The organism is Metasolibacillus sp., from assembly GCF_025291715.1.
Classification (GTDB): domain Bacteria; phylum Bacillota; class Bacilli; order Bacillales_A; family Planococcaceae; genus Metasolibacillus; species Metasolibacillus louembei.
Window position 1 is genome coordinate 1 of the sequence record NZ_JAMBIZ010000013.1, and the last position, 57,671, is coordinate 57,671.

General features: G+C 39.0%; 60 protein-coding genes, 1 tRNA gene and 1 other annotated feature. Of the genes, 13 read left to right on the plus strand and 48 right to left on the minus strand.

Annotation, left to right across the window (positions count from 1 at the left end):
• Window positions 1-121: 121 nt before the first annotated feature.
• The 5 genes from M3Z76_RS09970 to M3Z76_RS09990 all read right to left on the minus strand — a co-directional run bounded on the left by M3Z76_RS09970 (window position 122) and on the right by M3Z76_RS09990 (window position 4,678).
• On the minus strand, window positions 122-1,561 hold the full coding sequence (locus M3Z76_RS09970) for a protein adenylyltransferase SelO (protein WP_293926303.1): 1,440 nt from the start codon (window positions 1,559-1,561) through the stop codon (window positions 122-124).
• A gap of 16 nt (window positions 1,562-1,577) precedes the next feature.
• Window positions 1,578-2,183: a DUF5052 family protein gene (locus M3Z76_RS09975; protein ID WP_293926301.1), complete on the minus strand. Its 606-nt coding sequence runs from the start codon at window positions 2,181-2,183 to the stop codon at window positions 1,578-1,580.
• 144 nt (window positions 2,184-2,327) lie between these two features.
• Window positions 2,328-3,185, minus strand: a complete 858-nt coding sequence (locus tag M3Z76_RS09980; RefSeq protein ID WP_293926298.1) for an AraC family transcriptional regulator — start codon at window positions 3,183-3,185, stop codon at window positions 2,328-2,330.
• A gap of 53 nt (window positions 3,186-3,238) precedes the next feature.
• On the minus strand, window positions 3,239-4,276 hold the full coding sequence (locus M3Z76_RS09985; RefSeq protein WP_293926295.1) for a serine hydrolase domain-containing protein: 1,038 nt from the start codon (window positions 4,274-4,276) through the stop codon (window positions 3,239-3,241).
• An 18-nt stretch (window positions 4,277-4,294) separates the two neighbouring features.
• Window positions 4,295-4,678: a VOC family protein gene (locus M3Z76_RS09990; RefSeq protein WP_293926293.1), complete on the minus strand. Its 384-nt coding sequence runs from the start codon at window positions 4,676-4,678 to the stop codon at window positions 4,295-4,297.
• 129 nt (window positions 4,679-4,807) lie between these two features.
• Between M3Z76_RS09990 and M3Z76_RS09995 the strand changes: the two genes are divergently transcribed.
• Window positions 4,808-5,992 carry a polysaccharide deacetylase family protein gene (locus M3Z76_RS09995; protein WP_293926291.1) on the plus strand — a complete coding sequence of 395 codons (1,185 nt, stop codon included), beginning with the start codon at window positions 4,808-4,810 and terminating at the stop codon, window positions 5,990-5,992.
• A gap of 11 nt (window positions 5,993-6,003) precedes the next feature.
• Window positions 6,004-6,363, plus strand: coding sequence for a hypothetical protein (locus tag M3Z76_RS10000; RefSeq protein WP_293926289.1), 360 nt, complete (start codon window positions 6,004-6,006; stop codon window positions 6,361-6,363).
• A gap of 40 nt (window positions 6,364-6,403) precedes the next feature.
• Here M3Z76_RS10000 and M3Z76_RS10005 read toward each other — a convergent pair whose 3' ends face one another.
• The 4 genes from M3Z76_RS10005 to M3Z76_RS10020 all read right to left on the minus strand — a co-directional run bounded on the left by M3Z76_RS10005 (window position 6,404) and on the right by M3Z76_RS10020 (window position 9,935).
• On the minus strand, window positions 6,404-7,384 hold the full coding sequence (locus tag M3Z76_RS10005; RefSeq protein WP_293926286.1) for an aminoglycoside phosphotransferase family protein: 981 nt from the start codon (window positions 7,382-7,384) through the stop codon (window positions 6,404-6,406).
• A gap of 92 nt (window positions 7,385-7,476) precedes the next feature.
• Window positions 7,477-7,806: a DUF3139 domain-containing protein gene (locus M3Z76_RS10010; RefSeq protein WP_293926285.1), complete on the minus strand. Its 330-nt coding sequence runs from the start codon at window positions 7,804-7,806 to the stop codon at window positions 7,477-7,479.
• A 421-nt stretch (window positions 7,807-8,227) separates the two neighbouring features.
• The gene (locus tag M3Z76_RS10015) at window positions 8,228-8,914 is read right to left on the minus strand and encodes a hypothetical protein (RefSeq protein WP_293926283.1); all 687 of its coding nucleotides are present in this window, start codon (window positions 8,912-8,914) and stop codon (window positions 8,228-8,230) included.
• 31 nt (window positions 8,915-8,945) lie between these two features.
• The gene (locus M3Z76_RS10020) at window positions 8,946-9,935 is read right to left on the minus strand and encodes a DUF6731 family protein (protein ID WP_293926281.1); all 990 of its coding nucleotides are present in this window, start codon (window positions 9,933-9,935) and stop codon (window positions 8,946-8,948) included.
• 1,207 nt (window positions 9,936-11,142) lie between these two features.
• On the opposite strand from M3Z76_RS10020, the gene M3Z76_RS10025 reads away from it, so the two are divergent.
• Window positions 11,143-11,445 (plus strand): tyrosine-type recombinase/integrase, encoded by a 303-nt coding sequence (locus tag M3Z76_RS10025; protein ID WP_293926278.1) that lies wholly within the window; start codon window positions 11,143-11,145, stop codon window positions 11,443-11,445.
• Between the two features lie 142 nt (window positions 11,446-11,587).
• Here the strand turns inward: M3Z76_RS10025 and M3Z76_RS10030 are convergent.
• The 11 genes from M3Z76_RS10030 to M3Z76_RS10080 all read right to left on the minus strand — a co-directional run bounded on the left by M3Z76_RS10030 (window position 11,588) and on the right by M3Z76_RS10080 (window position 19,233).
• Window positions 11,588-11,661, minus strand: a tRNA-Arg gene (locus tag M3Z76_RS10030).
• 83 nt (window positions 11,662-11,744) lie between these two features.
• Window positions 11,745-12,251, minus strand: coding sequence for a metallophosphoesterase family protein (locus tag M3Z76_RS10035; RefSeq protein WP_293926275.1), 507 nt, complete (start codon window positions 12,249-12,251; stop codon window positions 11,745-11,747).
• A gap of 25 nt (window positions 12,252-12,276) precedes the next feature.
• Window positions 12,277-12,870, minus strand: coding sequence for an XTP/dITP diphosphatase (locus M3Z76_RS10040; protein WP_293926273.1), 594 nt, complete (start codon window positions 12,868-12,870; stop codon window positions 12,277-12,279).
• A 6-nt stretch (window positions 12,871-12,876) separates the two neighbouring features.
• Entirely contained in the window at window positions 12,877-13,632 is a 756-nt protein-coding gene (gene rph, locus M3Z76_RS10045; protein ID WP_293926270.1) for a ribonuclease PH, read from the minus strand.
• Window positions 13,633-13,738: 106 nt separating this feature from the next.
• Window positions 13,739-14,533: a glutamate racemase gene (gene racE / locus M3Z76_RS10050; protein WP_293926268.1), complete on the minus strand. Its 795-nt coding sequence runs from the start codon at window positions 14,531-14,533 to the stop codon at window positions 13,739-13,741.
• A 16-nt stretch (window positions 14,534-14,549) separates the two neighbouring features.
• Window positions 14,550-14,993, minus strand: coding sequence for a MarR family winged helix-turn-helix transcriptional regulator (locus M3Z76_RS10055; protein WP_293926265.1), 444 nt, complete (start codon window positions 14,991-14,993; stop codon window positions 14,550-14,552).
• A gap of 67 nt (window positions 14,994-15,060) precedes the next feature.
• Complete coding sequence (locus tag M3Z76_RS10060) at window positions 15,061-15,288, minus strand: helix-turn-helix domain-containing protein (protein WP_107840794.1); 228 nt, start codon at window positions 15,286-15,288, stop codon at window positions 15,061-15,063.
• A 70-nt stretch (window positions 15,289-15,358) separates the two neighbouring features.
• Window positions 15,359-15,805 (minus strand): acyl-CoA thioesterase, encoded by a 447-nt coding sequence (locus M3Z76_RS10065; RefSeq protein WP_293926260.1) that lies wholly within the window; start codon window positions 15,803-15,805, stop codon window positions 15,359-15,361.
• A gap of 235 nt (window positions 15,806-16,040) precedes the next feature.
• Window positions 16,041-16,817: a succinate dehydrogenase iron-sulfur subunit gene (gene sdhB, locus M3Z76_RS10070; RefSeq protein WP_293926257.1), complete on the minus strand. Its 777-nt coding sequence runs from the start codon at window positions 16,815-16,817 to the stop codon at window positions 16,041-16,043.
• 2 nt (window positions 16,818-16,819) lie between these two features.
• A complete protein-coding gene (sdhA, locus tag M3Z76_RS10075) occupies window positions 16,820-18,577 on the minus strand; it encodes a succinate dehydrogenase flavoprotein subunit (RefSeq protein WP_293926254.1) in 1,758 nt (585 codons plus the stop codon).
• Between the two features lie 41 nt (window positions 18,578-18,618).
• Window positions 18,619-19,233, minus strand: a complete 615-nt coding sequence (locus tag M3Z76_RS10080) for a succinate dehydrogenase cytochrome b558 subunit (protein WP_293926251.1) — start codon at window positions 19,231-19,233, stop codon at window positions 18,619-18,621.
• A gap of 269 nt (window positions 19,234-19,502) precedes the next feature.
• On the opposite strand from M3Z76_RS10080, the gene M3Z76_RS10085 reads away from it, so the two are divergent.
• A complete protein-coding gene (locus tag M3Z76_RS10085; RefSeq protein WP_293926248.1) occupies window positions 19,503-19,916 on the plus strand; it encodes a YslB family protein in 414 nt (137 codons plus the stop codon).
• A gap of 235 nt (window positions 19,917-20,151) precedes the next feature.
• Here M3Z76_RS10085 and uvrC read toward each other — a convergent pair whose 3' ends face one another.
• The 3 genes from uvrC to M3Z76_RS10100 all read right to left on the minus strand — a co-directional run bounded on the left by uvrC (window position 20,152) and on the right by M3Z76_RS10100 (window position 22,899).
• Complete coding sequence (gene uvrC / locus M3Z76_RS10090) at window positions 20,152-21,939, minus strand: excinuclease ABC subunit UvrC (RefSeq protein WP_293926246.1); 1,788 nt, start codon at window positions 21,937-21,939, stop codon at window positions 20,152-20,154.
• An 81-nt stretch (window positions 21,940-22,020) separates the two neighbouring features.
• Complete coding sequence (gene trxA / locus M3Z76_RS10095) at window positions 22,021-22,335, minus strand: thioredoxin (RefSeq protein ID WP_293926244.1); 315 nt, start codon at window positions 22,333-22,335, stop codon at window positions 22,021-22,023.
• 72 nt (window positions 22,336-22,407) lie between these two features.
• The gene (locus M3Z76_RS10100) at window positions 22,408-22,899 is read right to left on the minus strand and encodes a GNAT family N-acetyltransferase (protein WP_293926241.1); all 492 of its coding nucleotides are present in this window, start codon (window positions 22,897-22,899) and stop codon (window positions 22,408-22,410) included.
• Between the two features lie 446 nt (window positions 22,900-23,345).
• Between M3Z76_RS10100 and M3Z76_RS10105 the strand changes: the two genes are divergently transcribed.
• Window positions 23,346-23,873 carry a sigma-70 family RNA polymerase sigma factor gene (locus M3Z76_RS10105; RefSeq protein ID WP_295656206.1) on the plus strand — a complete coding sequence of 176 codons (528 nt, stop codon included), beginning with the start codon at window positions 23,346-23,348 and terminating at the stop codon, window positions 23,871-23,873.
• Window positions 23,866-24,501 (plus strand): hypothetical protein, encoded by a 636-nt coding sequence (locus tag M3Z76_RS10110; protein WP_293926236.1) that lies wholly within the window; start codon window positions 23,866-23,868, stop codon window positions 24,499-24,501. The genes M3Z76_RS10105 and M3Z76_RS10110 overlap by 8 nt, the downstream gene beginning before the upstream one ends.
• Window positions 24,502-24,924: 423 nt before the next feature.
• On the opposite strand, the gene M3Z76_RS10115 is transcribed toward M3Z76_RS10110, so the two are convergent.
• From M3Z76_RS10115 to M3Z76_RS10180, 14 genes are all read right to left on the minus strand, one after another.
• A complete protein-coding gene (locus tag M3Z76_RS10115; RefSeq protein ID WP_293926234.1) occupies window positions 24,925-25,059 on the minus strand; it encodes a hypothetical protein in 135 nt (44 codons plus the stop codon).
• Between the two features lie 463 nt (window positions 25,060-25,522).
• Window positions 25,523-26,500, minus strand: coding sequence for an electron transfer flavoprotein subunit alpha/FixB family protein (locus M3Z76_RS10120; RefSeq protein WP_293926232.1), 978 nt, complete (start codon window positions 26,498-26,500; stop codon window positions 25,523-25,525).
• 37 nt (window positions 26,501-26,537) lie between these two features.
• Window positions 26,538-27,311 carry an electron transfer flavoprotein subunit beta/FixA family protein gene (locus tag M3Z76_RS10125; protein WP_293926229.1) on the minus strand — a complete coding sequence of 258 codons (774 nt, stop codon included), beginning with the start codon at window positions 27,309-27,311 and terminating at the stop codon, window positions 26,538-26,540.
• 127 nt (window positions 27,312-27,438) lie between these two features.
• The gene (locus M3Z76_RS10130) at window positions 27,439-28,212 is read right to left on the minus strand and encodes an enoyl-CoA hydratase (RefSeq protein ID WP_293926226.1); all 774 of its coding nucleotides are present in this window, start codon (window positions 28,210-28,212) and stop codon (window positions 27,439-27,441) included.
• A 16-nt stretch (window positions 28,213-28,228) separates the two neighbouring features.
• Window positions 28,229-28,810 (minus strand): fatty acid metabolism transcriptional regulator FadR, encoded by a 582-nt coding sequence (locus M3Z76_RS10135; protein ID WP_293926224.1) that lies wholly within the window; start codon window positions 28,808-28,810, stop codon window positions 28,229-28,231.
• A gap of 127 nt (window positions 28,811-28,937) precedes the next feature.
• Window positions 28,938-30,626, minus strand: coding sequence for a long-chain-fatty-acid--CoA ligase (locus tag M3Z76_RS10140; RefSeq protein WP_293926222.1), 1,689 nt, complete (start codon window positions 30,624-30,626; stop codon window positions 28,938-28,940).
• Window positions 30,627-30,839: 213 nt separating this feature from the next.
• Complete coding sequence (locus M3Z76_RS10145) at window positions 30,840-31,700, minus strand: alpha/beta fold hydrolase (protein WP_293926219.1); 861 nt, start codon at window positions 31,698-31,700, stop codon at window positions 30,840-30,842.
• 166 nt (window positions 31,701-31,866) lie between these two features.
• Complete coding sequence (locus M3Z76_RS10150; protein WP_293926217.1) at window positions 31,867-32,280, minus strand: DUF350 domain-containing protein; 414 nt, start codon at window positions 32,278-32,280, stop codon at window positions 31,867-31,869.
• 13 nt (window positions 32,281-32,293) lie between these two features.
• Complete coding sequence (locus M3Z76_RS10155) at window positions 32,294-34,660, minus strand: endonuclease MutS2 (RefSeq protein WP_293926214.1); 2,367 nt, start codon at window positions 34,658-34,660, stop codon at window positions 32,294-32,296.
• Between the two features lie 18 nt (window positions 34,661-34,678).
• A complete protein-coding gene (gene polX, locus M3Z76_RS10160; RefSeq protein WP_293926211.1) occupies window positions 34,679-36,388 on the minus strand; it encodes a DNA polymerase/3'-5' exonuclease PolX in 1,710 nt (569 codons plus the stop codon).
• Between the two features lie 52 nt (window positions 36,389-36,440).
• On the minus strand, window positions 36,441-36,980 hold the full coding sequence (locus tag M3Z76_RS10165; RefSeq protein WP_293926210.1) for a CvpA family protein: 540 nt from the start codon (window positions 36,978-36,980) through the stop codon (window positions 36,441-36,443).
• A 4-nt stretch (window positions 36,981-36,984) separates the two neighbouring features.
• Complete coding sequence (gene zapA, locus M3Z76_RS10170) at window positions 36,985-37,245, minus strand: cell division protein ZapA (protein ID WP_293926207.1); 261 nt, start codon at window positions 37,243-37,245, stop codon at window positions 36,985-36,987.
• A 304-nt stretch (window positions 37,246-37,549) separates the two neighbouring features.
• Entirely contained in the window at window positions 37,550-37,702 is a 153-nt protein-coding gene (locus tag M3Z76_RS10175) for a hypothetical protein (RefSeq protein WP_293926205.1), read from the minus strand.
• Window positions 37,703-37,705: 3 nt separating this feature from the next.
• Window positions 37,706-38,353 (minus strand): hypothetical protein, encoded by a 648-nt coding sequence (locus M3Z76_RS10180; protein WP_293926202.1) that lies wholly within the window; start codon window positions 38,351-38,353, stop codon window positions 37,706-37,708.
• 171 nt (window positions 38,354-38,524) lie between these two features.
• Here M3Z76_RS10180 and rnhC point away from each other — a divergent pair, with 171 nt between their 5' ends.
• Window positions 38,525-39,442 carry a ribonuclease HIII gene (gene rnhC / locus M3Z76_RS10185; protein ID WP_293926200.1) on the plus strand — a complete coding sequence of 306 codons (918 nt, stop codon included), beginning with the start codon at window positions 38,525-38,527 and terminating at the stop codon, window positions 39,440-39,442.
• A 158-nt stretch (window positions 39,443-39,600) separates the two neighbouring features.
• Window positions 39,601-41,394, plus strand: coding sequence for a M3 family oligoendopeptidase (locus tag M3Z76_RS10190; protein WP_293926198.1), 1,794 nt, complete (start codon window positions 39,601-39,603; stop codon window positions 41,392-41,394).
• A 57-nt stretch (window positions 41,395-41,451) separates the two neighbouring features.
• Here M3Z76_RS10190 and M3Z76_RS10195 read toward each other — a convergent pair whose 3' ends face one another.
• Window positions 41,452-42,951: a DHA2 family efflux MFS transporter permease subunit gene (locus M3Z76_RS10195; protein ID WP_293926196.1), complete on the minus strand. Its 1,500-nt coding sequence runs from the start codon at window positions 42,949-42,951 to the stop codon at window positions 41,452-41,454.
• A 269-nt stretch (window positions 42,952-43,220) separates the two neighbouring features.
• On the opposite strand from M3Z76_RS10195, the gene M3Z76_RS10200 reads away from it, so the two are divergent.
• Complete coding sequence (locus tag M3Z76_RS10200; protein ID WP_293926194.1) at window positions 43,221-44,099, plus strand: TetR/AcrR family transcriptional regulator; 879 nt, start codon at window positions 43,221-43,223, stop codon at window positions 44,097-44,099.
• A gap of 49 nt (window positions 44,100-44,148) precedes the next feature.
• Here M3Z76_RS10200 and M3Z76_RS10205 read toward each other — a convergent pair whose 3' ends face one another.
• The 4 genes from M3Z76_RS10205 to M3Z76_RS10220 form a co-directional block, all read right to left on the minus strand.
• Complete coding sequence (locus tag M3Z76_RS10205) at window positions 44,149-44,610, minus strand: DUF2798 domain-containing protein (protein ID WP_293926192.1); 462 nt, start codon at window positions 44,608-44,610, stop codon at window positions 44,149-44,151.
• An 82-nt stretch (window positions 44,611-44,692) separates the two neighbouring features.
• Window positions 44,693-45,481, minus strand: a complete 789-nt coding sequence (locus tag M3Z76_RS10210) for a YqhG family protein (protein WP_293926190.1) — start codon at window positions 45,479-45,481, stop codon at window positions 44,693-44,695.
• Window positions 45,478-46,962 carry a DEAD/DEAH box helicase gene (locus tag M3Z76_RS10215; RefSeq protein WP_293926188.1) on the minus strand — a complete coding sequence of 495 codons (1,485 nt, stop codon included), beginning with the start codon at window positions 46,960-46,962 and terminating at the stop codon, window positions 45,478-45,480. Before M3Z76_RS10215 ends, M3Z76_RS10210 begins: the two co-directional genes overlap by 4 nt.
• 51 nt (window positions 46,963-47,013) lie before the next feature.
• A complete protein-coding gene (locus M3Z76_RS10220; protein ID WP_293926185.1) occupies window positions 47,014-47,910 on the minus strand; it encodes a LysR family transcriptional regulator in 897 nt (298 codons plus the stop codon).
• Window positions 47,911-48,026: 116 nt separating this feature from the next.
• Between M3Z76_RS10220 and M3Z76_RS10225 the strand changes: the two genes are divergently transcribed.
• A complete protein-coding gene (locus M3Z76_RS10225; protein WP_293926183.1) occupies window positions 48,027-49,217 on the plus strand; it encodes a coenzyme F420-0:L-glutamate ligase in 1,191 nt (396 codons plus the stop codon).
• Window positions 49,218-49,259: 42 nt separating this feature from the next.
• Here the strand turns inward: M3Z76_RS10225 and M3Z76_RS10230 are convergent, their stop codons facing one another.
• Window positions 49,260-49,673, minus strand: coding sequence for a VOC family protein (locus M3Z76_RS10230; RefSeq protein ID WP_293926182.1), 414 nt, complete (start codon window positions 49,671-49,673; stop codon window positions 49,260-49,262).
• Window positions 49,674-49,759: 86 nt separating this feature from the next.
• Window positions 49,760-50,296, minus strand: coding sequence for a hydrolase (locus M3Z76_RS10235; protein ID WP_293926181.1), 537 nt, complete (start codon window positions 50,294-50,296; stop codon window positions 49,760-49,762).
• Window positions 50,297-50,409: 113 nt separating this feature from the next.
• Here M3Z76_RS10235 and M3Z76_RS10240 point away from each other — a divergent pair, with 113 nt between their 5' ends.
• Both M3Z76_RS10240 and M3Z76_RS10245 read left to right on the plus strand, forming a co-directional pair.
• Window positions 50,410-50,892, plus strand: coding sequence for a nucleoside-diphosphate sugar epimerase (locus M3Z76_RS10240; protein ID WP_293926180.1), 483 nt, complete (start codon window positions 50,410-50,412; stop codon window positions 50,890-50,892).
• A gap of 31 nt (window positions 50,893-50,923) precedes the next feature.
• Window positions 50,924-51,289 (plus strand): VOC family protein, encoded by a 366-nt coding sequence (locus M3Z76_RS10245; protein ID WP_293926178.1) that lies wholly within the window; start codon window positions 50,924-50,926, stop codon window positions 51,287-51,289.
• A 45-nt stretch (window positions 51,290-51,334) separates the two neighbouring features.
• Here the strand turns inward: M3Z76_RS10245 and pheT are convergent, their stop codons facing one another.
• From pheT to M3Z76_RS10260, 3 genes are all read right to left on the minus strand, one after another.
• On the minus strand, window positions 51,335-53,743 hold the full coding sequence (gene pheT, locus M3Z76_RS10250; protein ID WP_293926176.1) for a phenylalanine--tRNA ligase subunit beta: 2,409 nt from the start codon (window positions 53,741-53,743) through the stop codon (window positions 51,335-51,337).
• Window positions 53,744-53,755: 12 nt separating this feature from the next.
• On the minus strand, window positions 53,756-54,793 hold the full coding sequence (gene pheS, locus M3Z76_RS10255) for a phenylalanine--tRNA ligase subunit alpha (protein ID WP_293926174.1): 1,038 nt from the start codon (window positions 54,791-54,793) through the stop codon (window positions 53,756-53,758).
• Between the two features lie 47 nt (window positions 54,794-54,840).
• Window positions 54,841-55,080: a binding site (T-box leader), on the minus strand.
• A 248-nt stretch (window positions 55,081-55,328) separates the two neighbouring features.
• Window positions 55,329-56,084 carry a TrmH family RNA methyltransferase gene (locus tag M3Z76_RS10260; RefSeq protein WP_293926309.1) on the minus strand — a complete coding sequence of 252 codons (756 nt, stop codon included), beginning with the start codon at window positions 56,082-56,084 and terminating at the stop codon, window positions 55,329-55,331.
• Window positions 56,085-56,207: 123 nt separating this feature from the next.
• Here M3Z76_RS10260 and sspI point away from each other — a divergent pair, with 123 nt between their 5' ends.
• Window positions 56,208-56,414 (plus strand): small acid-soluble spore protein SspI, encoded by a 207-nt coding sequence (gene sspI, locus M3Z76_RS10265; protein ID WP_293926171.1) that lies wholly within the window; start codon window positions 56,208-56,210, stop codon window positions 56,412-56,414.
• Between the two features lie 256 nt (window positions 56,415-56,670).
• Here sspI and argF read toward each other — a convergent pair whose 3' ends face one another.
• Entirely contained in the window at window positions 56,671-57,636 is a 966-nt protein-coding gene (gene argF, locus M3Z76_RS10270) for an ornithine carbamoyltransferase (protein WP_293926168.1), read from the minus strand.
• Window positions 57,637-57,671 lie beyond the last annotated feature (35 nt).

A 57,671-nucleotide genomic window follows, 5' to 3' on the forward strand; every position in this document is an offset into this window, starting at 1 on the left:
CTTGGCTAACCTCTACTTCTGTCTTCGGGGTTCGGGACTTGCACCCTATAGTTCATGCGCATGCTGGGCGCACATAAAATTGTGTGGGTGCCAGGCACTCACACAATTCTCATACAATTTATTAAGTTCCACAAAACGTTTTGTAAGTACAGCTGGAGGCAGGTGGTAATGTTGCGTACCGCTCTTGCTCATCCGTGTAGGCAAATGGCTGGGTTAATACTTTCAATAGCTGCTGGAAAGGAAGCAAATCGCCTTGCTCTGCTGCACTTAATGCCTCTTCCACTCGATGATTGCGTGCAATAATTGCTGGGTTATGCTGACGCATCGTTTGCTGGACAAGCTCTAATGGTTGTGCTTGTCTTTGTAATCTTTCTTGCCATCGACTAGACCACTGCTTAAATGCTTCGTTCTCTTCCACTTGTCCTAATGTCAATGCACGAAACGTATTCGTATAATCCGCTTCATTCGCTTGCATCCATTGCAATAGCTCATCTATTAACTCTATATCTTGCGGCTCCTCAGTTATAAGTCCAAGCTTTAGACGCATTCCAGCTAGCCAACTCGCTTCATACAATTTTGGAAATTGCTGCAGCGCTCGCTGTGCCATTTCCACTGCTTGCTCCGAATCAGGATGAATTAGCGACAGCAAAGATTCTGCGAAGCGAGCTAAATTCCAAAGTGCCATATTCGGCTGGTTTTGATAAGCATAACGTCCCTGTGTATCAATAGAGCTAAAAACAGTTTGAGGATCATATTTATCCATAAATGCACATGGTCCATAATCGATTGTTTCACCGCTAATTGTCATATTATCTGTATTCATCACACCATGTATAAAGCCTACTAATTGCCATTTTGCAAGTAACTCAGCCTGTCTTTCAATAACGCCTTCAAGCAGCTTCATATAACATTGCTCTTCATGTTGTAGTGCTGGAAAATGGCGCTCGATAGCATAATCTGCTAAAGCCTTCAGCTCCTCCCCAGTTCCCCATCTTGCGGCATATTGAAATGTCCCTACACGCAAATGGCTCTTGGCAATGCGGGTTAAGATTGCCCCTTGTAATGCCTGCTCTCGTATAATTTTTTCACCCGTTGTGACAACAGCTAGGCTGCGCGTTGTTGGGATGCCAAGCGCATACATTGCCTCGCTAATCATATATTCACGCAACATCGGTCCAAGTGCTGCCCGTCCATCTCCTCCACGCGAGAAAGGTGTGCGCCCTGCTCCCTTTAGTTGAATATCAACACGTTCATTTTGTGCTGTGATATGCTCACCTAAAAGTATTGCTCGCCCATCTCCAAGCATATTAAAATGCCCAAACTGATGACCTGCATATGCTTGAGCTAAAGGCGAGCTGCCAATAGGTGACTTGTTGCCAGCAAGCTCTTGCAGTGCCTCTTCACTGTGTAGCGCTGTTAAATTCAAACCGAGCGTTGAAGCTAGCTGCTCATTCACAATAACAAGCTTCGGCTCTTGTACAGGATTCAACGCCATTGCTGCAAAAAAAGTATGTGGTAGCCGTGCATAGCTATTATCAAAATGCCAGCCAATATTTATCATGTGGCTCCTCCTATCTTTATTGAAGTAATGCTAAATCGTAAATTGTATAATCACAACGATAAATGAATAAATAGCGATCATCAATTAATAAGCCTGTCGCTTTATCAATTTCTGTTGCAAAGTAACTGACATCCTCACCGACAAATGTAGCTAATGGCTCGCCTGCCTGTGAGCGAATTAATACAACTTTATCTTTGCCTACTGTTAAGTTTTTCATGTCATTGACCATGCGATTAATAAATGGGATAGAACGATCAAAATGTTCAATATCTACAGTTTGTGCATATTCCTCAAAAATATTTGTTAAACCATCCTCATAAGCTATTAAACTACTGCCTACATGCAGCATTTGCTTACCGCCAACCGTAATATCCAGCACGGATGATTTTTCCACCGTATTCCCTTCAGTATCCTTCATCGCAAACTTATCATCTGCCTTAATACTAACACTCTTCCCTTTAATTTGGTCAATAATTTGACTGCTTTCATCATATGTTTGAATCGTAATTTCACGTCCAATAAATTGCTCCTTTATATTACCAAATCCCCACTTCAAAAAATTACAGCCTGCTAATGTTAGTACCGAAACACCTAATACTAACGCTAAAATAAGTTTTTTCATATGTATCATTCTCCTTTAAGTTCTATACTATTTTTACGAAGCAGGCGCGAATTAGTTTCATAAAAATAGGGCTGCCTAGAAAGCAGGCTAACACGCCTCTTTCCAGACAGCCAATTGATTTTAAAAATACATAAGAAACAAAAATTATTGAACTGGAATCCAAATTTCAGAAACTAAATCTTCTTTAAATGGATTCTCATCAGAATATACTTCTAGCTCTGCTGTTCCTACAGGCTCATACGGATTGGATGGGAACCATTCTGAATAAATTTTCTTCCAAGCATTTTGCATAGCATCAGGCATTGGACCAACTACTTCAAAAACAACCCATTTTGACGCTGGAATTTCCAATGTTTCAAAATGGCTAGGTGCCCCAGCATTCGTAGCAGCAGCAATCCAGTAATCAATCATATTGCTTGCATCCTTTTGTGGCAGACAAACACCTAACACACCTTTTATGTCTCCATTGTTTAGCTGGAATAGCTCTTGGTCTGTGCCATTGGCATTGACTTCATCCCAAAATACAGGAATCCCTTGTAAATTCTCACCATTTGAACAGTTATATGTTCTTTTCACACCTACTACTTGAAACGCTTCTTTTTCAACAATTTTGTACTTCATCGGTTCTGCTCCTTTCAAACTCACCTGTATAACGAGGCGGTTATATGCTTGAATCGCATATGATTTTTTACGTGCATCACTCGGCGTCACGCCATGCTGCTTGCGGAATGCCTTCGTGAATGCTTCAGGAGAATCGTAGCCATATTTGTAGGCAAGGTCGATAATTTTATGCTCTGTCATCAATATTTCTTGTGCTGCCAACGTTAAGCGACGTTTTCTTATATAGTCAGCAATTGTCATATCTGTTAATAACGAAAATGTTCGTTGAAAGTGATACACTGAACTATTAGCCTCATGTGCGATTTGCTCTATCGTTATATTTTCTAACAAATGCTCCTCCATATAATGAATTGCCCTTTGAATCGACTCTATCCAACTCATAATGTCTCTCACTCCTTGCTTCTAGCATACAGCCAGCTAACCGCCTCGTCCTGTCATTTTGTGCTGACATTGGACTGGTTTGAAAGTTTTTCGATTAAATACGCTTCAACTCCACGCATCATATCAAATGCACCATCTGATTTATTTGAACAAACAACTACTTTGCTAGCTAAGCTTGGATAGTAAGCTGAATGAAAGCTAACACCTGGATCATAGCCCATTATATGATATTTAAAAATGGCGTTATTTGCTTTTTTAATCCATACACCGTAGCCATAATAGCTATCTTCATTCACTTGTACGTGTGGAGATAGTAATAGATTAGTTGAATTTTCAGTCAAAAGCTGATAATTGATAAGTGCATCCCACAGCTTTGCCATATCGCCAACTGTGACAAATGCACCTCCATCCGAGCCACCTTTCACCGGAACAGAATAAATATTTGTTTTCCAAGTGCCATCTAGTTGCTCTATATAGCCTAGCGCTGTATTAGCTGGAAGGCAATCTAACGAAAAATAACCAGATGCATGCATACCTGCTTTATCAAAAATAGCTGTTTGCACATAATCACTAAAATTCATTCCCGTTGATTTTTCCACGATTAACCCTAATAAAATATATCCAGCATTATTATAATGAAACCTCTCCCCTACTGGATATTTCATTGGCTGATGTTGAAATAACGGTAAAAAATCGCACAAATTCCTCATATGGTACATCGGATTTGTCACCCATAACTCTTCAAAATCCTCCATCACTTCCTCATCAAAATAATCAGGTATACCTGAAGTATGTGTTAATAAGTGATGAATTGTAATCTCTTGGTCGAAGGCTGAAAAATCATAGTGTAGACAGTCATTAAGCTTTGTATGAAAATGTAGCTGCCCTTTTTCAACAAGCTGGCAAATAGCGATTGCTGTAAATAGTTTACAGCCTGATGCAATGCCAAAACGGGTTGAAGTATTATTGGCAATCTGCTCTGAGCGATTGGCATAGCCATAGCTTTCATTTAGTTTATTGTCACCTTCTGCTATGAATACTGTACCCGAAAAATCAATATTCTTTATTATTTGCTGTAGCTGTGTCTGCATAATTTCCTCCTAGATGCTTCAGTCAACAGAAGTACAAATTTCAATATAATGCCCGTCTGGATCTGCTACATATGCAACGGTTTGTCCCCATGGCTTCACGACAGGCTCCTTTACTACGGTTACTCCTTGTGTGCGCAGCGCCTCAATTGTTGCTTGTACATCGTCTACAACAAAGCCAATTTCAAATGTTTGTGTGTCTGATAAGACGTTTGGTACATCTAGCCCAATTTCCTCTCGAACAGAGTCACGCGTATTAATGGATAATATCGTTGCCCCTGTATCAAACTCCACATATGTTCCTTGCTGCATTTTAACAGGCAACCCTAAAATATTTTGATAAAAATACATCGTTTTTTCCAAATCATTTACATACAAAATGACATATTTCATTGTTAATTTCATTTTCTTTTCCCCTTTCATGTAACAGCACCATTATAGCATTAATTATAAAATGGTATGTGTTGTTAATTTTGGTATTGACTAAAAATTTTTTAATACTAATAATTAGATAGAGAAGGAGCTAGACAATTTATGTACAAAAAATTTAGCTATTTTATATTATTTTTTATTAGTATATTTGCAATTAATTTAAGTATAGGCGAAAGGAGCGAGGTCAACTATATTACAACACAGAAAGATGACATCCCTATTTTAGATTCTCACAACGCAACAGTCGGTTTTCTAAAAATCAACCAAACATATAAGGTCAATAGTGAGGAGCAAAATTATTGGAAAATCAACTTTGGCAACGGTACTGGCTACATTGAAAAAAACCAAACAGTTTTGACATCACAAAGGCAAAAAACACCGAAGGACTATAAATCAAAAAAGACCATTATTTTAAACGATAATGTCATTGTTTATGAAAAGGCATCGTCAAATGCCAAACAGCTAGCGGTTATCAACAAAAACCAACGCTATCCGATTGTCGCTAATCATTTTTTTAACTGGTATAAGGTGCGTGTCGGTGACAAGGTAGGCTATATTCGCAAAGAGCATACAGAAAAGGATAACGGCATTCCCGTTTTAATGTACCATCATTTATTACCGGATGGCGAAAACAAAAAGTTCCGTGATGTATCGGCTGTGACATCTGTTGAGAATTTCGAGGAGCAAATGAAATGGCTCTATGACAGTGGCTATCAAAGTATTTCTCTACAAGAGCTAGAGCAATTTTTAAATAAGGAAATTAATTTGCCAGGCAAAGCTGTTGTCATCACCTTTGATGATGGGCTCAAGTCCAATTACTTATTTGGCTACCCTATTTTAAAAAAGTACAACTTCACAGCAACCGAATTTTTAATTACGAGTAGAATTCATCTTGATACAACACCTGAATTCAAACCAAATGCCATTCAAACATTGAGCATGGAGGAAGTAGAGGCGATGAAGGATGTATTCGACCTTCAAAGTCATACACATGACCTACATACAACGAGCGAAACTGGCAGAAGCGATGTCGTTCTGAAAGATGCTGAGGAAGTGAAGCAGGATTTCCTCGCAAATCAGTACATCACGAACGCCCGATACATGGCCTACCCTTTCGGTCAATATAGCAGAGAAACGATTGACATTTTAAAAGAGCTAAATATGACAATGGCATTTACTATTAAGCATGGCAAGGTGAAAATCGGTGATCATCCATATAAGCTAAAACGCTTAGCGATTAATTGTGATCATACATTGGAGGAGTTTATTGGGATGGTGGAGAACTAGGAGGGAAATAAATGAATATACGACTTGGAAGTAGCTATTCCGCTTATACAGCGAAATCTGAAAATACAAATCACTTAACCGAAAATTTATTGCTAGAAAACCACAAAGAATCAAAAGCCAAATACGAAATCAAAAAAGAAAATGGCTACATCCGCCATTATGTCACAAAGGCAAATGGTGAGGTCATCATGATTAAAGAAACAAAGCTGCCTAAATCCGAGGAAGATGAGCATAGCACTGGCGAAATAAGAGATATGCTGATGCAGCAGCTCACGAAAATGTTGGATAAAGAGCAGTTTTCCACATTGACTAAAACAGGGTTGGCTGGACAGAAGGAGAAGCAGCTTCAGAAATATGTGACAGGTATTTAATAGTAACCCCCTTCCTTGTGTGACTTAGGAAGGGGGGTTACTACGATATTTTGACTGCAAGACCCTTAGAAAATAAATACTGTTCCGCTTTTTCAATTCTTTCTCCCGTATGTTTTACAAATAACTCATAACGCCTCTTTAACCATTCAAACGTTCTATCTCGGATATGTACGTCGTCTGCTCCATATAGTAATGGAACTGCCTTAGTAAAGGAGTCAAAGCATAATAAGGCCTCAAAGCATTCTAAGTATTCAATTTCCTGATGATTGTTATTTTGATAAGCAGCTAATAAAGGTTCTTTAAAATCCATTCCAAACCAAGAGTATCCTAATACAAGCGTATTAGCTATATCAAAACGATGGTCTCCTAGAAAGGCTTTTTCCCAATCTAAAATATACAATTTGTTATCATTCGTCATTATCGTGTTCCAAAAATGATAATCCCCATGATTTAGCACCTCGCTAAATTTTACACCTTTGAACGATTGCTCAATATTTTTCAGTATCTTTCTATAAATTGGGTCTTCAAATCCCTTAACTCTATTTCTTAAGCTCCCTATGTAACCGTTTGACTGACTATTTTTAAAGTATCCATTATTTAGCTTATAAACATCAATGGAATGAATATGAGCTAATGTAGAACCAAAGCTTTCAAACGCCATCCTCGCATCGCTGGCACTAGCAGTAAAATATTTATCCAAGGTGAATCCCTCTATCTGTTCCATTAGCAAAACCCTATTTTCTTTATCCTCAAAATAAATATTTGGGGTATTTATATAGTTCATAGATTGACTCTTTAAAATATGCAATTCTTTATTAAACTGCACATAATGACTAAATTTTTTCAGCACAACTGGCCTAGAAAATTTCTCTGCTTTATGAAAGAAGCTAAGATGAAACATCGTTATCTCATTATTAAAGCCATCTTTATTTGTTTCTACATTATTGATCTCAACTACAGTCTCTAGCCCTGTATTTTTAATAATTAATTGTTCTACAGCTTGAATAATCGCTTCATTCAAATTTTCTACCTCCAGTGTGGTGTTATGATATTATTTCAATAGGCTATGTGAATAGTTAGCATGTTCACTATTGATGAAAAGAACCAAAATACTTAATTAAACGGCTCATAGTTTTTTAATTCATCAGCTGTCACTGGTGTACCATCGATTGTTCTAAACTCAACTTGACGTACATTGCCATGAGCAAAATAAGTATATTCTATATTCTCTTCATCCTTAAAAATAACTACTACATAAAAGGCTGGTAGCTTTTTCCCCCATACTCCCTCAATTGACTTAATTTCTTCTTTTTGATAGCCCTTCTCTTCAATAAGGTATTCTGTTACTCTGTTGGCAAACATAACTTTATTACTTTGTACATAAAGAACGGGTAAAATTATAATTGCAATAATAAAAACTATCAAATACTTTTTCTTCGTCATTTTCACCACTTCCCTTCAGTTAAATGGCCTCTAAGTAAAAAGAAGGACTTATTAATCAATCCCCATGAATGAAGTAACTTAATAAACATTATTTGAATTTTTCACATGGCTTGGGGTTATTAGTAGAGAGCTATTTCCATCTAAAATTAAATTAGTTAAATTTATTCCAGAGCCATAATAAAATGCTTGCCATAAAAACTTTGAACAGTAATTTGAATCAAGGCTACTTAATTTACCTCTCTCTATAAATATTGGTATATCAACGGTTTGACCCGATTTGATTACTGAAAAAAATATTTTTTCTCGCACTTCTTTCTAGCTATTTTCTCCTTATTAAAATTACAATAAATTAAAAGGAAGTATTTATCACATGGAAAAAGCCACACCTGGTTAGATGTGACTTTTTTGAAGAAAGTTAAAATTAGCTTTTTTTATTATTTTTTCTTTCTTGTAACATTGCGCTCATTTTTTCCGCCTGTTCAACCTTTTCCTTTTGTTTCTCCCTATCCAAAAACATCTTTAATTCTTTATAAATATTATCTTGTTCCACTTTCATGACTTTTTCAGATTCAAGATCTTGAAGATATCGATTAACATCTTTTTCCAATATCATATAGATCAATGCCCCGAAACGAAATGCACTTAATAACATGTATACTAACAATAAAAGAGACACCACTGAAAAAAACCATTCTGTTTTACTGAAAACTGGTAGTACAAGTGATACCACTAGATAAAGAAACGATGCACCAAAAGCGTTTCGGATATAAATTATCAAATCTTTAAATTGCTGAGTTTTTAGAAGACTAAAAGAAGATTTGGATGATATAGTGGCCATCAATGTAAATGTAGTAAAATATATACCTATAAAAATAGCTGACAAAGTAATTAACGTGCTATCTCTATTTATAAACCATTCAGGTAATTTACTACTTATGATTATATCTATAGCGTCTGTGTAATTATCAAGTTTGCCTAAAGAAAATAATGTTAAAGTTTTCAATACAATGACTACTATGCAAAGGACAGTGATGACCCAACAAATAAACTTCTTTTCAAAAAACAAAAAAATCGAATCAAACTTTTTGTTTTCTAGAAATCTTTTCATATTGTTCTCATCCCTTCGCTAAACTGTAAATCTATTCGATTCGACTTGATTCTTCTCCATTACTGTATCGGTCTATTAATGGCAATTCTTCACTTTGCAATGATGTTGTGACATGTCTCCACTCTTGATTAGCAAGTCTGTTAGATTGTTCATAATAGTAATTTGAAATTCCTATTGCTATAGACTCAAATGCAGTCGAATTACTATCTTCCATGATTACTCTCTTCAATTGCCCCTCGTTTTTTAAATCTGCTGTTTCTAATTTTCCTGAAGTCGGGTTTCTATATTTTACTTTTACAGATGCAATATTATCATTCTCCATGTCTATAGCTTGTAAAAAGTTGATAAGTTCATCGAATTCCATAGGGCTATTTCTATATCTTCCTTGCCCTAAATTTATAGTAGCAATATTTGCACCTATTTCTCTAAATGATTCCGCAGTGGAATTTATTGCTGAGGTGATAGATTGAATTTTATTCCCCTCTGAGTTAAATAAATTAGATAGACCTGTCATTAAATCTAATTTTATTTCAATGCCACGTATATCATTAGAACTTCTTATTTTTTGGAAAGACCCCTCAGTTTCTATAGGAATCATTTCAAAATACCATCCTCCGCTTGTAGGGAGAAATGCATTTAAATATCTTTCAATATGTTTTGGTCGTGCACCAAAATGATTATATTCAATAACAGCTAGATGGTAATCTGGAATAAACAAGCACGTTGTTAATTCCAATACATCTCCTGCAATCTCCTTTTTTTCATCAGTTCCTCTTCTTCCAGTAAAAGGCTTTTTATCTCGATAATTAGCAAAACCAACCAATCTGTCCATACTGTTATTATTAGGATTCATATTAGGTAAGAGCATTTCAATTAAAGAATATTCACCATGCGAATTATGGACATACCTTTTTCCTTCATCCAAAGAAATAATACCATCGAGAAAATCAGATACTGATATACTTGTATACCCTCTATTATTTTTAAGAAACACGTTGAAAAATTGAATAGTAGTTGCCATTTTTTCATCCCCCTAAATCATCGACAATTTTATACAAAATTATACTAGATAATCCAAGGGAATCAAAGAAAATATAAATAAGAACTTGTGTTCTCATTTTATCATACATCGAATTACATGTAAATAGTTATCATGAAAAAACATCGACCAAGGGGTTAGTCGATGTTTTCATAATTTGTCGATACTAGCATATTATCACGGTCACATTGCCCCTGTGAATGTCCTCGAATTGCTCTTATCCAAGCTTTAGACCATACACACCGAACAAAAGTGTGGAAAGGTGCTCTGCTGCTGTATCTATCAATTTGTACACTGTACGATTATTTATTTCATAATGGTCTGCAATGGTTGAAATTTGCATGCATTTTACATATCGTTTGTGTAAAATTTCGTAATTTTTACTTTCTTCGCGCTCACAAATATAAGCTAAGGCCTCTAAAGCCCTATCAAGATGTTTCACCATCTCTATTGTACTAGCAGCTTTATGTAATAAAAAAACACCCCGGAGGATGTTTAGTCTTTGTACTTATCCAAATAATCTGCTTCATTTACTAAATAAATATCTGGCATTGACTTATTTTCTGAATCTACGAAATGAAGAATTGAAGCTACCCTCGACGATTGTGTATATTTGAGATTAGCTTTTTTTGTTGTAGATATTGCAGACTCCAATTTTTTAAATAAATCACCGCTTAGAATAACCACACCTCCTCTGCTGAGAGGGTATGAGTACTCTATTTCTCCTAACGGTGGATACCCACCTTGATATGATCAAAGTAAAACAAAAGCAACTGTCCAAAAATTAAACACTCGCATCAGGGCTTGTGTAAAAGATGCTATAGATGACGGTTATATCCCTGTAGACTTTACACGTAAGGTTGAAATTACAGCAACTAAAGCAGCGAAAAAAGATAGTGAAAAACATTTAGACTATCAAGAAAGCCTACAGGCGTATAACGAACTTTTCAATCGGCTCAACCGCAGCACTGACACGTATCATTTATTAATGGGACTCGTAGGAGGTCTACGATATGGTGAGTTGGTTGGCTTAACGCCTGATTGCTTCAACTTTAAAAAAATCAAATTTATATTCATCGAGCGTGGACTATAAAGAAGGATCTGGCTTCGTTGATTTAAAAAATACAAGTTCAGAACGTACAATTTCAATCGATAAGAAAGTAATGAATTTAAAAAAATTATTTTAGCTATGCCTGAAAATCCATTTAATCTAATTTTTTATCGCCCTACATCGGTTAAGGTAATTACAAACGAAGGAGCTAACAAAGTACTTAAAGGGATGTTATCCGATTTAGACATTGATTCAATCACAGCTCATGGATTACGTCATACTCATGCAAGTGTATTACTTTATAAAGGGGCAAATATTCACTCAGCTTCAAAACGACTAGGACATGCAACTATTCAAACAACATTGGATCATTACTCGCATGTTCTGAAAAAGATGGAAGAGCGTGATGAATTAATTGCGGTGAATGTCTATGTACAATAAGCTATTTAGCGTGCTCACCTTGTATACCTAAATTCAAAAACCTATCGTATTCCAAGAAAAGCAAAAGACGTTGAAACATTGATATATCAACATTTCTAACGTCTTTAAAATCACTCTCTGACCTGTGATTTTTGATTAAAAACGTCCCCAGTAGGATTCGAACCTACGACCGCGAGCTTAGAAGGCCCGTGCTCTATCCAGCTGAGCTATGGAGACAGTTGCTTTAATAACGCAATTGGTATTAAAGACAATATTTATTATATGAATAAAGCGTTATAAAGTCAACACAATTTTAAAAATTAGTGGCGATTAAAATGCAGTGTTTCAAATAGCTCACCTTGGCGTGTAAAGCATTCGACTTTATATGCCTCTGGTTGAACGTTTAGGACGACATAGCTTTGCTCACGGCGTCCTCTTGGCATTAATAGGCTGCCCGGGTTGATGAATAGGATGTCATCAATCATTTCAGCACCAAGTACATGTGAATGACCGAAGCAGCAAATATTCGCACCTAGCTCTTTAGCGCGATACGATAAGGCTAGTAAGGATGACTTCACTTGAAATAAGTGCCCATGTGTGACATATATTTTTACATGACCATGAATGATGACATCTTCATCGGGAAAGCAATTGTCTGTATAATCGCAATTGCCGCGCACACGGACGACATCTGCTAAATTTGGATGGTCATATGATAACTCACTGTCACCACAATGAATAACAATATCGCTATCTTCCTGCTGGTTGCGCACGAGGCGAATCACTTCCGCATCGCCATGCGTGTCGCTCATTACTAGTATTTTCATATTTGCTGCCCCCTTGTCATGTCAATTAAATTAACGTTGGAAGTACATCCGCTAATTTGCGAATGGCGTTACCACGGTGCGAAATGGCACCTTTTTCTTCTGGAGAAAGCTCAGCCATTGCACGCTGTAATTGTGGTACGTAAAAGATTGGATCATAGCCGAAGCCATTTGTACCGCGCTTGTCCTCCAAAATAACCCCTTCACAAGTGCCAAACACTGTATATGTTTCTAATTGTGGACCTGCTACTGCTAACGCACAACAGAAGCGTGCTGTACGCTGTTCTTCTGGTACACCTTGAAGCTTTTCTAATACTTTGATGATATTTGCCTCGTCATCATGATCGCCTGCATAGCGTGCTGAATAAACGCCTGGCTCGCCGTTCAATGCGTCAATCGCTAAGCCGCTATCATCTGCAATAACAAGCATTTGTAAGGCTTCTGCTAATGCCTCTGCCTTTAAAATTGCATTTTCCTCAAATGTTGTACCAGTTTCCTCAATTTCCATATCAGGTGCTACATCAAACATTGTGACAACTTCATAGCCAAGCGGTGTGAATAGCGCTTCAAAATCCTTCGCCTTGCCTTTATTTTTTGTTGCAATTACTACTTGTTTCGTCATATGTGCTTACGCTTCCTTTCTCGCATCAATCATTGCAGCTACAGCGCCTAATGCTTGTTTTTGGTGCACGATTAATTGTTGAATCCCCGCTTCACCTAACGCTAATAGCTCATTTAATTCTTGACGAGAAAATGTTGCCTCTTCACCAGTGCCTTGTACTTCAACAAAGCGACCTGCACCTGTCATGACAATATTCATGTCTACGAGTGCTGCCACATCTTCTACATAGTTTAAGTCTACTACAGCGCCAATCTCTTCGACAATTCCGACGCTCGTTGCAGCTAAATAGTCGATGATGGGAAACGTGTCAAATGGCTTGTCTTCACCTAGCTTAGCAATCGCTTGTGCCATTGCGACAAAAGCACCTGTAATGGATGCTGTACGTGTACCACCATCCGCCTGAATGACATCACAGTCAATCCATACTGTTTTCTCGCCTAGTGCTTCTAAATCGACAACAGCACGCAATGCACGCCCGATTAGGCGCTGTATTTCCATCGTCCGACCATTTATCTTACCGCGCGCTGATTCGCGCTGTGTACGCTGTGCTGTGGCTCTAGGAAGCATCGAATATTCAGCCGTAATCCAGCCTTTGCCTTGCCCTCTTAAAAAGCCTGGAACCTTCTCCTCTATTGTCGCTGTACAAATGACCTTTGTATTGCCTACTGTAATAAGGACAGAGCCTTCTGGATGTAGTAAATAATTTGTATCGATATGAATTGGGCGCAGCTCATGTACTGCCCTTTCGTCATGTCTAATCATGAAAATCCTCCTTTTTATTCGCGCACTAATCTTATCATATATTATGTACGCAAAAAAGGGGCAGCCCGAAAAGATACTACCTTTTCAGACTGCCTTAGCTTTTGTATTAAAACGCAATGCGTTGAATATTTAAATTTGGCTGCTCTAGCCATCTTTCAGCAATGGAACGAAAAATAGGTACAGAGCCTGACGCAAAAAAAACATGCTGTGGCGCCAGTTTATTTGTACGCAATTGATTCGTATAAGTTAAAGTTTCCAGCACATGATATGCGGTTTCTTCTGCTGATGATACAACATGTATACCTGCCCCTACTGCCGCCTCTATTTGCTTTTGGATAATTGGGTAATGTGTACAGCCTAAAATCACTGTATCGAAGCTTACATCCTTCAGCGGCTTTAAACCGTCCGCTACTAAATCATAAGAAAATTGACCCTCATACTCACCACTTTCCACAAGCGGTACAAATGTCGGGCAAGCGAGTGGCATAACTTTCACTTTTGTTGACAATGAGTGCAATGCTTTTTCGTAGGCAGCACTTTTTATGGTGCCTGCAGTAGCGAGGACAGCCACCTCATTGCGCTTCGTTCGTTTAATGGCAGCACGTGCACCAGCATTGATAACACCAATAACAGGTATTGATAGTTTTCTTTGCAGGCTTTCTAAAGCAACCGCTGTTGCTGTGTTACAAGCAACGACTAGCATTTTAATATTCATTTTTTCTAAAGCTTTTGCCATTTGCCACGTAAATTGACGTACCTCTTGTTCTGTCCTTGGCCCATATGGACATCTAGCCGTATCGCCAATATAGTATATGCTTTCATTTGGGAGAAGCTTCATCATCGCCTTTGCAACTGTCAGCCCACCAACGCCTGAATCAATGACACCGATAGGGGCATCCATATAAACCGCCTCAATCCTATTTCATTTGTACATGTAGTTTTCTTAAAAGTCGCACTAAATCTGTCGCTTCTTCTACATCAAAATCTTCCATGATATTGCGCAAATAATGGCGACGTTGCTCAATTACTTCTTGAATAATTCGCTCTCCCTCAGGCAGTAAATGAATGCGCACAACACGTCGGTCTTGTTCATCGCGAACACGTTGTACAAGCTGGGCTTTCTCCATACGATCAACTAAATCTGTTGTCGTGCTAAAAGCTAAATACATTTTAGTGGATAAATCACCAATCGTCATATCGCCTGCTTCTCCCAACCATTGTAGTGCTACAAACTGCGGAGGTGTTATTGTATAGTTACTTAAAATTTCGCGACCTTTTTGCTTCACCAAGTGTGAAATAAAGCGTAGTTCTTTTTCTATAGTCGCTATAGAGTCAGCACTGTGTTTTTCATTATTATGCATATTACAAGATCACTCCTAACAACAATTCATAGCTCTATTTTGAGGTTTTTTGAGGAAAATAGCAAGCTTACGTTCCGTTTAACTTCAATTCTTGTAAGCGTAACAGCTCGATTAATGCTTGTGTTCTACTTGAAACACCCAATTTTTGTATCGTATTGGAAATATGATTGCGAACTGTTTTTTCGCTAATAGCAAGCTTCTCTGAAATTTCCTTTGTCGAATAATCTTCAATTAATAGTTGAAATATTTCACGCTCTCGTTTCGTTAATAATAAGCGTGATTGTGAGTTCCCCATGTTATAACACCCTCCTATCCTGTTCTTTGTAAAATATGTGAACAGGAGCATTACGGTGAGGGCGATTTCACTACTTTGTCAGCATTAGTTTTTTGGTATGGTCTGTCCATGCTTGTGCTCTGCCAGTTTGACGGTTTATTTGTACAATAGTACCTCGTCCTGTAAACACTGGCACACCTTTTTCATTTTTGGCTAAATAGTGAACATCCACAGAGCTGGAGCCTACTTTTGCAGCCTTCACAAAAATTCGCAAGCGCTCATCGAAAAATACTTGCTGTAAAAAATCACATTGCAAATCAGCAACGACAGGAATTGTTTCACTATTTGGTGAAACCCAATCAGCCATTAAGCCAAGCGATTGTAAATATTCGATACGTGCCATTTCAAAATAAGTAAATGGCACCGTATTATTTAAATGTCCATACATATCCGTCTCACTAAAACGTACCTTTACTTCTACCGAAAATCGGAATTCCTCCATCCACTGCTCTGCGTTATCAATATATACTGCTCGCATAAAAACTCCCCCTTGTATAATGAATACCTATTCATTATAGCATAAAAAATTGAAGAATATAGTAATCACTATAAGTTGAAACTGACATGCAAAATGGCACATGGTATTGCTGTTTTCCTTTGCCCTAGCTAAGCACTGTGATTTTTTTAAAGAATTGATTTTTATTTTGTCGACTGTAGCTTTCTACACATTAAAAAACCATCCAAAAGCACTTATGCTTTCGGATGGCTCCTTATTAGTCTACCATATGGTCAGAACCGAAGAAGTTCTTGAACATTTGTACAGTCGCAGCACGGTTAAGTGCAGCGATTGAAGTTGTTAAAGGAATACCTTTTGGACATGCAGCTACACAGTTTTGTGAGTTACCGCAGTTTGCTAAACCGCCATCGCCCATAATTGCAGCTAAACGCTCATCTTTATTCATTGCACCTGTTGGGTGTGTGTTGAATAAGCGAACTTGTGATAATGGTGCTGGTCCGATAAACGAAGCTTTTTCAGATACGTTTGGACATGCTTCCATACATACACCACATGTCATACATTTTGATAATTCGTAAGCCCATTGACGTTTGCGCTCTGGCATACGTGGACCTTCACCTAAGTCATACGTACCATCGATTGGCACCCATGCTTTTACCTTTTTCAAGGCGTTGAACATACGGCTACGGTCAACCTGTAAGTCACGAACAACAGGGAAAGTTTTCATTGGCTCTAAACGAATTGGTTGCGTTAATTTATCAACTAATGCCGAGCAAGATTGCTGTGGACGACCGTTAATAACCATCGAACATGCACCACAAACTTCCTCTAAGCAGTTCATATCCCAAGTAACAGGTGTTGTTTCTTTTCCATCAGCTGTTACAGGGTATCTTTGAATATGCATTAATGCCGAAATTACGTTCATACCTGGACGGTAAGGTACGCTAAATTTCTCTTCACGTGTTGGACCATTTTCCGTATCTTGACGGACAATAATCAATTCAACTGTTTTGCCAGTGTTTACTGCTTCCATTATTAATTATCCCCTTTCGAAGAATAGTCGCGAGTACGTGGCGGAATTAATGAAACGTCAACTTCTCCATACGAAATAATTGGTTCACCAGTAGCTGGGTCAAATTTCGCCATTGTTGTTTTTAAGAAGTTCTCATCGTCACGGTTCGGGAAATCAGGTTTGTAGTGAGCACCGCGTGATTCATTACGCAGTAACGCACCTTTTGTCATTACTTTTGCAAGGTAAAGCATGTTTTTTAACTGACGAGTAAAGTGAGCACCTTGGTTTGACCATTTTTGCGTGTCATGAATGTTGATTTTTTCCCAACGTTGTTGTAGCTCTGTTAATTTCTCGTAAGTTTTTTCCAAGCGATCGTTATGACGTACAACTGTCATGTTGTCAGTCATCCACTCACCAAGCTCTTTATGCAATAAGTAGGCATTTTCTGTGCCATCCATTTTCAGGATTGCTTCCCACTTCTCTGTTTCTTCTTTTACGCGTGCATCGTAGATTGTTTCTGGTAAATCTTCCGCATGCTTTTTCAGACCTTTTACATATTCTACAGCGTTTGGTCCTGCAACCATACCACCGTAAATTGCTGATAATAATGAGTTCGCACCTAAACGGTTTGCACCATGTTGTGAGAAGTCACATTCACCAGCTGCAAATAAGCCAGGAATTTCTGTCATTTGATCGTAGTCTACCCATAAGCCACCCATTGAGTAGTGAACTGCTGGGAAGATTTTCATTGGTAATTTACGTGGGTCATCCCCTACGAATTTCTCATAAATTTCAATGATACCACCAAGTTTAATATCTAACTCATGTGGATCTTTATGAGAAAGATCTAAATACACCATGTTTTCGCCGTTAATACCAAGCTTTTGGTTAACGCACACATCAAAAATTTCACGTGTTGCGATATCACGTGGTACTAGGTTACCGTATGCTGGATATTTTTCTTCTAGGAAGTACCAAGGCTTACCATCTTTATAAGTCCAAACACGTCCACCTTCACCACGAGCAGATTCAGACATTAAGCGGTTTTTATCATCGCCAGGAATCGCTGTTGGGTGGATTTGAATAAATTCACCGTTTGCATATGATGCACCTTGTTGGTAAACGATTGAAGCCGCAGAACCTGTGTTAATAACAGAGTTTGTTGTTTTACCGAAGATAATACCAGGACCACCAGTTGCCATAATAACAGCATCACCGCGGAACGCGCGGATTTCTTCTTTTACTAAGTCTTGCGCTACGATACCGCGACATACGCCGTCGTCATCAAGCACCGCACCAAGGAATTCCCAGTGCTCATATTTTGTTACTAAACCAGCTACTTCGTGTGCACGAACTTGCTCGTCTAATGCGTAAAGTAATTGTTGACCAGTCGTTGCACCAGCAAACGCTGTACGGTGCATTAATGTACCACCGAAACGACGGAAGTCAAGTAAGCCTTCTGGTGTACGGTTGAACATTACACCCATACGGTCCATTAAGTGGATAATACCAGGTGCCGCATCACACATCGCTTTTACTGGTGGTTGGTTTGCTAAGAAGTCCCCACCATATACTGTATCATCAAAGTGAATCCACGGAGAATCTCCTTCACCTTTTGTATTTACTGCACCATTAATTCCGCCCTGCGCACAAACAGAGTGTGAGCGTTTAACTGGAACTAATGAGAATAATTCAACTTGAGTGCCTGCCTCGGCTGCTTTAATCGTTGCCATTAAACCGGCTAACCCGCCACCAACAACGATGATTTTGCTTTTTGCCATGATTTCTTCTCACTCCTCTTTCTTTAACTAAAACTTCTCTCTTAAACGAATGATACGATAGCTGCTACGCCCATAATGCTTAGAATAACAAAGATGACCATCGTTACATATGTGGCAATTTGTTGTGACTTTGGAGATTGCGTAATACCCCAGCTCACTAAAAATGCCCAAATACCGTTTGCTAAGTGGAATGTTGCAGATAAAATACCTACGATATAGAACCCAAGCATCCACGGTGATGCAACGATTTGCTCCATCATATCGAAGTTGACTTCCGCACCAAGCGCCTTTTGGATACGCGTTTGGAAAATATGCCATGCGATGAAGACTACTAGGAAAATCCCTGTCATACGTTGAAGACGGAATGCCCAGTTACGGAAAGTGCTAAAGCGTGAAGTATTATTTGTTGCTGTAAATGCGATATACACTCCGTAGAAAGCATGGAACATTAATGGAATATAAATGATTACCCATTCCATTACTAATAATAGTGCATGTGGAACTAACTCCATCATTCCAGTTGCGCTATTGTAAGCTTCTTCACCACCAACTGCAGTGAAGTTCAAAGATAAGTGGAACACCAAGAACAGACCTACTGGAATAATCCCTAATAGAGAATGTAAGCGGCGCCATAAAAACTCACGATCTTTTGACAAGACTGTTACCCCCCTTAGTACTTAAAATACGCTAGTCAAGCCGTCACGAAATTGTAAACGTTGTCCGTTGACTGCGAATTTCATCATGGTACAATATTATGACATGTCCATTGTACTCTCAACCTACTAGAGCGTCAAGGTAGCTTACGATAATTCATGTCGCTCTTTAAGCGTTTTTTTCGCTACTTCATGCGCATTTTTCTTGCGTAATATCTATTTTTTGCAAATTTAAACAATATAGAAGAAATTTTAGAAAGAGGTTTTTACCTATGGAAAGCGGTAATACAAAGACGATTCCAACGTTTGGCTATGAAATACTACGCGATTATGTACTGTCCTCAATTTTAGGAAAACACGAAGGAGATGTGCTCTATTGGGCAGGCAAAGACATCGCAAGAAAATTCCCCCTGTTTTCAATGGAAGAAGCAGCTACATTTTTCAAAGAGGCTGGCTGGGGTGCATTAACATTAGAAAAAGAAACAAAAGATAGCCGTACATATTTATTGACTGGTGATTCAGACATTTTAAAATTTGATAGCCGCTGCTTCCGCCTTGAAGCAGGCTTTTTAGCACAGCAAATGCAGCATCAGCTAGGTTATTTAACAGAATGCTATGACGAAAAAAATAGCAAAAAGCAATATGTTGAGTTTCATTTAAAAACAGATTTGAAGGAAAAGATATAAATAAAGAAGGGGCCGTCCAGAAAGTGAACTTTCTGGACGGCTCCGCTTTTTTATATAGTAAAAAAATTGTGCTCCTGCGGTGGTCACAATCAATTGTCACCATCCTCGTCGCAAAGGGTGCGTCCCAAAATGACTTTTCGGACGCACCCTTTTATGTTGGTTGAGCGAATTTTCACATTGGATGGGCGAATTTCGTCATCCGTTGAGCGATTTTCACCTTTCGTTGAGCGAATCGCTATTTTTGCTCTTTTTGTTCCTGAAAATATCCGTAAATCTTTTCAGCTAAAGCTTGCGGAATGCGCTGTGCTGTTAACTCCTCCACCGTTGCTTCACGGATTTTTTTTACCGAGCCGAAAGCCTTTAATAGCTGTTGCTTACGCTTCGGCCCTACGCCTTCAATATGATCAAGCGCAGATTTAATCGCATTCGTGCCATGCTGCTGACGTAAGAAGGTAATGGCAAAGCGATGCACCTCATCTTGAATACGTTGCAATAAATAAAAGCTATCGCTTGTGCGCTTTAGCTCAATCGGTATAGGTGGCTCGCCAAATAACAACTGTGATGTATTGTGCTTATCATCCTTCGCTAAGCCTGCAATCGGAATATACAAGCCTAGCTCATCCTCAATAACTTCACGTGCCACCTCCATTTGCCCTTTCCCACCATCGATCACTATTAAATCAGGCAGCGGCAAATTTTCCTTTAACACGCGGCTATAGCGGCGGCGAATTACTTCCTGCATGGCACCATAATCATCATGGCTCGCTGCTTCACGCAATTTATATTTACGATATTCCTTCTTCGCAGGCTTGCCATCAATAAAGACAACCATCGCTGAAACCGCATCTGCACCGTGCATATGGCTATTATCGAACGCCTCGATACGAAGAGGTGCTGCGATGCCCATCGCCTCCCCAAGCGCCTCACAAGCGCCTACAGTGCGTACCTCTTGCCTTTCAATCAACTGGAATTTTTCATGAATACCTATTTGGGCATTTTTCATCGCCATATCCACGAGCTCTTTTTTTGCACCACGCTTTGGAATAACAACGCGTACATCTAGCAGTTGCTCAAGTAATGCTTCCTCAATTGATGAAGGAATCAATATTTCCTTTGGCTTCAAATGCTTCGTTTCCTCATAAAAGCGCCCAACGAATGTTAAAAATTCCTCCTCTGGGTCACGGTAAATCGGGAAAATGGAAACGTCACGCTCGATTAATTTCCCTTGTCGCACAAATAATACTTGGACACACATCCAGCCCTTTTCTACCGCATAGCCAAATACATCGCGATTGGATAAATCCTTCGTGATAATTTTTTGCTTTTGCATAATCGCCTCAATATGGGCAATTTGATCGCGAAATTCCTTTGCTCGTTCAAATTGTAATGCTTCTGCTGCTTCTAGCATTTGACGCTCTAAATTTTGCTTGACCTCGATATAATCACCATTTAAAAATTTCGCAATTTCCTCTGTCATATCACGATAAATGTGTGACTCAATTTCTTTCACACAAGGTGCTAAACATTGCCCTAAGTGATAATATAAGCATACTTGTGCTGGCAACTGTGCACATTTGCGAAGCGGATAAATACGATCTAACAGCTTGCGCGTTTCATTGGCCGCATAGGCATTTGGATATGGACCGAAATATTTCGCTTTATCCTTTTGAATTTTACGCGTCGTTAAAATACGTGGATATTTTTCATTCGTTATTTTAATATACGGATACGTTTTATCATCTGTTAGCATCACATTATACTTTGGGTCGTATTGCTTGATTAAATTTAACTCAAGCATTAATGCCTCTAGGTTAGATGCTGTCACGATATATTCAAAGTCTTCGATTTCGCTAACTAAACGCTGTGTTTTACCGTCATGCGTTCCCGAAAAATAAGAGCGCACACGGTTTTTCAGTATTTTTGCCTTACCAACATAAATCACTGTCCCTTGGCGGTCTTTCATTAAATAACAGCCTGGTTCATCTGGTAGAATAGCTAGTTTATTGTGAATGATTTCATTCATTTAGAATCACCTATACTTTTAACATAATGATAGCGAAAAATGAAAAGCCGCGCTACTGATTTCACAGTGCGCGGCTCCATCTTATTTGTTCGAGTCGATAAAGTCGATTAATGCTTCTTTCGGTTGGAAACCAGCCGTTTTCGCCTTTAATTCGCCATCTACGAATAATAATAATGATGGGATTGACATGATTTGGTATTCTGCTGCTGTCGCTTGGTTGTTATCAACATCCACTTTTACGATTTTCACATTATTACCGATCTCTGCATCTAATTCCTCAAGAACTGGTGCAATCATTTTACATGGTCCGCACCATGTTGCCCAAAAGTCTACAAGAACTACGCCGTTTGCGATTTCTTGTGAAAAGTTTTGATCTGTCGCTTGTATAATTGCCATTTTAAATAGCCTCCTTCAACTAACATCTGCCTGTAGTATAGCATGTTTAAAATACTGAGGATAGCATATTGCTCAGAGGTTATATTGATATTGAATAAGTGCGGTTTCCTCGCCACAATACAGCTCGCTACCAACGCGGCTAATTTCCTTAAAGTCAAGCTTTTCTAGCATTTTTTGTGCACGTCTATTCGTCGCATGTGTTTCACCTAAAAATGTAGTGATATGTAATTGCTCCATACCGTATTGAATTAGTTGCTGCACCACTGCTACGCCTAGACCTCTACCCCACAAACTACGATCACCAATCGTTATGCCGATTTCTGCTTGCCTGTTATGTATTTCTGCTAAATCAGTGTAACCAATTAGCTTGTTTTGATATTCAATACCCACCCTTATGAAAGTAGCATTGTTTATATGTATACAACGTTCCCACCATGCAGCTAATTCCTCTTCTTCTCTCTCGATTTCCCAGCCGCTTGCTGCACAAAAATCTGGGTCTTTGCTCCACGCTAGGACATAGGCGAAATCTTCTGATTTTAAAGGTCTAAGCATTATATTGTTCATTCAAAATCACCTCAAATTCATAATCCTCTTGCTGTTAAAATTAGCTTATCATACAACATTCAATTTCTTTACTTCTTGCTGAATATATGAAAAATCACATGAAATCAAATTAGTAAATTTTGATTTCATGTGATTTATGTATAAGGTTTGTTTAAATATTATTTATACAGTACTCCACGCCCCTTATAATCATCTGGTGTCTTATGATAATCTATTGTAAACTTTATTTAAGCATCTGCAATTTTTTTCCATCAACTGAAATAATTATTGTAGTCAAGTTAGTATATGTTCCATTAAGATATCTATTTCCCCAAGATGTCTCCCCGAGCCATTTCTGTACTAAAATTTCATATTTTTAGTAAATACCTAAATTTTTACAGCACGAAATAAAAAAATCCAAACTTTACTGCATTGAGAATCGTTTTATAAGTGAAGAAAGGAAAGGAGTGGTATTTTTGTTAACTATTCATGACTTAAAAGAAATAATGAATCTATATACAGAATCCTTAATACGATTAGCTTATTATTATGTAAAGGATTGCCAAGCAGCTGAGGATATTGTTCAAGAAGTATTTATAAAGATGTATCACCATCAAGATAAATATGAAGAACGGGGAGAGCTAAAAGCTTTTTTATATAAAATGACAGCTAATAAAAGTAAAGATTATTTAAAGAGCTGGTCTTATCGCAAAGTACAACTACAAAATAAAATTTTCCCTTTCGATAGTAAAATAGATTTAGATGAACTGGTAAGAAAAGAGGAAGAAACCATAGTAGGAGAGGCAATTCTTGAATTACCATTAAAACAAAGAGAGGTACTCATTTATTTTTATTTTAATGAAATGAATATTAAAGATATAGCCAGTATTTTGACTATTCCAGAAAGTACGGTAAAAACGCGATTAAGAAGAGGCAAAGAACTATTGAAAAATAAATTGAAAGATATTCAATGGGAGGTGCTTTTAAATGAATAACTATACACCTACTGAAATAAAAGACTTACAAGCCATTAAACAACGTGTGATATTTAATGTATTGCAGGAAATAGAAAATGGCCCCCGCAAGCCTGCATTTAGATGGCGATTTGTTATACTAAGTGCTGTTTTAACAATCAGCTCTATTCTTTTTATTGTCAATCAGATGTTTATGGGGGATAAACATGCCACAACGATTGACTTCACCGAACCCGCATTTTATGAAGAACAAGGTTTATTTTATTTACATGGTGTTACCTTGGGTGATCCAAAAGCCAAAGTAACAAAACTCTTAGGAGAGAATTACACAACAGAATTTCAAGAGGATGGTAGTAACGCGGATCTCATATTAGATTATGGGGGCAATGCAAGATTTTATTTTATACAAGAGAAATTAGTGTCTATCATACTTATTGGAACAAATGAGCAGCGTTTTGATGAGGTATTTACTCATTACAAAGGAACAAAATTTACTGTTGAGGAAACTCAGTTTCTTTATTCAAGTGAAACGTCCCATGTAATAAAAGCCGAGTTTACACCTAATGGGTTATACGTATTTCTAATGTATGCAGGCCCAGACTTTGCAGAAACACAAAAGTTTTTAGAACAACAAGACAATGCAGACTAGTCTATAATCAATTACGCCTCGGCTAACTCTTGTCCAGATTTTTTCGAGCTCGTTCGAAAACTCCCCTTCAAAATCTGTGACATCCGCCGAAGGCTTAACTTGAATCAGCAATATTTTTTGCGACGAGTAACCGCAGGAGCAAATCTTTTTTGTATCGAAAGCGTAACGTTAGATACAGGTAGTTTGGCAATCCTTCTGATTTCGTTACTTTTCCTGCATTCATCCCACACTTATAGAAGTGGCGGACTTTTGCTGAATCAAGTTAAAATAACCTTTATTGATTTATACTCTCATTTCTAAAAATACAATAAATAAAAACACCTTACATTGAAAATTGGTATCAAAATACCTAATAATTCAAGTAGAGGTGTTTTTCTATAAAATCCAGAGTGAGTTTCTTCAATATTATTATGTAACCATTAGCTATTGAAAGTCAAAAGGATTAGGGTAACCAATTTCCTCTAATTCTTCTGGAGACATCTTAACTAATTCTTCATGAGAATAATAATTTGGACTATCTGGTGACAAATCGCTACCCTCTTCTAATAATTGACCCATATCTTCGTCTAATAAATTAATTGAAGCAGGTATAAAGTTACTAAGCCAAGTTTTAGGATTAGTAGCATTTGATTGAGTGACATTAGTACATGTGGAAGTTGGGCAATTTCTAGTTTCTAATTGTTCGTGATTTCCCTATTTTTATTATCTTTTTGATAATAATCGATTTTTTCAGTAATCTTTGACAGATTTCTTGTAATATATCATTCAAAGTCAATTTCTAAATCTACACTAAGCTTTGATAGTTAAATTTATTATCGATGTAGTTATCTGACATGGAACTTGCTTGTAAAGAAAATAAAAACAACCTCATATACAATAACAAAAGAGATTGTTTTATCGGGCTTTTTAATTAATCAATTCTTTACATAAATCTACACTAACTTTAAATGGAAATGGCCTTTTCTCCATTTCAATAAAAATACAAAAATCTGTAGGGGAAGTGTTCCCCTACAGCCTTTTATTAAGCGTTTGCCTTCAACGCTTTAAATTCCTCAATTAACATTGGGACAACTTCGAATAGGTCGCCAACGATACCGTAGTCTGCTACTTTGAAAATGTTAGCTTCTGGGTCTTTGTTGATCGCTACGATTACTTTTGAGTTTGACATACCCGCTAAATGCTGGATTGCGCCTGAAATACCTGCTGCGATATAAAGATCAGGTGTTACAACTTTACCCGTTTGACCGATTTGTAAAGAGTAGTCACAGTATTCTGCGTCACATGCACCACGAGAAGCACCAACTGCACCGCCTAATACGTTCGCAAGCTCTTTTAATGGCTCAAAGCCTTCTTCTGATTTCACGCCACGTCCGCCAGCAACAACCACTTTTGCCTCTGATAAATCAACACCCTCTGCTGATTTGCGAACAACTTCTTTAATAATTGTACGCAAGTTTGTAATATCAACAGCTAATGACGATACATCGCCTGAGCGACCTGCATCTTTTGCAAGTGGTGCGATATTGTTTGGACGAATCGTTACAAATACGATGCCATCCTTCACCTTTACTTTTTCGAATGCTTTACCAGAATAAATTGGGCGGATAAATACTGCACCGTCACCAGCGCCTTCGATTTCTGTTACGTCAGATACAAGACCTGCTTGTAATTTTGATGCGATTTTTGGTGATAAGTCTTTCCCAAGAGCTGTGTGACCAAATACGATTGCTTCTGGGCTTTCTTCACCAACAACTGCCATAAATGCTTGGCTAAAGCCATCAGATGTATATGATTTTAAGTGTGGGTGTTCCACTGTGACAACGCGGTCTGCACCGTATGCAACTAATTCATTTGCGACACCCGCAACGCTATCTCCGATTAATACCCCAACAATTTCGCCACCATCAGCGATTTGTTTTGCTGCTGCAATTGCCTCGAACGATACGTTACGTAGGCTTCCTTCACGAACTTCCCCTAAAACTAACACTTTTTTTGACATGCTATTTCCCTCCGTTACCTTTGTTATGAATATGCAATTAGACTACTTTTGCTTCTGTGTGTAGTAAGTTAACAAGCTCTTTTACTTGTGCCTGTAATTCGCCTTCTAACACGCGACCTGCTGCTTTTTGTGGTGGTAAGTAGATTTCTACTGTTTCCACTTTTACTTCTACATCATCTTCATCGATGTCTAAATCATCAAGCTCAAGCTCTTCTAATGGTTTTTTCTTCGCCTTCATAATCCCTGGTAAAGATGGGTAGCGTGGCTCGTTTAAGCCTTGTTGCGCTGTTACTAATAAAGGTAATGAAGTTTCTAACACTTCTGAGTCCCCTTCGATATCACGCACGATTTTCACGTTTGTGCCATCGATTTCTAGGCTTGTAATTGTTGTGACATAATTGATACCTAAAAGGTCAGCTAGACGAGGGCCTACTTGACCAGAGCCACCATCAATTGCAACATTACCTGCTAAAATTAAATCTACCTCTTTATCTTTTAAATATTCTGCTAGAATATAAGCTGATGAATATTGATCTAATTCGTCTAAATCGTCTTCTGTATTAATTAGGACCGCTTCGTCGGCACCCATTGCCAATGCTGTACGCAATTGCTTTTCAGCATCTTCGCCACCGATTGTGATAACCGTTACTTTGCCACCTAGTGCATCACGCTTTTGAATCGCTTCTTCAATCGCATACTCATCGTATGGGTTAATGATGAACTCTGCGCCATCCTCTTGAATTTTGCCACCTGCTACAACGATTTTTTCCTCTGTGTCAAACGTGCGTTTTACTAATACATAAATGTTCATTTTCCAGACCCCCGAAAGCTAATTTATTTTGATTCAGTAGTAAATTTCCTTCTTTAATAGGAATGTGACGAGGTTTTCCTCGCATACTCAAAAAAATCCGGACGCAATTACGCTGGGGCGTAATTGATTATTTACCTTTAAAAACTGGTTGACGTTTTTCAATAAATGCTTGTATTCCCTCTTTTGCGTCCTCTGATACGAAAACTGTCCCAAAGCTTTCCGCCTCGGCTGCTACCCCTTCATGGAAGGATGCAGGCTTTGCATATTGTAGCATCGCAATAGCCGCCTTTAGTGCAACTGGACTTTTCTTCGCAATTTTTTTCGCAATTTCAAGCGTTTTTGGCAATAATTCCTCATCCGTAAATGCTTGGTTTGCTAATCCCCATTGGACAGCCTCTGCCCCTGTAATTGGCTCTGATGTAAACAGCATTTCAGCCGCTTTTGCAAAGCCTACATAACGCGGTAAGCGCTGTGTACCTGCAAAACCAGGAATTAAGCCTAGCTGTAGCTCTGGCAAGCCTAGCTTCGCACCTTCAGTTACATAGCGTAAGTGACAGCCCATTGCTAGCTCTAGCCCCCCGCCTAATGCTGCACCGTGAATCGCTGCAATAATAGGTTTCGAGAATGTTTCTAATCTCTCAAAAACATTTTGTCCATGCTGAGATAATTTTGCGAATTCTGCGCCTGATGATACTTCTGTAAATTCTTTAATATCTGCACCGGCAGAGAAAAAGCGCCCTTCACCATGTAATACGATGACACGAACTTCCTCATTATGCTCCACTATATCGAGTAATTCATTAACTTCTGCAATCATTCCTCGTGATAAAGCGTTGGCTGGTGGTCGCTGTATTGTTACAACAGCTACGCCTTCGTCTATTGCCCAACTGAGAAATTCCATTCTTCCATACACCCCTTTAAGCTTTTAAGCCATTCAGTAGTAATTGCTGCACTTTTGGTGCTTGTTCAAGTAAATTATAACGATAGTCATTCATTACCCAAGTTGTCGTAATTTCATCGATTGTGCCAAATACCATTTGACGCGCTACTCGCACATCCATTGCAGAATTAAATTCACCAGACACCATGCCTTCAATTAAAATTTCATCAAGCAATTTTAAATATTCCTTTAAAATCGCATTGATTTTTAAGCGAATTTCCTTATTGGACTGACGTAATTCTAATTGTGTCACCGTTGCAAGATGATGATCATCCGCTAATACTGAAAAGTGACCTTCAATCATTCGGCATAGTTTTTCTGAAGAGGTTTCACCACTTTTTAAAATTTCCTGTAAGTTTTCAACGAACACGACCATCTTTTCTTGAAAAACAGAAATTAAAATATCCTCTTTGTTTTTGAAATAAAGATAAATTGTGCCGTCAGCAACGCCAGCCTGTTTGGCAATTTTCGAAACTTGAGCCTGATGGTAGCCATTTTCAGCAATTGCAATAACAGCAGCATCAATAATTTGTTTATATTTTGGTTTATTGCGCTTCATGTTTATCACCACCAGTAAAAAATCAATTACATTTTCTTTTCATAAGAAAAACATGAATGACCATTCATTCATGTTTTTATATTATTATTTGTTCTACTAGATGTCAAGTAGTTCACCAAATATTTTCTTATGCTTCTTTCGCTGCAAGCTTTTGCTTTTCTTCATCAATTAATGAGCGACGTAAAATTTTCCCTACCGCTGTTTTTGGTAGCTCTGTACGGAACTCATAGTGACGTGGCACTTTGAATGAAGCTAAGTTTTTACGACAAAATTCATTTAGCTGCTCTTCTGTTACTGAATAGCCTTCTTTTAATACAATATACGCCTTCACTGTTTCACCACGATATGGGTCAGGAATCCCTGCAACAACACATTCCTGTATTGCTTCATGCTCATACAATACTTCCTCTACTTCACGTGGATAAATATTGAAGCCCCCTGCGATAATCATATCTTTTTTTCGGTCTACTACATAAAAATAACCGTTTTCATCCATATAGCCTAAATCTCCAGTTAAAAACCAACCATCATAAAATGACATTGCCGTTTCTTCTGGTCGATTCCAATAGCCTTTCATGACTTGTGGACCTTTTACAGCAATTTCACCAATTTCCCCTGATGGTAAAGGCTCATAGTCACCACTTCGTAAAATGATAGCATCTGTATTTGGCCAAGGTACACCAATCGAACCGACTATGCGATCATGCCAGATAAAGTTAGCATGTGTTACAGGTGATGTTTCTGTTAGCCCGTAGCCTTCGACAAGCTTCCCACCAGTAATCTTTTCAAACTTCTCTTGCACATCGACTGGCAATGGAGCTGAACCACTTAAACATGCCTTAATTGAGGAAAGGTCATAGTTGCCGATACCTGGATGATTTAATAAACCGATATACATCGTTGGTGCGCCAGGGAATAATGTTGGCTTCTGCTTATCAATCGTTTTTAATGCTTGCTCTGCATCAAACTTCGGCAGTAACACCATTTTGCCTTTTAGCATAACTGCTAAAATTAAAACGGTTGTCATACCATACACATGGAAGAACGGCAGTATGCCTAAAACTGTTTCATTGCCTTCCTCGCTTTTATACATCCATGCATCGCACATTTTCGTATTTGCAACTAAATTTTTATGCGTTAGCATAACCCCTTTTGGTGATCCTGTTGTCCCACCAGTGTATTGCAATAATGCTAAATCTTGCTCAAAATCAAAGTCGAGAGGTATTGGATTTGGCGAGCTTGATTGCATAATATGCGTAAATAAATGATTTGTCCCACTATGCTCAACCTTAACGCTAAAGCCATATTGCTTCTTTTGAATGAATGGGTACACTAAATTTTTCGGGAATGGTAAATAATCTTTGATCCCTGTGACAATGACATTCTCCAAAGCGGTTTCCTTTATAATCTTCATCGCTCTTGGATATAAAATATCCATTACTAATAGCACTTTTGCGCCTGAGTCAGCCATTTGATATTGCAGCTCCCGCTCTGTATAAAGCGGATTTGTTTGGACAACAATGCCCCCTGCATACATCGTACCATAGTAAGCGATAACAGCTTGTGGACAGTTCGGTAGCATAACCGCCACACGGTCACCCTTCTCTATCCCTAAGGAACGCAAATAGTTTGCAAACTTTAAAGAGGATTCGTACAGCTCTTTATACGTTAGCTCCTTCCCCATAAAATGCACGGCAACTTTATCGGGATATACATTGTAAGCCTCCGTTAAAAATTGCTGTACAGGCATTGCAGGTAAGTCGATTTCATGCGGAATCTCCTCGGGATACTTCTTTAACCACACCTTCTCTGTCATAACATTCTCCCCTTCACCTAGTATATTTTTCATATGCTATTATTAATTATTATAGTGAAAAATGAATGCGTTTACAAATGATTTTTTGCTATTAATTAGAAAATTCGCTCGATTATGCAATTTATTACTTGTCACAGTTTATGGAGAACGTAGCTAGTTTTATTACTTAAAAAGGGAATTTATTTTTCATATTTACACCTATTACAGAAAATATTATTGCTTATCAATACGGGATAAAAATGCCTTTATATGCTTTCCTAAAATAGTTGCGTTATCAAGCCAAGGGTAATGTCCTGCATTGGGAATTAATGCAAATTCACCCTTTTGAAAGTTGGCGGCAAGCTCTTCCACATAACGATACGGGCGAGGATCTGCTGCTCCGTGAATAAAGAGGGCAGGAAAGCTGTTAAACGGGATTGCTTGCTTAAATTGCTCGCTACTAAAATACGTCTCACATTGTGCCCCCACCTTTTGATTTACTTCGCTGTTGACAAACGGCTCATCCATACGTGGAAGCTTGCTAAAGTTATTGTGATTAAACAAATCTGCTTTTAAACTGAGTGCTCGTAGTCGATTTTTTGTATGCTCCCGTTCCTCATCCTGCATTTTTTCAATAGCTGAACGTAAATGAAGATACTCTGCTCTGTCAGTTGAAGTCATTCTATTTAATCTATTTTTACGATAATCAATATGCCATGCAGGGTCGATACCTGTTCCCGCTATATAAAGTAACGCTTTCAGCTTTGTCGGATATTTTGTCGCGTAGGCTAATGCTAAGGACGCCCCCCAAGAATGACCGCATACAATCCAATTTTGTCTATTCAAGTGCATTCGTAGCTGCTCTAAATCTTCTATGAATGTTTCAATCGTATAGGGTCCTGTTTTCTCTGAACGCCAGCTTCCTCGCTGCTCGTATCGAATCATTTGAAAGCAATTTTCATCCAACAGCGCTGTTACAGGCTCTAAATAATCATATGCACCTGGTCCTCCATGTAAAAATACAATGGGTATTCCTTGCCCTTGTACGTGATGCCATAGCGACACACCGTTGATTTTTGCTGTCGTTCCTTTCATTTGCTCCTCCTCATTTCACAAATAGATAAAGCTTTTAGGAATACAGCTAAATAACCATATTCCTAAAAGCTTCTATCTCGTCAACATATAATAAATGCCTACTGCAATAAATGCAACACACACAATCAATAGCACTTTCGCTAGCTTTTCCATCTATCTAACACTCCTACGAAATACTTGCGCCGATAACAAATGATAAACCGACCGAAATAGTACAAGAAATGAAGCCTACTGACCGGTTATCCTTGGCGATTTCTTCATCCACTTTAATAAGCGGTGTTAAAAATTCAAATAAGAAATAGGCAAAAATAAGCAATGAAAAACCATATAGTCCCCAGCCTAACATTTCAATTAATGATGTATGACGCTCAATCGAATAGCGGAAAACATTACAAACACCTAAAATTTTCCCACCTGTCGCTAATGCTACCGCTACATTGCCTTTTCTAATCTCTTCCCAGTTTTTATACTTCGTTACGACTTCAAATAATACCATCGACACTACTAAACAAAGGACAACAACGCTAAAATAACCTGCTGTCTCTACTAAAGGATGTTGCCAAAATGCAGATGCTAACATAAGCTATCCCCCTCTATTTCAATTCTACAACCGTTACACCGAAGCCGCCCTCTCCAGCCTCGCCATAGCGGAATGATTTCACACGCTTATGCCCTTTTAAATAGCTTTGAATCCCTTGACGCAATGCGCCTGTCCCTTTCCCGTGAATGATGGAAACACGTGGATAATTAGCAAGTAATGCATCATCTAAATATTTCTCTGTACGAAGAAGTGCATCCTCATAACGCTCGCCACGCAAATCTAATTCAAGCTTTACAGCACCGCCTCGATTTTTGACATTGGCCATTGTACGCGTTTGCTGCTCTTTTTCAGGCTTTACGTACTCTAAATCAGATTCTGGTAGCTTCATTTTTAAAATGCCAATTTGAACAACCCACTCATTGTTCGATGCTTTTTCTAGTATTACACCTTTTTGACCGTAGCTAATGACTTTTACTTCATCGCCCACCGCTAAGTTTTGGGCTCGAGTGCGCTCGGCTGCCACTTTTTGCAATACTTTATTATCTTGTGGCGCTGTCTCTTCCAAGCGTTTTTTCGCATCGATTAATTCATGCTCTTTGACTGCGCTTGCTGCATTTTTTTTCATGGCACGTAGCTCTTCAATAATCGCTTCTGCCTCACGCTTGGCCTCATCAACAATTTTACGTGCCTTGTCTTTCGCCTTTTTCTCTAAGCTTTCTTTTTTCTCATCATATGTGCGAATGCGCTCTGTTAGCTGCTCATGTAAATATGTTGCTTCCTCTAACAAGCCATGTGCTTCCTCTGCCTCTCGCTCTGAGCGAACGCGACTTTCCTCTAAAGAAGCAATCATTGATTCGACTTCATGACGGTCTGTTCCTGTAAATGATTTTGCACGGTCAATAATGTTTGCTTTTAAGCCAAGTCTTGTTGAAATTTCAAAGGCATTTGAGCGTCCTGGTACACCAATTAATAGGCGATATGTTGGACTCAATGTTTCTACATCAAATTCCACGCTTGCATTGACTACGCTTGGACGATTGTAGCCATATGCCTTTAATTCAGGGTAATGCGTTGTTGCCATCACACGTGCACCATAGTCAACAACTTCATCTAAAATGGCAATCGCAAGTGCTGCCCCTTCCTGCGGGTCTGTCCCTGCACCAAGCTCATCGAATAGCACAAGCGATTTATCATCAAACTTGCTTAAAATATCGACAATATTGACCATATGAGAAGAGAATGTTGATAGCGATTGCTCAATTGACTGCTCATCCCCAATATCAGCGAAAATTTGCTCAAAAACAGCTATCTCTGAGCCATCAAGTGCTGGCACAGGTAAACCAGATTGTGCCATTAATGTACACAGCCCAACCGTTTTCAACGTCACCGTTTTACCGCCTGTATTTGGTCCTGTAATCACGATCGCTGTTACATCGCGACCAAATTCAATCGTGTTCGCCACAGCCTCTTCAATTGGCAATAACGGATGTCTTGCACGCACTAAGCGAATATAACCATCTGCATTGATTTTTGGCATCGTGCATTTATTTGCTTGCCCATATTTCCCTTTTGCTAAAATGACATCAATTTCACCGAGTAGCTGGACAAGGACGAATAAATCATGTCCCACTTCCTCTACTTTGGCAGATAGTGTAAGTAAAATGCGCTCGATTTCCGCTTGCTCTTTCACTTTTAGACGCTGCACTTCATTGTTTGCCTGTACAACCGCATCTGGCTCAATAAATAATGTTTGTCCAGATGATGATTGGTCATGCACAATCCCGCCATAATGCCCACGGTATTCCTGCTTTACTGGAATAACGAAGCGGTCGTTACGAATTGTAATAATCGAATCGGATAGCATTTTTGCTGCATTTGCGCCGCGCGTTAAGCTTTCTAGCTTTTGACGAACCTTTGCTTCCTCTGCACGCAATGATTGACGAATCGTACGCAATGTTGTACTTGCGGAATCTAAGACGCCTCCGTTTTCATCAATGCAATCATTAATTTCATGCTGTAAGGCAGTTAAAATCGGCATTTGCTCCTTGCGTTCTACGAAATGCGGAATCTCGATTGTCTCATCTGCCTGTAAATCCTCTATAAAATTGCGCAAAATACGGCTTGCGCGAATCGTGCTGGCAATTTCCATTAGCTCCATCGGCGAAAGCATACCGCCGATTTGAGCGCGCTTTGCATGTGGACGTATATCGAAAATGCCCCCCATTGGTACATTGCCTTTGACACGTAAAATAGATAACCCCTCATCCATTTCCTCTAACAATGCTACAACTGTTTCATAATCGGTTTCAGGTACCAGCTCTTCAATCGCAGACTTCCCAATGGAAGACGTACAAAACTGGGCAACCTGCTGTCGTATTTTATCAAACTCTAGTGTTTTCAATGCTCGTTGTTCGATCATGAAAAACACCCCCTATTTTTATTTATTTCGGCGAATCCATGCCTCAAATTGGGCAAGCGTCCATGTGTTGACAATCAATTCCTTTTTCAGCCATGCCTTTTGCGCATAATGAACTCCAATTTCCATAAAGCGCAAATGTTCAATTGCATGTGCATCTGTATTAATAGCGATTGGCACATTTTTCTCCATCGCAAGCTGTAAATGCTCTGTACATAAATCGAGGCGATATGGATTCGCATTTAATTCAAGTATTTTCCCATGCTCCGCCGCCCACTCTATGAGCTGCGGAATATTTGGATTATAGCCACCGCGCTGTCCGACAATGCGTCCTGTTGGATGTGCAATCATATGCACATATGGATTTGTAATGGCTGTATAAAGTCGTGCCATAATTTTCTCCTGTGACTGTGTGAAGCTGGAATGAATCGAGGCGATAACGAAATCCAACTCATGCAACACCTCATCAGCAAAGTCCAAGGTTGCATCTGGCAATATATCCATTTCCGTCCCTCTAAATAAGCGGATGTCGGACTGCTCAGCATTAAATTGTTCAATTTCTACCTTTTGCTTTGCTAATCGTTCTGGCGTTAAGCCATTCGCTACCTTCAAATATTGTGAATGGTCGGTAATGACCGCATATTGGTAGCCCTTTTCGATTAAAGCGTATCCCATTTCTGCAACGGAATGCGCACCATCAGACCATGTTGTATGCATATGCAAGTCCGATACAATATCAGATAACTGCACAAGTTGTGCTAGTTCATCTAGACGCTCCAATTCCTTGCCGCTTTCCCTTACAGCAGGTGGGATAAATGGCAAATCAAAGTGCGCGAAAAATTCCTGCTCTGAGGCAAATGTTGCTACCGAACCATCGGGCTGCTCTACCCCATATTCGCTAATTTTTTTCCCCTGTGCCTTTGCGAGCTGTCGCATGCGCACATTATGGTCCTTTGAGCCTGTAAAATGATGCAAGGCTGTCGCATACTCACTTGGTGCAACAAGTCGGAAATCAACGCTTACAGGCTCATCTCGATCTAAAATAACAGACACTTTCGTATCTCCTGCTGCGACGATTTCCAAAATCACAAGCTGTGCTAAAATTGCCTCTCTCACCGCCTCTGGTGCAGTTGTTGCCACGATAAAATCGACATCCTTGCTCGTTTCATTTACACGACGAAAGCTACCCGCAACAGAAAAGCGTTCTACTTCCGCAATTTCCGCAAGCACCTCATTGATTTCTAGCACGACAGGCTCCAGCTGCCAAATTGGTAATCTTTCTGCACGTGAGCCTAAATTCGCTAACTCTTTTTTGATTTTTTCCTCCGTTTTAGCACCAAAGCCAGCAAGTGCCTGTACTTGCCCTGCTTCACATGCTTGCATTAACGAAGTGGCATCTGTTACACCTAGCTCCTGATACAATTTTGCTAGCTTTTTGCCTCCTAGCCCTGGCACCTTCATTAAAGGAATCAAGCCTTTTGGCACAGTTTGCTCCAGCTCCTGCAACACTGCCGATTGTCCGTTTTCTAGCAAATCGACAATTACTGCGGCTGTGCCCTTACCGATGCCTTTAATAGCTGTAATATCCTCTATTTCGCTCAAGCTGCGTTCATCTGTTTCAAGAGCAGCAGCTGCTTTGCGAAATGCGGACACTTTAAATGGGTTCTCACCTTGTAACTCTAAATATAAAGCTATTTTTTCAAGTGTACGGATAATCACTTTTTTATTCATGTTGCCCTCTCCTTAAGAAAAGCCTCCCTCATTTGTCGAGAGAGGCCATGTGCTATTTGATATAGATATACCACCAGTCCTGAAACATTTTCGTAATGACAGGTGTATGCTCAAGCATTAAGCTCGTTAAAATTGATTTGTTTAACACCGTTTGAATAACTTCCAATGGGAGTAATGCCAAAACATATAGTGCAATAAAAATAATGAAATAAAATTCGATAAAACCTAATACTGCCCCTAATAGGCGATTGATTGAACCGAGTACTGGCAAATATGTTAAAAAATCAAACATAGAGCCGATAATTTGTAAAACTAACTTCGTTACAAAGAAAATAAGTGCGAAAGCGATGACGCGATAAAATGTGCGATCGACATCTAAAGAATCCAATACTAATGTCATTGTCGCATTTTCAGTAAAGCCTGGATACGGAATCCATAGCACAAATTTTTGTGCTAATGGCTTATAATAAATATAGGCAACAATTAATGCAATTAAAAAACTACCTAAATGAATCAATTGGACGATAAAGCCACGCTTTGCTCCAATTATACAGCTTATGAATAAGACCACTAATAAAATAATATCTAGCATTTACTCAACCCTTTAACCTTTTCACTTCTTCTTCAAGCGCTTCAACTTGCGCCTTCAGTTGTAATAATTCATGTACAGAATTGACTGCTGTAAGCACTGCTAGTCTTGAGCTATCTAATGTTGGATTATGTGCACTGATTTGACGCATTTTATCATCTACGAGGGAAGCAACTAATCGCATATGCCCTGTCGATTCTGTACCAACCATTTTATATGTACGTCCATAAATTTCAACTGAAATTCGATTTTTTTCTTGTTCAGCCAAAGTAATTCCTCCCAAAAGCATAGGCAACGCCAGCAACTCAAGCAGGAAGCTGCTCGCTTCACTTATCATGTTGAAGTAGCAAAATGCAGCTTTATGCAATTCCTGTTCGATTTTCTGCAATTTTCATACTAACTATCATACCATTTTTGTTATATATAATACAATATTAGACTCATTGTCATGCAGTGGTGTAGGGAGTTTATCTATAATGATGAGGAATTATTATATTTCATCTCCCGTAAAACACTAAAAAGCAGAAGCCACCTATAGGACTTCTGCTTTTTCTAAATAAGTGAAGGATTCTTTAATATGCACTTCGTTTAATTTCAGATAACTTCCTTTGTAACATTGCGTTCTCTTTTTTCATTTGGGACAATTGACGCTCCACTATTTTTTCCCCGTAACCTTTAGGTGCTGAGGCAATTAAAACAACTTTTTCTGTAGGCTCTTTTTTCATTGTTTATCCTCCCAACAGTTTTTTTAGGAAATAACAGTATTGATATCCCTTCGATTTTATTATAGCATCCAACACATGATTTTGATACTTCAATGCATAATCGCTTGTCATCTCCCCATTTGCAGGGAAATGAATACAAAAGATATAAGGACTAGCTTTGAATAAGAAATAAAATAAATGTTTTTCTTCATTGTAATATAATGTTTCCTCTACATCCATATCTTCAGCAGTTTGTACAACATAAGAGTCTTTATTATCTCGTTCTATGCTTTCTGCTGTAACATCTCCATCGTACTCAACTAATTTCATTTCATCAATATCTGATTCATACAATGTAATAGCAGTTGCTGGCTTAATTGTTGTTAGATATTTTGTTTGATATAGAGTATCTATCTCAAATACTTCAATTTCTTTTACAATTAAATTCCTTAATTTCGAAAGTAGCCGCCTTGTATCTATAATTTCACCTTTTTGAATAACCTCTAAAAATTTCAGAGAATTTTCATAAAAATCTCCATACATTTGAAAATGATCAAGGGCTTGGTCAATCGCTGATTTTAAACTTAAATATTGAAGCCCCTCTTTTGTCATTATAGATAATTGCGTTTTCACTTGTGTAACCATTTCTGTGCCTAAATTCAAATTTTGCAAATAGTATCCTTTAATCCTATATACATATAATTATACCATAAATTAACCAATTATACCTCAATAATATTTAATCCTGTTTTATAACTTCACTTTTAGCATATAAATCCAAGTATTTGACTTCTCTCTAAATCCCTCGCACAATAAAGGAAGTTCATAGAAAGGACGGAACCAATGACCAATATCGTTTTACTCTTAACAAATGAACAAGTGCAAGAAGTGAAAAATGCTTATGTAAAAAATCAAGTGAGCCGTAATGCTCCAGGCGTTGTCTTTGCAGCAAAATTAGCAGATACATCGATTACTGCATATAAGTCAGGCAAAGTGATGTTTCAAGGGGGCGGCGCTGAGCGTGAGGCTGCACGATGGGGCATAGCGACTACAACAGCTAAAACAAGTGCAGCAAAAGGCGACAAATTACCTGAAAGCTTTGCCACAATGTCGGTTATTGGCTCTGACGAAACAGGCACAGGCGATTATTTCGGCCCAATTACTGTTGCGGCTGTTTATGTACCTGCCGACAAAATTCCACTGGTACAGGAGCTTGGTGTCAAAGACTCGAAAATGTTGACGGATGATTATATGCGAAAAATCGCTCCTGATTTAATGAAGGTTTGCACTTACAGCATTTTGACATTGCGCAATGACAAGTATAATGCCCTGCAAGCAAAGGGTTATTCGCAAGGGAAGATGAAAGCATTACTGCACAACCAAGCACTACAGCATGTATTAAACAAAATTGCACCCGAACAGCCACAATATATTTTAATCGACCAATTTGCCGAGCGCGATACGTACTATCGCCATATACAAAAGGAAAAAGAAATCGTACGTGACAATGTACTGTTTTCAACAAAGGCGGAAAATTTGCATGTTGCGGTAGCAACAGCCTCTATTTTAGCTCGCTATGCCTTTTTAAAGGAAATGGATCGATTGAGTGAACTCGTCGGCTTTACTTTGCAAAAAGGTGCGAGCAGTAAAGTCGATGTGATGGCAGCGAAAATTTGGAAGGTAAAGGGCGAGGATGTGTTGCGCTCCATTTCTAAATGGCATTTTGCCAATACGGAGAAGGCGCGCAAGATGATGAAGTAATTCAACCATAAAAAATCGATTAACCCTAAGTTTCTTAGGGTTAATCGATTTTTTATGATCTTGAATAGGAGAAATATTTCGAAAATCGAAAAAAATACGTGAAATATGTTCGGAATTTTTGTAAAATAGAAAAGAATTTGTTTATAGGGGGAATTTTCATGACAACGAATTATCCAGAAGTATGGGATTTAGATGTATTTTTCGAAGGTGGTAGCAGCTCGCCTCAATTTGCTGCACATTTAGAAAAAACAGCAGCTTTAGTGCAAGATTTACAACAATTCGTTAGTGAACTTGCTGTACCACAATCTGCTACAGAAACAGCAGGATTATTACAAGTAATTGATAAAGTGAAAGACGTGCGCCAGCATATGGCGCAGGCAGGTGCCTTTTTATCTTGTTTAAACGCACAAAACATTAAAGACCGTGAAGCAATGCTATTACTAGGCAAAGTTTCTTCGCTTTATGCCGAAGTGGCACCATCATATGAAAAACTGCGTCAAATAGTTGGTGAAATTGAAGAAACAACGTTCCAGCAATTAATTACAGCGGATGAACTTGCGCCATTTGCCTTCATTTTAACAGAGTGGCGTGATGCCTCGAAGGAATCGTTATCTGAAGAGGAAGAAGCTTTAATTTCTTCTTTAACAGTAGATGGCTATCGTTCTTGGGGCGAAATGTATGATCTATTAATTAGCGATATTCGTGTAGAGGTTGAAGTCGATGGCGAAATGAAGTCGCTTTCTGTTGGTCAAGCGAATAACTTAAGCTCACATAAGGATCCAAAAGTGCGCAAAGCTGCTTTCGAGGCAATTGAAAAAGTGTTTACAGAGCGCGAGGAATTTTTCGCAAAAACATTAAACCATTTAGCAGGCTTCCGCTTAAATGTTTATAAAAAACGCGGCTGGGACAATGTATTAAAAGAGCCTTTAACAATTAACCGCATGAAGGAAGAAACACTTGATGCCATGTGGGGTGCTATTACAGAGCGCAAAGCTACATTTGCAAACTATTTAACACATAAAGCACAAATGCTTGGCGATGAAAAGTTAAATTGGCATGACTTTGATGCACCAGTTACAGAGGCAACAGCAAAAATGGATTATCAAGAAGGGGCTGCCTTTATTTTAAAGCATTTCGGCCGTTTTGGCGCAGAGCTAGAAGCCTTTTCACGTAAAGCATTTGAGGATGGGTGGATTGAAGCAGAGGACCGCGACAATAAAAAACCAGGTGGCTTCTGCACAGGCTTCCCATTAGCACAGCAATCGCGTATTTTTATGACGTATTCAGGCTCAATGTCCAATGTAGCGACATTAGCGCATGAACTTGGTCATGCATTCCATAGCTATGCGTTACGCCCTGTTCACCCATTAAATACAGGCTATGCGATGAACGTAGCGGAAACTGCTTCGACATTTGCAGAGATGATTGTGGCAGATGCAGCGGTGGAAGAAGCCAGCACAAAAGAAGAGAAAATTGCGTTACTTGAAGATAAAGTACAACGCTCTGTTGCCTTCTTTATGAATATCCATGCACGCTTCCTATTTGAAACACGCTTCTACGAGGAGCGTAAAAACGGTGTTGTGTCATCAAAACGCTTAAACGAATTAATGGAACAAGCACAGCGTGAGGCATATGTAGATGCTCTTGGTGAAACACACCCACACTTCTGGGCAACGAAGCTACACTTCTTTATTACAGGTGTACCGTTCTACAACTTCCCATACACGTTTGGCTACCTATTCTCGCTAAGCATTTATGCGAAGGCAAAAGAGGAAGGCACAGGCTTTGAGGAGAAATATATCGCCTTACTACGTGATACAGCGGTAATGACTGTGGAAGATTTAGCGATGAAGCATTTAGGCGAAGATATTACGAAGCGCGATTTCTGGTTAAAGGGCATTGCACTTTGTGAAAAAGATGTTGAGGAATTTATTGCGTTAACATCAAATTAAACAAAAGGCTATTAGAAATAGCAGGTATCCCCTGCTTTTCTAATAGCCTTTCTTCATTTATTTCGCTTGATAATCTTCTCGTTTGGTTACATCTACTCGTTTTACAAAGAATGTTAAAATAAGCGCAATTAACGAAACAGCTGCCGCAACGAAGAAAGTGAAATTAATCCCTTCGAGCATTGCTGTTTGCTGAATTTGTGCTGTCATTTCTGCAATTTGTGCCTCTGTTGGCTGAACACCACTAGCTGCTGCTTTTTCTTTCGCTTCTGCTGCAAGCTCTATTGCGCGCGATTTCGTATGCGAGTTCATAATCGTTACGAAAATCGCCGTACCAATTGCCCCTGTTACTTGCTGTGCCGTATTGTTAATGGCTGTACCATGCGGATTCATCTTCATCGGTATTTGATTCAAACCATTTGTCATAATCGGCATCATCACAAGTGCCATACCAAATGAACGCACAGTATAAACTGTAATAATATAAGCATGCGATGAGTCCATTGATAATTTCGATAAATAATATGTGGACACTGTCATAATAATTAAACCAATCATGGCAATGATGCGAGGGCCATATTTATCAAAAAGCTTCCCTGTAATAGGTGACATGAAGCCCATCACAAGTGCCCCTGGAAGCATCATTAACCCTGCATCAAACGGTGAAATACCGCGCACTGTTTGTACGTAAGCAGGCGTTAAAATCATCCCTGAGAACATTGCTACAGACATCACCATCGAAATAACAGATGATAGGGCAAACATCGGATATTTATAAATACGTAAATTCAATAATGGTTCGTCTAATTTTAATTGGCGTACAATAAATGTTAGTAAACCAATTGCCCCTAAAATAATAGTGCCATACACTTCTACTTCGCCCCAGCCTTTTGAGCCAGCCATACTGAAGCCATATAGCAAGCCACCAAACCCGATGGTCGATAACACTAATGATAGATAATCAATTGTTACTTCACGTGTCGGCATAATATTGCGCAGCTTCCAAATTCCAAGAAGCAAGCTAATTGCCGCAAATGGAATAATCATTTCAAAAAGCACACGCCAATCGTAATGCTCTACAATCCATCCAGACAATGTTGGTCCGATTGCTGGAGCTGCGAACATTACAAGTCCAAATAAGCCCATCGCTGTCCCACGTTTTTCAATTGGGAAGCTGATTAACATTATATTCATTAATAATGGTGACATCGTAGCAGCACCTGCTGCTTGCACCATACGCCCCGCGATTAAAATACCGAAGTTTGGTGCAAATGCCGCCATCACTGTTCCAAGTAAAAATAATCCCATTGAGACAGTGAAAATTGTGCGGTTTTTAAATTTTGTAATTAAAAAAGCGGAGGCTGGAACTAAAATCCCACTCACTAACATATAGCCTGTTGATAGCCATTGAACAGTTGAGTAGTTTTCAATATTTAAGTCCACCATAATAGATGGTAACGCAATATTTAACAATGTGTTATTTAAAAAGGCAACAAATGTGCCAATAAATAAAATCGCAATCATTAAATACGGCGGTTTTTTTAATGTTTCTGTTGTCATACTTAAAAACCCTTTCTCTTTATTATTTCATAGTTCGAAGTTTCACTTGACTTATTTTATACTCATAGTCTAAAAATCGCAACTGTTTTTTACTATAAGTTTAAAAACCTTGAATTATCAAGGTTTTACATATAGAATGATAGTATAAAGAGCAACTTCAATCAGGCTTTTACGGACAGTTAGCGCCCATTCTCTCAACTCTTGAGGTGGACATCTTACTGTCCGTTAATGCGGGTTAAATAAAAGCAAATCCAAGGGACTGAACTATAGTGAATACAAGAAAAAGGAAAATCATTGATGTATCCTTACAGCTTTTTACCGAAAAAGGCTTTCATCATACATCCGTACAAGATATTATCGAGCATGCGAGTATATCGAAAGGCACGTTTTATAATTACTTCTCATCTAAAAACGAATGCTTTTTAGCCATTTTGGAGCAGCTTCGTTATACAACACAGCTTCAACGCTATGAATTGCTGGCCAATCACGATGAACAAGATATTCATATACTAATTAAACAAATTATTGTGCCAATGAAGCTGCGACAAGAACAAAATTTAATGACATTGTTTGAGGGTATTTTTCAATCGAGTGATTTGGAGCTAAAGAAAGGGCTACGCCAACACCGTTTTCAGGAAATTCAATGGCTAACAGAACGTTTAATCAATGTGTTCGGTGAAGAAATTAGACCATATGCCTTCGAATGCTCCTTAATTTTTTTCGGCATCACCCATTACTTAGCAATGGCATGGCGCAGTGCCTATCACGTACCAGCTGACTTGTATCAGCTAGTACAAAAAGGATTGGAATATGTTCAAGCCTTGCTCCCAACAATGCAACAAACAAATGCTACATTGCTAGGCGTTGATGCCTTTCAGCGTATACAAAACAAGGCGACACAGCCTGTTACAACAAAGGAAAATGTTATAGAGCAGCTAACGGGCTTTATTAAACAGCTAGAAGCGAAAACAAATGCAACAGGTCATGAGCTCGCAGCCTTTCTCATCGAGGAATTATCTAAAGACTCTTGGCGCAAACATGTAATCAACGCATCACTACAAAGCTTTCGTACTGCGTTTAAAAGCACAACGCATGAAGCTGAAGCAATCGAATTATCTTATAAAATCACGTTCTTACTAAAAAATTAAAAGATGTAGTGAATAGCGGCAAAACCGTATTCACTCCATCTTTTTTCGCCTATTTGATTAACTTCATAAAAAGATATCGCACAAATGGGCCAATAATAAGTATTTGCAGTGGCAACGCTATCACAAAGTTTTTCCCGAAAGCAGTTACATATTCCGCTACAAAATAATCAGGCATATGACCTACATGTAGACTCATCGTCATGACACCATATAAGGTCATTACAAGTACCATGCCAATTACCATACATATGGAGATGGCTAAAATTTTATATACTTTTTTCGTTGTATGCATCGTTGCTTTAAAAGCAACTTTTTTCGCAATTGGTCCAACTAAAAACACTTCAAGTATAAAGGCAATCATAAATGTAATAAGAAAATTAATGAGCCCTTCTGTTAATGTAATTTCACCTATTAAACCATTTAGATAAAAATTATAGAAGGTCATCACGACGACCATTCCAAAACACATCATTAAACTGAATTGAATACTTTCTTTTCTCGTTGTTGGCAAATAAATTCCCCTCTCTCGTCACTTTACAAATTCTAATTATAGAGAGAGGAAAAATTCTTCATAAGTGAACATTTCGTGAACTTTATTGATCACTTTCTATTGATTCAAGATAAAATAAACCACCACTTACAGCATCCATTTTAATTTTTGCATTGTAACGCTCTTGCAGTGCCTGCTGTTCAATTTGATAAACCTCAGGCTTGTCCTCCATATCCCCATAAAAATAATTGAGTACACGTAGCTCACGTTGCCATTTCATTATGGCTTCATCTGCCCATGCATGATTGTCCTGCAAAATAATTTCTTCCATCGTTCTGTGCAAACGCTGTAATCCTCTAGTTGGTGCAATAATATGCTGCACACAAAAACTATTTTGTGGCTTTGTCATCTGCAAATTTTTTTGCATAAGTAGCTCATGGAAATTTTGCTTTACGTAGCCTGTCATTAAATTCAAGCCAAATGAATAAAGCATTTCCTTTGTACAATCACAGCAATAGGACACTTTATAATTCACTGCAAGCCAAGGAGTTAGAAAATTTTGTGCAATGCCCCCTGTCTGCTCATACATTTGGACATATGCCCCTAACTCTCCTGTCACTTGGCGCAACTGCTGTAACCTTGGTGAACCAAAATGAATAATTTCTCCCTGCCCCTGCATGCTCGTCGTTAAATGTAATCGAGCTGGGTTCGGCTCACTATTTGTCGCCTCAACATATTGCCAATAAAATGGGCGATTCATTATTTTTTTATCCATCTCGACAGTTAATTGCACTTGCAAGCTATCGTTAAGCTGTAAAACCTCACAGCCTGTTTCCTGAAAAAAATGCGTTAAAAACTGATTGATTCGCTGCGCATCCATCGTTGGTCTCATCCGCTCCTATTCGTTAAAATCGCATCCAGCTCCCCGACCACTTGCTCAAATACGTCGATTTTGGCATGAAGCAATGCTAAAATATGCTGCTCAATCGTTTGTTCCACCGCAAAATTATAAATTTGTACATCCTCCGTCTGCCCTAAGCGGTGCACACGTCCGATGCGCTGCTCAAGCTTCATCGGATTCCATGGTAAATCATAGTTAATGACATGACTACAAAACTGTAGGTTAATCCCCTCACCGCCAGCCTCTGTTGCGATTAACACTTGCGCATGCTCCTTAAATAAATGCTTCATATAATCTCGCTTACTTTTTTTATATTTACCATTAAATAAAACAGAGGTAATACCCATTTCATATAAATAAGCTTGTAAATAGTGCTGTGTCGCACGGTATTCTGTAAAAATGATGACCTTATTATTAATTTGTTGAATAAGCTCAGCTGTTTTCTGCGCCTTTGAATTGATTGTTAATTGCTGCAAGCCTTCCATAAGCTCTTCAGGTAGCTGTGGCATTTTTGACAATGTTTCACAAAGTGCCTCTTTACTGCTGCATAGCTCCTTTTGCAGCGTCAAGCGCGTCATTGGGTTTGGCACGTCTAAGCTGCTTATTTGCTCATAAATTGCCTGCTCCTCTTGCGAGAAATGAATTGGTACAATTTGCACATGGCGCTTCGTCCATTCAACATTTGTATCCTCTCGGCGATTACGCACCATCACTTGATGGACAAGCTCCTGTAAAAATTCTTGATGCTCCAGTGACTGCTTTTTAGCTGAAAAAGCAGCTTGAAAAGCCTCATAGCTCCCTAATTGCCCAGGCTTTAATAAGGAGATTAAATAAAACAATTCAAAAATATTATTTTGAATCGGTGTTGCTGTTAGCAATAAGCAAAACTTCTTTTTCAAGCTTTGCACAAACTCATAAATTTGTGTTTTATGATTTTTTAATTTATGTGCCTCATCAATAATAATCATGTCAAAATTTTGTGCATAAATCCGTTCTTTATGCGGGCTTTTCTTCGCTGTATCCATGCTCATCACAACAATATTGCACTGCTCAAGCCCATATTTTTTATGATAGGCAACTGCCGGAATATGAAACTTCAATGTCAATTCGTCAATCCATTGTGTAATGAGTGACGCAGGAGCTAAAATAAGTGCCTTTTGCACAAGACCACGTACCATGTATTCCTTTAAAATTAAGCCTGCTTCAATCGTTTTCCCTAAGCCTACCTCATCCGCCAAAATTGCCTTACCATGCATTTGCTCAATAACCGTTGTTGCTGCCTCAATTTGATGCTGTAGCGGTGAAAGCATCGGCAAATATTTCACACATTGTAAGCCTGAAAAATCAGGTATTAATTGCGCCTTCGTCAGCTCATAATTCATTTGATAAAGCGCCCAGCTTTGCCAAGGCTGCTCACCATTTAGCCGTTGCATAAAACCTTCCTGCCATTTTGTTGATTGTTCGATTTCCATATGGACCACCTCAGCATTCAATTACTTGTAGGGTGTCCGAAAAAATAAATTTTATCCATGCGTCATCATCGGATTTATAAGCTCGCTAAATTTCCGAGCAGCTCTTGATAAGGGCACTGACTTCAAATGGCAAATACCAATGCTCCGCTCTGGTAATGGTTGCTGTAATGACAGCTCATATAAAAGCCCTTTTTCTAAATATTCCATCGCAAATTCCTTCGTTACACAGGCAATGCCTAAATTAATTTGCGCAAATTGCAGCAATAAATCGTGTGAGCCCAGCTCAAATTCAGGTGTTAAATGATAGCCCTGCTCCTTCAAATAGTGCTCCACATAATTGCGTGAATTTGCCTTTTTGCCAAGAAAAATTAACGGCATTTTCATTAACAAAGACAATGGAACAGGCTTTTTCGTTAAGTTTTTATATTTTTCTCCACAAACGAAAATATCATGGATTTTCTTGCATGGCAGCACCTGTAATTGTTCATCTTGAATAGGCAAATTACATACGCCAATATCCGCTTCACCCGTTCTTATGAAATCTCGAATTTCAGAGGTTGTTCCGTTTAATACCGTAAGACGAACGCCTGGATATTTCAAATGGAACGTTTCTAAATAAGGTAGCAAAAAATAACGCGAAATTGTATCTCCTACGCCAATACGTAACTGCCCTGTTGTCAAATGCTTAAATTCCATTAGCTTTTCCTCACCCGCATGTAAAATGCCAAGTGCTGATTGCACATATTCATATAACACTTTCCCCTCATCCGTTAATATCACACCTTTTGGGGTGCGATGAAAAAGGGGTGTTGCAAGCTCTTTTTCTAATTTATGAATTGCTTGACTTACTGCGGATTGCGTCATGTAGAGCTCTTCTGCCGCTTTAGAAAAACTTTTATTTTGGCTAACAATATTAAAAATACGGTAATAATCTAATTTTCCAATCATATTAATTCTACTTATACTCCCTATAATTATTATTAATTTTACTTATAACATATCATTGTTGTATAGTAAACTTTGGATAAAAAAGATAATTGGATGAAAACGTTAGGAGAGATACTATGGAACGTGTAGTTGGAACAGTTGTACGAGGACTTCGTGGTCCTATTATTAATGAAGGTGACGATATTGAACAAATCGTTGTTGATACAGTATTAAATGCAGCAAAAGTAGAAGGCTACTCAATTGAAGATCGTGATATTGTGACAGTAACAGAATCTGTTGTTGCACGTGCACAAGGAAATTACGCAGGCGTTGAGCATATCGCGAAGGATGTTGCGGCTAAATTTGGTGATGATACAATCGGTGTTATTTTCCCTATCCTATCTCGTAACCGCTTTGCCAACTGCTTACGCGGCATTGCAAAAGGTGCGAAAAAAATCGTGCTTATGCTAAGCTATCCATCTGATGAAGTAGGTAACCATTTAGTCGATATCGATGAGTTGGATGTGAAAGGTGTCAATCCTTGGACAGATACGTTATCAGAGGCTGAATTCCGTGAGCATTTCGGCTTTAAAAAGCATACGTTTACAGGGGTAGACTATATCGAGTATTACAAACAATTAATTGAGGCAGAGGGCGCAGCATGTGAAGTCATCTTTTCAAACAATCCAAAAACAATTTTAGATTATACGAAAAGCGTTTTAGCATGTGATATTCATACACGTTTCCGTACAAAGCGTACATTAGTAAATAACGGTGCTGAAAAGGTCTTTACTTTAGATAATATTTTATCGGAATCCATTGATGGCTCTGGCTTCAATCCAGAATATGGCTTGCTTGGCTCGAATAAAGCGACAGAAGATACTGTTAAGCTATTCCCACATAATTGCCAGCCAATCGTTGATGGTATTCAAGCGAAAATTAAAGAAGCAACAGGTAAAATAGTTGAAGTGATGGTCTATGGTGATGGCGCATTTAAAGATCCTGTAGGGAAGATTTGGGAGCTTGCTGACCCAGTTGTATCACCTGCATATACAAAAGGTCTTGAAGGCACGCCAAATGAAGTGAAATTAAAATATTTAGCTGACAATGACTTTGCTGATTTACGAGGCGAGGAATTAAAAGCAGCGATTTCTGAATATATTACAAATAAAGGTGAAGATTTAACAGGTCAAATGGCTGCACAAGGTACAACACCACGTAAGCTAACAGACTTAATCGGCTCGCTGTCAGATTTAACCTCTGGCTCTGGCGACAAAGGAACACCACTGATTTATATTCAAGGCTATTTCGATAACTATACAAAATAATAAGACTGGGCGTCGGGGAAACGATTTCCCCGACGTCTGTGTTTATGCCTCGTAATTAAACTGCCATTCCACACCAAATTTATCTGTTAAGCCACCATAGCATTTGCTCCAAAACGTTTCTTGTAGCTCCATATGCACCTTGCCATCATGCTTTAATACATCAAAGGCATGACGCAGCTTTGCTTCATCGTTTGTGACAACAGCTAATGTCACATTGTTCCCTACTGTATATGGGTGTCCAGGGAATGTATCAGAAAACATTAAATCTGCCCCCATCGCTGACATACGAGCATGCATAATTAAATCTTTTGCTTCCTCTGGAATTGGGTGCTCATCGTTCGCATGCCCTTCTCCAAATGTCATCATTTGCGTTGTATCAGTTTGAAATGCTTCCTTATAAAGCTCAATCGCCTCACGTGTTTGTCCATCAAAAATTAAATATACGTTAATTGCCATCTTATCCACTCTCCATCTCAATTTAGTAGTAGCTTGTACAATATTACGTTTTTTATTATACACCAAAAAGAACAAATGTTCTACATTTATTTTACGATGGTGCTAATCGCTTTAAAAGCGTCACCTTTTGCGACTTGCTGCATTTCAAATAAAGCCATTTCTACGCTCGTTTGTTTAGCGCCTAGCTGTAGCATTTTACCAATACCGAGCTGGCGATTTTCTGCCGTACGTGAGGATACACAGTCCACTAAAACCTCGACTTCATAGCCGTTTGCAAGTAAATGTGCTGCCGTTTGATAGACACAAATATGCGCTTCAATACCTGCAAGCAATATTTTTTTGCGACCTGTTGCTTCAAGCTTTACACGAAATTCCTCTGTATCATAGGCGCTAAATGTAATTTTTTCAATTGGCTGTCCGTTAATTTCAGCAGCAATTTCAGGTGTTGTGGGACCTAAGCCTTTCGGATATTGCTCTAGCCATAAAATTGGCAGCTCCAATACATTTGCACCCTTTACTACTTTTACAATATTGTGAATGACATTTTCGCTATTTTCTACGATTTGTGCAAGCTTACCTTGTATATCAATTAAAACAAGTACTGCTTCTTCTTTTTGCAACATGGATGATTCCCCCTTTTCTCCTTATTATAAAACCTGCCTATATGTTTTACAATTTACAGCATTGAACAGGCTCTCTATTTTATGTATAGTTGTATGGCGAGGAGGTTTTTTAAATGTTAAGAAAAAGCTGGCTTATTAGCATCGCCATTTCTTTATTTGGCGTGATGATTATTGAATATTTTTTCACATTTCAACTGGATGATACAGTGAAACATGGCAATTTAGGTATTGTAGGGCTTGCACTTATCACCCCTTTTATTTTATTAAGCTTATTTGTGACGTTTCGTTTTTTTATGGAGCTGTCGCGAGGCTCAAAAGACTCAATATTACGCAATATTTTAGTCATCGCAGGTATTGGATTGATTATTGCTACAGGCTATTATGCAGTACAGTACAAAAATGATGTGTATGCCTCACTTGGTGGCACAACATATGACCCACAATCTCAAATCTACGGTCTTCCTGTTTTAAATGAATATACGAATCGAGTGTTTATTAATTACTATACATTTTTATTTATCCATACGATCAGTGCAGTGCTTGGAGCTATTTATGGGGTTGTGAAGCCAAAAAAAGCGGATGAGGAGATTGAGTAGTTTTTAACTTACAGTAAAGGAGTGTATAACAATGATTCAAAAAGTAGGACAAATTGGGGTAACCGTTAAAGATTTAGGTCGCGCATTGGTTTTTTATAAAGAGCAATTAGGGCTCACTCTTCTATTTAACACAGATACAATGGCTTTTTTTGAATGTAATGGACTGCGACTTCTGCTATCACTTCCTGAAAAAGAGGAGTTCGCTTCCTCAAGCTCTGTTATTTATTTTCAAGTAAATGACATTAAAAGCATTTATGAAAACTTAGTAGATAAAGGTGTGATCTTTATAGATGCACCTCATATGGTAGCGAAAATGGGACAGGTGGAAACATGGATGGTGTTTTTTAAGGATACAGAAGGTAATACCCATGCATTGATGAGTGAAGTGCAAATTTAAAAATGAAAGGAGACCGCCGCAACGGTCTCCTTTTGTTATTGGTTATTAACGTACTTCTGCGCCAGCTGCTGCAAGTGCTTTTAATACTTTGTTATGCGCTGCGACAACTTCTTCGTCTGTTAATGTGCGCTCTGCATCGAAGTATGTTAATGAAAAGGCAACGGATTTTTTATCTGCTGCTACTTTTTCACCTTGGTATACATCAAACACTTTAACATTTTTCAATAGCTTCGTACCTGCCGCACGAATAATCGCTTCGATTTCGCCTGCCGCTGTTGCGCGGTCTAGCTCTAATGCAATATCACGCGTAATGCTTGGGAAGCGTGGAACAGGGCTATAAACAAGTCCTTCTACTTGTGCATTTAAAATAGCGGCTAGCTTCATTTCCACTACATAAGTTTCTTTTAAATCGCTCTTTTTCTGCTCAGCAGGATGTAATTGACCGATTACCCCAATTACTTCGTCATTTAATAAAATATGTGCTGTACGTCCTGGGTGTAAGCCATCCACTACTGCTTTTTCATAGCTGACTGCTGTTGTTAAGCCAAGCTTTGCAAATAATGCTTCCACAATGCCTTTTGCTACAAAGAAATCGACCGTTTTTTTCTCACCTTGCCATGTATTATCTGTCCAACGACCTGTTAATGCAACAGCTAGATGCTCTTCTTCATGTGGTAATTCTTCTGCTGTTTTCCCAAGGAAGACAGAGCCAATTTCATACAATGCTACGTCGTTTACTTGACGTGCCACGTTATGGCTAACCGCCTCGATTAAATGTGGTAGTAAGCTTTGGCGCAGTGTAGAATGCTCTTCACTCATTGGCATTAATAATTTCGTTGTTTCCTCTTTTTGTAATGCAAATTTTTGTGCATCCTCAGCAGATGTTAATGAGTAAGTCACCGCTTGGTATAAGCCTGCCCCCTCCATCACATTACGCACAACACGGCGCTTCGCTTGATATGGTGTTAAGCCACCTACTTGCTCACCTGATGCTGGCAATGTCATCGGAATTTCATCATAGCCATACAGGCGTGCAATTTCTTCCACGATATCCTCTTCAATTGTAATATCGCCACGGCGTGTTGGTACATCAACAATTAAGACACCGTTCGCTGCTTCTACACCGAATTGTAGGCGATTTAAAATCGAAATCATGTCCTCTAATGAAATTTTCATACCAAGGCGTGCATTAATGAAATCTGGTGATACGATAACTTGCTTTGGTGTTTTATCCAGTTCATCAACTAGCACCGTTCCTTCTAATACCTCGCCGCCTGCCAGTTCAGCTAATAGCTGTGCTGCACGCTCTGCTGCAAGCAATACGCGATTCGGGTCTACTCCCTTTTCGAAGCGTGCTGAAGAGTCTGAGCGTAAGCCTAAATCCTTCGATGTACGGCGCACAGATGAGCCTGCGAAATAAGCAGATTCAATGACAACAGTTGTTGTCGCATCAGAAACCTCTGATTTCGCACCACCCATGACACCCGCAACTGCCTCTGCTACTTCACCATTTGTAATTAAATAGTTATGCGGCTGTAATGTGCGTTCAATATCATCTAATGTCGTCATTTTTTCGCCTGCCTGCGCTGGGCGTGTGACGATTTTCCCTGTACGTAATTGATCGTAGTCGAAGGCATGCAATGGCTGACCGTATTCTAATAAAATATAGTTCGTAATATCAACTACATTGTTATGTGGACGAATGCCACCAGCCATTAAATAATGCTGTAGCCATAATGGTGATTCAGCCACTTGAATATTTTTAACAACTTTCGCAGCATACAATGGGTTCACTGTCGTATCTTGTACTTCAAGCTGCAAGACATCTGCTGCTTTTTCATTTGATGTTGCGTATTTGATTTCAGGTAGTTTTACATCCGTGTCTAAAATTGCTGCAACTTCGTAAGCAACGCCTAGTATTGACATGGCATCAGAGCGGTTTGCTGTTAAACCTAGCTCTAACACTGTGTCGCGTAAGCCTAATAGCTCAAGTGCATCTGTGCCTGGCACGCTATCCTCTGGTAGCACATAAATCCCTTCGGCATAGGCTTTTGGTACAAGGCGACCTTCAATGCCTAATTCTTGTAATGAGCAAATCATTCCATTTGACTCTTGACCACGTAGCTTCGCCTTTTTAATTTTAATGCCGCCTGGTAAATGGGCGCCTGGACGAGCGACAATCACCTTTTGTCCTGCATCAACATTTGGTGCACCACAAATAATTTGCTGTAAGCTTTCTTCACCAACATCAACTTGACAAATATTTAATTTATCTGCTTCAGGGTGCTTTTCTTTTGAAACAACATGCCCAACAACGACATTTGTCATGCCCTGTGAGCGGTCAATCACAGCGTCCACTTCAATACCTGAACGCGTAATTTTTTCTGCTAATTCAGCTGGTGCTAAGTTTGAGAAATCAACATATTGGCTAAGCCATTTCAATGATACTAACATCGTTCTTCCACCTTACCCTTCTGCGCGCTCAAATTGTGATAGGAAGCGCACATCGTTTGTATAAAAATGACGAATATCGTCTACACCGTATTTCAGCATGGCAATACGCTCTACACCAATACCAAATGCGAAACCAGATACCTTTTTCGGATCATAACCAGCCATTTCAAGTACATTTGGATGTACCATGCCTGAGCCTAAGATTTCAATCCATCCAGTTTGCTTACATACGTTACAGCCTGAGCCACCACATTTGAAGCATGATACGTCAACCTCTACAGAAGGCTCTGTGAACGGGAAGAAGGATGGACGTAAACGAATTTCACGATCAGCACCAAACATTTTTTTCGTTAAGACATCAAGCGTACCCTTTAAATCGCTCATACAAATATTTTCGCCTACAACAAGGCCTTCAATTTGCATGAATTGATGCGAGTGTGTTGCATCGTCTGAATCGCGACGGAATACTTTCCCTGGACAAATAATGCGCACTGCTGCACCTTGTTTCGCCTCCATTGTACGTGCTTGTACTGGCGATGTTTGTGTACGCAATAAAATTTCCTCGGAAATATAAAAAGTATCCTGCATATCACGTGCTGGATGGTCTTTCGGTAAGTTTAATGCCTCGAAATTGTAGTAGTCTTTTTCCACTTCTGGCCCTTCTGCAATTTCGTAGCCCATTGAAATGAATAAATCTTCAATTTCCTCAATAACGCGTGTTAATGGATGACGGTTTCCTGATTTCACCGCTGCACCTGGCAATGTCACGTCAATTGATTCTTGCTCTAATTGCGCTTGAATTGCTTGCTCCTCTAAAATCGCTGCCTTTGCCTCTAATTCAGTCGTTACTTGCTCACGCACTGTATTGACTAAGGCTCCCATTTTCGGACGCTCTTCAGCAGATAGCTTCCCCATCCCTTTTAGTAAATCTGTAATTGGTCCTTTTTTGCCTAAGTACGCAACACGCACTTCGTTTAATGCTTTTAAATTGGCTGCTTCTTCAATTTTTTGTAGCATTTCTGCTTTCAATTGATTCAATTGTTGTTCCATTATTTTTCCTCCTTCAAATGATGTGCAAACAAAAAACCCCGCCCTAAAAAAGGGACGAGGTTGAATGTTCGCGGTACCACCCTAGTTATTGCTATTGCAATCACTTCATTTACATAACGACGCGTTAAACGCCGGCTATTCTTTCTTCGATGCTGATGTGCGAATTCCCGAATAGCTGCTCGCGGGGTGAACTGTAGTGTTCGATTTCATTATGCAAGCTTTCAGTCGCGGCTTGCACTCCCTTAAATGAATCAATTGAACCTACTCTTCCCGGTCAATGCATTTATTTATACAATATGTTTTTATTCTACGCTATTTTTGTAGAAGGTTCAAGTTGATTACTAAAAATGATAATGAATTTGAAACGAGGATATCGAGATTTTTAGTACTAAAGTAATAATTCGCCCAATGAACATAGGAAATCGCCCAACGGATGACAAAATTCGCTCATCCAATGTGGAAATTCGCTCATCCAGCAACTAAATTCGCTCAACGAAACTAACAAGGGCTGTTCAAAAATGAACAGCCCTCCTTTCTATTTCACAAACGCATACAATAAAATCCCTGTCGCGACAGCTACATTCAATGATTCAGCCTGCCCTAAAATCGGGATGATAATGTTTTGATCTGTCTTCGCTAAAAGCTGTGGGCTAATACCACTGCCTTCATTGCCAACGATTAATGCAAAGGCATCTGTGGCTTGGATATCCTTGTACGATACCGCATTTTCAAGCGCTGTGCCGTAGACAGCAACGCCTTCGTCTTGCAGATTTTCTACCCATTCAGCTAAATCGCCACGTACTACAGGAATATGGAAATGTGAGCCTTGTGCCGAGCGCAATGTTTTCGGGTTGAAGGCGTCTGCACTGCCTTTCCCTAATATAACCGCATCTAAGCCAGCTGCATCTGCCGTGCGAATCATTGTACCAATATTGCCTGGGTCCTGTACCGCATCGACAAGTAATACTTTGCGCCATGCATTCATACCCTCTATTTTTGGCTGCTTGCAATGTGCAAAGACGCCTTGTGATTGTTCGGTTTCAGCTAACTCTTTAGCGACTGCCTCATTTACTTGCACAATCTCCACATCATCAATTGGCCAAAGCAGTGGTAAATCTACATTGTCCTTGACGATAATTTGTACAATTTTCTCTTTATTCTTTAATGCTTCCTCAACAAGATGAAAGCCTTCCACGATAAACTCACTTGATTTTTCGCGTTCCTTGCGTGTTGTCACAAGCTTTTTCCAATGCTTCACCAATGCATTTTGTGTTGATTCAATTCGTTTCATCATTCAATACCGCCCTTTTTTTCTCAATGCCTCATTTTATCATAAAATTATTTTGAAAAGTATAATTCCACTGATTTTGTCCATAGTAACAATATACTGATATTTTTTAAAGGAGATTGAACGATGAACTTTCAAATACGACAAGCAATTACTGCTAATGTGACAGGACAAAATGCACAGGAATTAACTGATATTGTAGAGGATGCAATTGAGCGTGGCGAGGAGCACTTATTACCAGGGCTCGGCGTGTTTTTAGAAAAATGGTGGAATGTAGCGGATGAACAAGAACGCCAACACTTTACAGAAAAGCTAGCGACACAATTTAATTAGCAGAAAAAAAGCAATCCAGCGTCTCCCGGATTGCTTTCGCTATGTAGCGATGGTGTAGTCCATCTTGATTACATTCATCGCAATGTAGTTATTTAATCGTGGACAGCGTCTCCCGTACAGCGATTAAAGGGAACTACGACAGCATTTGGTTGCGCTACCTGCTTGCAAATGCCCGATTTTGATTCAGCTAAACGCTGAATCAAAATCAAACCTCCGGTGGATGTATTAGATACAGTTGCGACCCGCAACTTGTTATCTACGCTAATAAAGAAATTAATACTGCCTTTTGTGCATGCAAACGATTTTCTGCTTGCTCGAAAATATAAGAGTTTGGTCCATCAATAACAGATGTTGCTACTTCTTCTTCACGATGTGCTGGTAAGCAATGTAAAAACATATAATCAGGCTTCGCATGTGCGACCAGCTCATCGTTAATTTGATAGCCTTGGAAATCCTTTAAGCGTTGCTCTGTTTCCTCTTCCTGCCCCATCGATGTCCATACATCTGCATAAATAGCATCTGCATTTTTCACTGCCTCAACTGGGTCATGTGTTGCAAGTACAGAGCCACCATTTGCTAGTGCAATTTGTTGTGCCTGCTCCATAATTGTTGCATCACATTCATAGCCAGCAGGTGTTGCTACCGCTACATGCATTCCTACATGTGCCGCTGCAATGACAAGTGCATGTGCCACATTATTGCCATCACCTACATATGCCACCTTCAAGCCTTTTAGCTCGCCTTTATGCTCAGCGATTGTTTCTAAGTCAGCTAATGCTTGGCAAGGATGATCTAAATCTGTTAAACCGTTAATCACGGGGATTGTTGCAGATTGTGCAAGCTCCTCGACCATCGTGTGAGAATTGGCACGAATCATAATTCCATCTAAATAGCCTGATAATACACGACCTGTATCTGCAACAGGCTCTCCACGACCAATTTGCATATCGCGTGCATTCATATACATGCCATAGCCACCTAACTGCTGCATGCCTACTTCAAATGAGACGCGTGTACGAGTAGAGCTTTTTTCAAAAATCATGCCAAGCGTCTTACCTTCTAGTAAACGTGGGCATTTGCCTTGCTTTGTCACGATTTTCATCTGTGTTGCAAGCTTGATTAATGCCTGCACTTCCTCGCTTGTGTAATCAAGCAATGTTAATAAATCTTTTCCCTTTAAACTGTCAACAGGCTTTAACTGTACCTCTTCTAATAATTTCATATTTATACGCACCTCTGTAACTTTATGTTGTTTTC

Coding starts and splice junctions, on each gene's coding strand:
- M3Z76_RS10230 (WP_293926182.1), bottom strand. CDS start 49,673: ATGGCAATTAACGTATATTTAATTTTTGATGGACAAACACGTGAGGCG.
- M3Z76_RS10010 (WP_293926285.1), bottom strand. CDS start 7,806: ATGACGAAGAAAAAGTATTTGATAGTTTTTATTATTGCAATTATAATT.
- rnhC (WP_293926200.1), top strand. CDS start 38,525: ATGACCAATATCGTTTTACTCTTAACAAATGAACAAGTGCAAGAAGTG.
- M3Z76_RS10190 (WP_293926198.1), top strand. CDS start 39,601: ATGACAACGAATTATCCAGAAGTATGGGATTTAGATGTATTTTTCGAA.
- M3Z76_RS10055 (WP_293926265.1), bottom strand. CDS start 14,993: ATGCATAATAATGAAAAACACAGTGCTGACTCTATAGCGACTATAGAA.
- rph (WP_293926270.1), bottom strand. CDS start 13,632: ATGATTAGACATGACGAAAGGGCAGTACATGAGCTGCGCCCAATTCAT.
- trxA (WP_293926244.1), bottom strand. CDS start 22,335: ATGGCAATTATACAAGCGACAGATCAAAACTTTTCACAAGAAATCGCA.
- M3Z76_RS10085 (WP_293926248.1), top strand. CDS start 19,503: ATGGAAAGCGGTAATACAAAGACGATTCCAACGTTTGGCTATGAAATA.
- M3Z76_RS10220 (WP_293926185.1), bottom strand. CDS start 47,910: ATGATTGGAAAATTAGATTATTACCGTATTTTTAATATTGTTAGCCAA.
- sdhA (WP_293926254.1), bottom strand. CDS start 18,577: ATGGCAAAAAGCAAAATCATCGTTGTTGGTGGCGGGTTAGCCGGTTTA.
- M3Z76_RS09970 (WP_293926303.1), bottom strand. CDS start 1,561: ATGATAAATATTGGCTGGCATTTTGATAATAGCTATGCACGGCTACCA.
- argF (WP_293926168.1), bottom strand. CDS start 57,636: ATGAAATTATTAGAAGAGGTACAGTTAAAGCCTGTTGACAGTTTAAAG.
- M3Z76_RS10155 (WP_293926214.1), bottom strand. CDS start 34,660: ATGATCGAACAACGAGCATTGAAAACACTAGAGTTTGATAAAATACGA.
- M3Z76_RS10240 (WP_293926180.1), top strand. CDS start 50,410: ATGTTAAGAAAAAGCTGGCTTATTAGCATCGCCATTTCTTTATTTGGC.
- M3Z76_RS09990 (WP_293926293.1), bottom strand. CDS start 4,678: ATGAAATTAACAATGAAATATGTCATTTTGTATGTAAATGATTTGGAA.
- M3Z76_RS09980 (WP_293926298.1), bottom strand. CDS start 3,185: ATGAGTTGGATAGAGTCGATTCAAAGGGCAATTCATTATATGGAGGAG.
- M3Z76_RS10165 (WP_293926210.1), bottom strand. CDS start 36,980: ATGCTAGATATTATTTTATTAGTGGTCTTATTCATAAGCTGTATAATT.
- sspI (WP_293926171.1), top strand. CDS start 56,208: ATGAACTTTCAAATACGACAAGCAATTACTGCTAATGTGACAGGACAA.
- M3Z76_RS09995 (WP_293926291.1), top strand. CDS start 4,808: ATGTACAAAAAATTTAGCTATTTTATATTATTTTTTATTAGTATATTT.
- M3Z76_RS10020 (WP_293926281.1), bottom strand. CDS start 9,935: ATGGCAACTACTATTCAATTTTTCAACGTGTTTCTTAAAAATAATAGA.
- M3Z76_RS10225 (WP_293926183.1), top strand. CDS start 48,027: ATGGAACGTGTAGTTGGAACAGTTGTACGAGGACTTCGTGGTCCTATT.
- M3Z76_RS09975 (WP_293926301.1), bottom strand. CDS start 2,183: ATGAAAAAACTTATTTTAGCGTTAGTATTAGGTGTTTCGGTACTAACA.
- sdhB (WP_293926257.1), bottom strand. CDS start 16,817: ATGGAAGCAGTAAACACTGGCAAAACAGTTGAATTGATTATTGTCCGT.
- M3Z76_RS10040 (WP_293926273.1), bottom strand. CDS start 12,870: ATGACGAAACAAGTAGTAATTGCAACAAAAAATAAAGGCAAGGCGAAG.
- M3Z76_RS10025 (WP_293926278.1), top strand. CDS start 11,143: ATGCCTGAAAATCCATTTAATCTAATTTTTTATCGCCCTACATCGGTT.
- M3Z76_RS10120 (WP_293926232.1), bottom strand. CDS start 26,500: ATGTCAAAAAAAGTGTTAGTTTTAGGGGAAGTTCGTGAAGGAAGCCTA.
- M3Z76_RS10245 (WP_293926178.1), top strand. CDS start 50,924: ATGATTCAAAAAGTAGGACAAATTGGGGTAACCGTTAAAGATTTAGGT.
- M3Z76_RS10235 (WP_293926181.1), bottom strand. CDS start 50,296: ATGTTGCAAAAAGAAGAAGCAGTACTTGTTTTAATTGATATACAAGGT.
- M3Z76_RS10260 (WP_293926309.1), bottom strand. CDS start 56,084: ATGAAACGAATTGAATCAACACAAAATGCATTGGTGAAGCATTGGAAA.
- M3Z76_RS10215 (WP_293926188.1), bottom strand. CDS start 46,962: ATGGAAATCGAACAATCAACAAAATGGCAGGAAGGTTTTATGCAACGG.
- M3Z76_RS10060 (WP_107840794.1), bottom strand. CDS start 15,288: ATGGGGAACTCACAATCACGCTTATTATTAACGAAACGAGAGCGTGAA.
- M3Z76_RS10065 (WP_293926260.1), bottom strand. CDS start 15,805: ATGCGAGCAGTATATATTGATAACGCAGAGCAGTGGATGGAGGAATTC.
- M3Z76_RS10145 (WP_293926219.1), bottom strand. CDS start 31,700: ATGAAAGGAACGACAGCAAAAATCAACGGTGTGTCGCTATGGCATCAC.
- uvrC (WP_293926246.1), bottom strand. CDS start 21,939: ATGAATGAAATCATTCACAATAAACTAGCTATTCTACCAGATGAACCA.
- pheS (WP_293926174.1), bottom strand. CDS start 54,793: ATGGAACAACAATTGAATCAATTGAAAGCAGAAATGCTACAAAAAATT.
- M3Z76_RS10135 (WP_293926224.1), bottom strand. CDS start 28,810: ATGAAGCGCAATAAACCAAAATATAAACAAATTATTGATGCTGCTGTT.
- M3Z76_RS10015 (WP_293926283.1), bottom strand. CDS start 8,914: ATGAAAAGATTTCTAGAAAACAAAAAGTTTGATTCGATTTTTTTGTTT.
- M3Z76_RS10150 (WP_293926217.1), bottom strand. CDS start 32,280: ATGTTAGCATCTGCATTTTGGCAACATCCTTTAGTAGAGACAGCAGGT.
- M3Z76_RS10140 (WP_293926222.1), bottom strand. CDS start 30,626: ATGACAGAGAAGGTGTGGTTAAAGAAGTATCCCGAGGAGATTCCGCAT.
- M3Z76_RS10130 (WP_293926226.1), bottom strand. CDS start 28,212: ATGGAATTTCTCAGTTGGGCAATAGACGAAGGCGTAGCTGTTGTAACA.
- M3Z76_RS10195 (WP_293926196.1), bottom strand. CDS start 42,951: ATGACAACAGAAACATTAAAAAAACCGCCGTATTTAATGATTGCGATT.
- M3Z76_RS10035 (WP_293926275.1), bottom strand. CDS start 12,251: ATGAAAATACTAGTAATGAGCGACACGCATGGCGATGCGGAAGTGATT.
- M3Z76_RS10115 (WP_293926234.1), bottom strand. CDS start 25,059: ATGGGTCAATTATTAGAAGAGGGTAGCGATTTGTCACCAGATAGTCCA.
- racE (WP_293926268.1), bottom strand. CDS start 14,533: ATGGATGCCCCTATCGGTGTCATTGATTCAGGCGTTGGTGGGCTGACA.
- polX (WP_293926211.1), bottom strand. CDS start 36,388: ATGAATAAAAAAGTGATTATCCGTACACTTGAAAAAATAGCTTTATAT.
- M3Z76_RS10175 (WP_293926205.1), bottom strand. CDS start 37,702: ATGAAAAAAGAGCCTACAGAAAAAGTTGTTTTAATTGCCTCAGCACCT.
- M3Z76_RS10125 (WP_293926229.1), bottom strand. CDS start 27,311: ATGAACATTTATGTATTAGTAAAACGCACGTTTGACACAGAGGAAAAA.
- M3Z76_RS10000 (WP_293926289.1), top strand. CDS start 6,004: ATGAATATACGACTTGGAAGTAGCTATTCCGCTTATACAGCGAAATCT.
- M3Z76_RS10210 (WP_293926190.1), bottom strand. CDS start 45,481: ATGAGACCAACGATGGATGCGCAGCGAATCAATCAGTTTTTAACGCAT.
- pheT (WP_293926176.1), bottom strand. CDS start 53,743: ATGTTAGTATCATTGAAATGGCTTAGCCAATATGTTGATTTCTCAAAC.
- M3Z76_RS10110 (WP_293926236.1), top strand. CDS start 23,866: ATGAATAACTATACACCTACTGAAATAAAAGACTTACAAGCCATTAAA.
- M3Z76_RS09985 (WP_293926295.1), bottom strand. CDS start 4,276: ATGCAGACACAGCTACAGCAAATAATAAAGAATATTGATTTTTCGGGT.
- M3Z76_RS10100 (WP_293926241.1), bottom strand. CDS start 22,899: ATGAACAATATAATGCTTAGACCTTTAAAATCAGAAGATTTCGCCTAT.